47 protein-coding genes and 1 tRNA gene (2 of these 48 only partly in view) are annotated in these 57,671 nt (G+C 49.0%); 32 read left to right on the forward strand and 16 right to left on the reverse strand.

Annotated elements, in window-relative coordinates; translation table 11 throughout:
* Positions 1 to 40 carry the end of a UDP-N-acetylglucosamine--undecaprenyl-phosphate N-acetylglucosaminephosphotransferase gene (wecA, locus tag BIT28_RS12430; protein ID WP_075764225.1) on the forward strand. 1,082 nt of this gene lie to the left of the window's left edge, so 40 of the gene's 1,122 nt are visible here — the last part of the coding sequence; its start codon lies beyond the left edge, outside the window; its stop codon occupies positions 38 to 40.
* Between the two features lie 103 nt (positions 41 to 143).
* Here wecA (BIT28_RS12430) and BIT28_RS29535 read toward each other — a convergent pair whose 3' ends face one another.
* Positions 144 to 317, reverse strand: a complete 174-nt coding sequence (locus BIT28_RS29535; RefSeq protein ID WP_175577520.1) for a hypothetical protein — start codon at positions 315 to 317, stop codon at positions 144 to 146.
* A gap of 235 nt (positions 318 to 552) precedes the next feature.
* Complete coding sequence (gene wecA, locus BIT28_RS12435) at positions 553 to 1,650, reverse strand: UDP-N-acetylglucosamine--undecaprenyl-phosphate N-acetylglucosaminephosphotransferase (protein WP_075764106.1); 1,098 nt, start codon at positions 1,648 to 1,650, stop codon at positions 553 to 555.
* Positions 1,651 to 2,076: 426 nt separating this feature from the next.
* Here wecA (BIT28_RS12435) and BIT28_RS12440 point away from each other — a divergent pair, with 426 nt between their 5' ends.
* Together BIT28_RS12440 and BIT28_RS12445 are read left to right on the forward strand one after the other, a co-directional pair.
* Positions 2,077 to 3,483, forward strand: a complete 1,407-nt coding sequence (locus BIT28_RS12440; RefSeq protein ID WP_075764108.1) for an MBL fold metallo-hydrolase — start codon at positions 2,077 to 2,079, stop codon at positions 3,481 to 3,483.
* Positions 3,484 to 3,637: 154 nt separating this feature from the next.
* Complete coding sequence (locus BIT28_RS12445) at positions 3,638 to 4,804, forward strand: nucleotide sugar dehydrogenase (protein ID WP_075764110.1); 1,167 nt, start codon at positions 3,638 to 3,640, stop codon at positions 4,802 to 4,804.
* 152 nt (positions 4,805 to 4,956) lie between these two features.
* Here the strand turns inward: BIT28_RS12445 and cpsG are convergent, their stop codons facing one another.
* Entirely contained in the window at positions 4,957 to 6,321 is a 1,365-nt protein-coding gene (cpsG, locus tag BIT28_RS12450) for a phosphomannomutase CpsG (RefSeq protein ID WP_075764112.1), read from the reverse strand.
* 261 nt (positions 6,322 to 6,582) lie between these two features.
* Between cpsG and BIT28_RS12455 the strand changes: the two genes are divergently transcribed.
* A complete protein-coding gene (locus BIT28_RS12455; protein ID WP_075764114.1) occupies positions 6,583 to 6,903 on the forward strand; it encodes a hypothetical protein in 321 nt (106 codons plus the stop codon).
* A gap of 94 nt (positions 6,904 to 6,997) precedes the next feature.
* On the opposite strand, the gene mnmC is transcribed toward BIT28_RS12455, so the two are convergent.
* The gene (gene mnmC / locus BIT28_RS12460; RefSeq protein WP_075764227.1) at positions 6,998 to 9,013 is read right to left on the reverse strand and encodes a bifunctional tRNA (5-methylaminomethyl-2-thiouridine)(34)-methyltransferase MnmC2/FAD-dependent 5-carboxymethylaminomethyl-2-thiouridine(34) oxidoreductase MnmC1; all 2,016 of its coding nucleotides are present in this window, start codon (positions 9,011 to 9,013) and stop codon (positions 6,998 to 7,000) included.
* A 205-nt stretch (positions 9,014 to 9,218) separates the two neighbouring features.
* Here mnmC and fabB point away from each other — a divergent pair, with 205 nt between their 5' ends.
* The 10 genes from fabB to purF all read left to right on the forward strand — a co-directional run bounded on the left by fabB (position 9,219) and on the right by purF (position 24,824).
* Positions 9,219 to 10,433 (forward strand): beta-ketoacyl-ACP synthase I, encoded by a 1,215-nt coding sequence (fabB, locus tag BIT28_RS12465; protein WP_075764116.1) that lies wholly within the window; start codon positions 9,219 to 9,221, stop codon positions 10,431 to 10,433.
* Between the two features lie 559 nt (positions 10,434 to 10,992).
* A complete protein-coding gene (locus tag BIT28_RS12470; RefSeq protein WP_075764118.1) occupies positions 10,993 to 12,165 on the forward strand; it encodes a 4-phosphoerythronate dehydrogenase in 1,173 nt (390 codons plus the stop codon).
* The gene (locus BIT28_RS12475) at positions 12,162 to 13,175 is read left to right on the forward strand and encodes an aspartate-semialdehyde dehydrogenase (RefSeq protein ID WP_075764120.1); all 1,014 of its coding nucleotides are present in this window, start codon (positions 12,162 to 12,164) and stop codon (positions 13,173 to 13,175) included. The genes BIT28_RS12470 and BIT28_RS12475 overlap by 4 nt, the downstream gene beginning before the upstream one ends.
* 282 nt (positions 13,176 to 13,457) lie before the next feature.
* Positions 13,458 to 18,512: a FimV/HubP family polar landmark protein gene (locus BIT28_RS12480; RefSeq protein WP_139310464.1), complete on the forward strand. Its 5,055-nt coding sequence runs from the start codon at positions 13,458 to 13,460 to the stop codon at positions 18,510 to 18,512.
* Positions 18,513 to 18,729: 217 nt separating this feature from the next.
* A complete protein-coding gene (gene truA, locus BIT28_RS12485) occupies positions 18,730 to 19,515 on the forward strand; it encodes a tRNA pseudouridine(38-40) synthase TruA (protein WP_075764124.1) in 786 nt (261 codons plus the stop codon).
* Positions 19,516 to 19,683: 168 nt separating this feature from the next.
* Positions 19,684 to 20,625 (forward strand): acetyl-CoA carboxylase, carboxyltransferase subunit beta, encoded by a 942-nt coding sequence (accD, locus tag BIT28_RS12490; protein WP_075764126.1) that lies wholly within the window; start codon positions 19,684 to 19,686, stop codon positions 20,623 to 20,625.
* Between the two features lie 160 nt (positions 20,626 to 20,785).
* The gene (gene folC / locus BIT28_RS12495) at positions 20,786 to 22,057 is read left to right on the forward strand and encodes a bifunctional tetrahydrofolate synthase/dihydrofolate synthase (RefSeq protein ID WP_075764128.1); all 1,272 of its coding nucleotides are present in this window, start codon (positions 20,786 to 20,788) and stop codon (positions 22,055 to 22,057) included.
* Between the two features lie 2 nt (positions 22,058 to 22,059).
* Positions 22,060 to 22,623, forward strand: a complete 564-nt coding sequence (locus BIT28_RS12500) for an SPOR domain-containing protein (RefSeq protein WP_075764130.1) — start codon at positions 22,060 to 22,062, stop codon at positions 22,621 to 22,623.
* Positions 22,624 to 22,687: 64 nt separating this feature from the next.
* On the forward strand, positions 22,688 to 23,179 hold the full coding sequence (locus BIT28_RS12505; protein WP_075764229.1) for a CvpA family protein: 492 nt from the start codon (positions 22,688 to 22,690) through the stop codon (positions 23,177 to 23,179).
* 127 nt (positions 23,180 to 23,306) lie between these two features.
* A complete protein-coding gene (gene purF, locus BIT28_RS12510; protein ID WP_075764132.1) occupies positions 23,307 to 24,824 on the forward strand; it encodes an amidophosphoribosyltransferase in 1,518 nt (505 codons plus the stop codon).
* 80 nt (positions 24,825 to 24,904) lie between these two features.
* On the opposite strand, the gene BIT28_RS12515 is transcribed toward purF, so the two are convergent.
* Positions 24,905 to 25,504, reverse strand: a complete 600-nt coding sequence (locus tag BIT28_RS12515) for a Yip1 family protein (RefSeq protein WP_075764134.1) — start codon at positions 25,502 to 25,504, stop codon at positions 24,905 to 24,907.
* A gap of 276 nt (positions 25,505 to 25,780) precedes the next feature.
* Positions 25,781 to 26,656, reverse strand: coding sequence for a LysR family transcriptional regulator (locus BIT28_RS12520; RefSeq protein ID WP_075764231.1), 876 nt, complete (start codon positions 26,654 to 26,656; stop codon positions 25,781 to 25,783).
* Between the two features lie 349 nt (positions 26,657 to 27,005).
* Between BIT28_RS12520 and BIT28_RS12525 the strand changes: the two genes are divergently transcribed.
* Positions 27,006 to 28,055 carry a response regulator gene (locus BIT28_RS12525; RefSeq protein ID WP_075764136.1) on the forward strand — a complete coding sequence of 350 codons (1,050 nt, stop codon included), beginning with the start codon at positions 27,006 to 27,008 and terminating at the stop codon, positions 28,053 to 28,055.
* A 228-nt stretch (positions 28,056 to 28,283) separates the two neighbouring features.
* Here BIT28_RS12525 and BIT28_RS12530 read toward each other — a convergent pair whose 3' ends face one another.
* Positions 28,284 to 29,675 carry a peptide MFS transporter gene (locus BIT28_RS12530; RefSeq protein WP_075764138.1) on the reverse strand — a complete coding sequence of 464 codons (1,392 nt, stop codon included), beginning with the start codon at positions 29,673 to 29,675 and terminating at the stop codon, positions 28,284 to 28,286.
* Between the two features lie 412 nt (positions 29,676 to 30,087).
* Between BIT28_RS12530 and rfaH the strand changes: the two genes are divergently transcribed.
* Positions 30,088 to 30,585, forward strand: coding sequence for a transcription/translation regulatory transformer protein RfaH (gene rfaH / locus BIT28_RS12535; RefSeq protein WP_075764140.1), 498 nt, complete (start codon positions 30,088 to 30,090; stop codon positions 30,583 to 30,585).
* Positions 30,586 to 30,672: 87 nt separating this feature from the next.
* On the forward strand, positions 30,673 to 31,581 hold the full coding sequence (gene galU / locus BIT28_RS12540; protein ID WP_075764142.1) for a UTP--glucose-1-phosphate uridylyltransferase GalU: 909 nt from the start codon (positions 30,673 to 30,675) through the stop codon (positions 31,579 to 31,581).
* 115 nt (positions 31,582 to 31,696) lie between these two features.
* On the opposite strand, the gene folD is transcribed toward galU, so the two are convergent.
* Positions 31,697 to 32,554 (reverse strand): bifunctional methylenetetrahydrofolate dehydrogenase/methenyltetrahydrofolate cyclohydrolase FolD, encoded by an 858-nt coding sequence (gene folD, locus BIT28_RS12545; RefSeq protein WP_075764144.1) that lies wholly within the window; start codon positions 32,552 to 32,554, stop codon positions 31,697 to 31,699.
* A 350-nt stretch (positions 32,555 to 32,904) separates the two neighbouring features.
* Here folD and BIT28_RS12550 point away from each other — a divergent pair.
* Positions 32,905 to 32,981: transfer RNA gene (locus BIT28_RS12550), tRNA-Arg, on the forward strand.
* An 89-nt stretch (positions 32,982 to 33,070) separates the two neighbouring features.
* On the opposite strand, the gene BIT28_RS29540 is transcribed toward BIT28_RS12550, so the two are convergent.
* The gene (locus BIT28_RS29540) at positions 33,071 to 33,235 is read right to left on the reverse strand and encodes a hypothetical protein (RefSeq protein WP_175577521.1); all 165 of its coding nucleotides are present in this window, start codon (positions 33,233 to 33,235) and stop codon (positions 33,071 to 33,073) included.
* Between the two features lie 523 nt (positions 33,236 to 33,758).
* Here BIT28_RS29540 and tig point away from each other — a divergent pair.
* The 7 genes from tig to BIT28_RS12585 all read left to right on the forward strand — a co-directional run bounded on the left by tig (position 33,759) and on the right by BIT28_RS12585 (position 42,757).
* The gene (gene tig, locus BIT28_RS12555; protein WP_075764146.1) at positions 33,759 to 35,066 is read left to right on the forward strand and encodes a trigger factor; all 1,308 of its coding nucleotides are present in this window, start codon (positions 33,759 to 33,761) and stop codon (positions 35,064 to 35,066) included.
* Positions 35,067 to 35,173: 107 nt separating this feature from the next.
* Complete coding sequence (gene clpP, locus BIT28_RS12560; protein WP_075764148.1) at positions 35,174 to 35,797, forward strand: ATP-dependent Clp endopeptidase proteolytic subunit ClpP; 624 nt, start codon at positions 35,174 to 35,176, stop codon at positions 35,795 to 35,797.
* Between the two features lie 114 nt (positions 35,798 to 35,911).
* Positions 35,912 to 37,192 (forward strand): ATP-dependent protease ATP-binding subunit ClpX, encoded by a 1,281-nt coding sequence (gene clpX, locus BIT28_RS12565; RefSeq protein WP_075764150.1) that lies wholly within the window; start codon positions 35,912 to 35,914, stop codon positions 37,190 to 37,192.
* Positions 37,193 to 37,329: 137 nt separating this feature from the next.
* Complete coding sequence (gene lon, locus BIT28_RS12570; protein ID WP_075764152.1) at positions 37,330 to 39,702, forward strand: endopeptidase La; 2,373 nt, start codon at positions 37,330 to 37,332, stop codon at positions 39,700 to 39,702.
* Between the two features lie 224 nt (positions 39,703 to 39,926).
* Positions 39,927 to 40,199: a nucleoid-associated protein HU-beta gene (gene hupB, locus BIT28_RS12575; protein WP_075764154.1), complete on the forward strand. Its 273-nt coding sequence runs from the start codon at positions 39,927 to 39,929 to the stop codon at positions 40,197 to 40,199.
* 219 nt (positions 40,200 to 40,418) lie between these two features.
* Positions 40,419 to 42,308: a peptidylprolyl isomerase gene (gene ppiD / locus BIT28_RS12580; RefSeq protein ID WP_075764156.1), complete on the forward strand. Its 1,890-nt coding sequence runs from the start codon at positions 40,419 to 40,421 to the stop codon at positions 42,306 to 42,308.
* A 161-nt stretch (positions 42,309 to 42,469) separates the two neighbouring features.
* Entirely contained in the window at positions 42,470 to 42,757 is a 288-nt protein-coding gene (locus tag BIT28_RS12585; RefSeq protein ID WP_089153676.1) for a ComEA family DNA-binding protein, read from the forward strand.
* Between the two features lie 110 nt (positions 42,758 to 42,867).
* On the opposite strand, the gene BIT28_RS12590 is transcribed toward BIT28_RS12585, so the two are convergent.
* On the reverse strand, positions 42,868 to 43,206 hold the full coding sequence (locus BIT28_RS12590) for a TehB family protein (protein WP_075764160.1): 339 nt from the start codon (positions 43,204 to 43,206) through the stop codon (positions 42,868 to 42,870).
* A 133-nt stretch (positions 43,207 to 43,339) separates the two neighbouring features.
* Positions 43,340 to 43,912 (reverse strand): rhombosortase, encoded by a 573-nt coding sequence (gene rrtA / locus BIT28_RS12595; RefSeq protein ID WP_075764162.1) that lies wholly within the window; start codon positions 43,910 to 43,912, stop codon positions 43,340 to 43,342.
* Positions 43,913 to 43,922: 10 nt separating this feature from the next.
* Between rrtA and BIT28_RS12600 the strand changes: the two genes are divergently transcribed.
* A complete protein-coding gene (locus tag BIT28_RS12600; protein ID WP_075764164.1) occupies positions 43,923 to 44,555 on the forward strand; it encodes a tRNA-uridine aminocarboxypropyltransferase in 633 nt (210 codons plus the stop codon).
* A 113-nt stretch (positions 44,556 to 44,668) separates the two neighbouring features.
* Here BIT28_RS12600 and BIT28_RS12605 read toward each other — a convergent pair whose 3' ends face one another.
* From BIT28_RS12605 to BIT28_RS12615, 3 genes are all read right to left on the reverse strand, one after another.
* On the reverse strand, positions 44,669 to 46,036 hold the full coding sequence (locus BIT28_RS12605) for an anti-phage deoxyguanosine triphosphatase (protein ID WP_075764165.1): 1,368 nt from the start codon (positions 46,034 to 46,036) through the stop codon (positions 44,669 to 44,671).
* The gene (gene yfbR / locus BIT28_RS12610) at positions 46,036 to 46,620 is read right to left on the reverse strand and encodes a 5'-deoxynucleotidase (RefSeq protein WP_075764167.1); all 585 of its coding nucleotides are present in this window, start codon (positions 46,618 to 46,620) and stop codon (positions 46,036 to 46,038) included. The genes BIT28_RS12605 and yfbR overlap by 1 nt, the downstream gene beginning before the upstream one ends.
* A 150-nt stretch (positions 46,621 to 46,770) precedes the next feature.
* Positions 46,771 to 47,985 carry a pyridoxal phosphate-dependent aminotransferase gene (locus BIT28_RS12615; RefSeq protein WP_075764169.1) on the reverse strand — a complete coding sequence of 405 codons (1,215 nt, stop codon included), beginning with the start codon at positions 47,983 to 47,985 and terminating at the stop codon, positions 46,771 to 46,773.
* A gap of 441 nt (positions 47,986 to 48,426) precedes the next feature.
* Between BIT28_RS12615 and BIT28_RS12620 the strand changes: the two genes are divergently transcribed.
* Genes BIT28_RS12620 through menE form a run of 6 tightly spaced genes read left to right on the forward strand, consistent with a single transcriptional unit; the run spans position 48,427 to position 55,514 of the window.
* Positions 48,427 to 49,743 (forward strand): isochorismate synthase, encoded by a 1,317-nt coding sequence (locus tag BIT28_RS12620; protein WP_075764171.1) that lies wholly within the window; start codon positions 48,427 to 48,429, stop codon positions 49,741 to 49,743.
* The gene (gene menD, locus BIT28_RS12625; protein WP_075764173.1) at positions 49,740 to 51,488 is read left to right on the forward strand and encodes a 2-succinyl-5-enolpyruvyl-6-hydroxy-3-cyclohexene-1-carboxylic-acid synthase; all 1,749 of its coding nucleotides are present in this window, start codon (positions 49,740 to 49,742) and stop codon (positions 51,486 to 51,488) included. Before BIT28_RS12620 ends, menD begins: the two co-directional genes overlap by 4 nt.
* On the forward strand, positions 51,472 to 52,260 hold the full coding sequence (gene menH, locus BIT28_RS12630; RefSeq protein ID WP_075764175.1) for a 2-succinyl-6-hydroxy-2,4-cyclohexadiene-1-carboxylate synthase: 789 nt from the start codon (positions 51,472 to 51,474) through the stop codon (positions 52,258 to 52,260). The genes menD and menH overlap by 17 nt, the downstream gene beginning before the upstream one ends.
* A 3-nt stretch (positions 52,261 to 52,263) precedes the next feature.
* Positions 52,264 to 53,130 (forward strand): 1,4-dihydroxy-2-naphthoyl-CoA synthase, encoded by an 867-nt coding sequence (gene menB, locus BIT28_RS12635; protein WP_075764177.1) that lies wholly within the window; start codon positions 52,264 to 52,266, stop codon positions 53,128 to 53,130.
* Between the two features lie 15 nt (positions 53,131 to 53,145).
* Positions 53,146 to 54,120: an o-succinylbenzoate synthase gene (gene menC / locus BIT28_RS12640; protein ID WP_075764179.1), complete on the forward strand. Its 975-nt coding sequence runs from the start codon at positions 53,146 to 53,148 to the stop codon at positions 54,118 to 54,120.
* Positions 54,108 to 55,514, forward strand: coding sequence for an o-succinylbenzoate--CoA ligase (gene menE / locus BIT28_RS12645; protein WP_075764181.1), 1,407 nt, complete (start codon positions 54,108 to 54,110; stop codon positions 55,512 to 55,514). Before menC ends, menE begins: the two co-directional genes overlap by 13 nt.
* A gap of 80 nt (positions 55,515 to 55,594) precedes the next feature.
* Here the strand turns inward: menE and BIT28_RS12650 are convergent, their stop codons facing one another.
* A complete protein-coding gene (locus tag BIT28_RS12650) occupies positions 55,595 to 57,469 on the reverse strand; it encodes an MFS transporter (RefSeq protein WP_075764183.1) in 1,875 nt (624 codons plus the stop codon).
* Between the two features lie 12 nt (positions 57,470 to 57,481).
* Positions 57,482 to 57,671, reverse strand: partial view of a TetR/AcrR family transcriptional regulator gene (locus BIT28_RS12655; RefSeq protein ID WP_075764185.1) — the end only. Its footprint extends 407 nt past the window's final position; the window shows 190 of its 597 coding nt (coding positions 408-597); its start codon lies off the right edge, out of view; the stop codon is at positions 57,482 to 57,484.

Here is a 57,671-nt window from a genome sequence, read left to right on the forward strand (position 1 = left end):
GCAAGGCCAAGCTCCACAACAAACAAACTCAGAAAAATAAATATATGCGGTAGCTAAGAGTGTTCGTACTTATGCCCTGTTGTAATTGCCTAAATAGCAACAGGGCTTATTGCTATTAAGTGCTTTAATGAACATTGTTCTACTTACTTCAAATATTCCTGCCTTCTATCTTCTCGTCTCATCGCCTTCGATTGTCTATCGTATTTTTCAAGCTCGTCTAGAAATAGAGATCCTTTCCACAGGGAAATAAAGCCTGCCTCGAAGATTGCATCAAAAAGTTCTTCTACTCTCCAGTTGAAAGTTGTTCTTTTTTGCATACATCCTCCTACTAACAGAGTTCTTGTTATAATCATGCTTCCGGTAATTTCATCATAATGCAATGTCGTTTAAATTACTGAAAGTATTGCTATGCCACATCGGAGCACAAATGAAGTGTAGCCTTTATATGGTAGGATGTAAGTAGCAGTTATGAGACGTCTTTAGATAATGTGACCTATAGAGGGTGCTGTTTATACCTAAGCCATTAACAATGTACGTTTTATCTAGGGTTAATTAGCTTCTGTTTTCTCTGTTGGCTCTCTTGCTGGCTAGTTCTGTCATATTGATGTTGATCTTGCGAAGGAATGCCGTGATCCGCCAAATATGTGTGATAGACAGGTAGTAGGTAGCGAATAGCATAAGGAAAGCGTTGAACATGATTGATTCGCTCACCTTAGCTTGTTCACCAAGCACGCCGATATAGGCAAACAGTGATGCTAAACCACATATAGCAAGAAGGGTCATTCTTTGTGATAGGCCAATGCGCTGACAGATGTGGTGAAGGTGTTCACGGTCAGGCTTAAACGGCGATTGTCCTTTGCGGATACGACGGATCATGATAGTTGTCATATCCATAAGTGGAAGAGCAATTAACCACAACGCCGTTACTGGGCGAAGTGGTGTGCTTTCGCCTTGAGTCCCGTTGACCAAAAGCCAAATGACGGTGAAGCCAATGAATACACTACCGGCATCGCCCATAAATACCTTAAAGCGTTGTCCAAGCGGGAAGCCAAGGTTGAGCATGACATAGGGGATTGTTGCGATAACGATAACCAGGCAGAAATGGTAAAGATCTAGCTGATGGTCAAGCCAGAACAGGTAGCCGAGCGATGAAAAGGTGACTGTAGCCAGACCTCCGAGTAATCCATCTATGCCATCAACCATATTAAAGGCATTTATGGCTCCGAGAACAGCTAACGTTGTAATGAGGTAGCTCAATGGTGTGTTTAAGGTCAAATTGCCAAAGCCCAGTAAGTTACCGAGGCTGGCAAGGTACAGGCTGCCGAATTTAATCATGATGACAGACATCATGACTTGAATGACGAGTCGTGCTTTGAAGCTAATGTCGTATTTGTCATCTATTGCACCTGTGAAAACCAGAACCGAAGCACAGAACAGGTAAAGGTTAGTGTCTCTGGCCAGGTCTGGTGTCATGAATAGCGCAAGCGTTACGGTGCCAAAAATAGCGAGACCGCCGATAAGAGGAATAGTGCCAAGGTGCTGTTTTCTTCCAGATGGAACGTCGACGAGCTGGATCTTCTTGGCTACCTTTCGCAGCACAAACAGGCTGACGAAAGAAACGATAAAGATGAGAGCAAGTCCACTGTCCATAGGGATGACCTTTTAGATATAAGCAAAAAACTGACATATGTTATATCTATTACGGATGACATTAAAGTTACATATGCAATAAGTGGTTCGCTAAATTGGTAATAGCGAGTAAGGTAACGTTTTAGAAATGTTTATTGCGTATATTTAAAATTTTATACTAGCCTTGAAGGCTTGGTAATGAACTATTTTGTTGTACCTTACTATGTGAAATTTTATGTGTCACCACAAGGTGTGTCAAAATTGCTATTGTCTTTTTTTTAAGACTGTTGGTTACCGTTTATCACGTTTATCTTTCCCCTAGTACTATATCGCTCGCATGAATGGTTTTTTTTCCGTGATATGTCTCTAGCAAAATATTGTGAACGCTTACCCTTCGTTATGCTTTTGCCATCATCGGTGCAGGCTCACAAACCATAGGGCAAAAGAGTGAACATTATCCATCATGGTGCTCGTACTGGCGTAACGGGCTCGTGTCATGAGATACGAATCGGCAACTACGGACTGCTTATTGATTGCGGCTTGTTCCAGGGAGAGGAAGGCGGGCGCCTGTTAGATATTGATTTTCCAATCGAGCATATACGTGCGCTATTGCTAACACACTGTCATATTGATCATGTTGGGCGTTTGCCCTGGTTATTGGCGGCGGGCTTTCGTGGGCCGATTTATGCCACAGAAGCAACGGCTGCGTTATTGCCGTTAATGCTGGAGGATGGCCTAAAAATCCACCTTGGGCTGAATAAGGTTCAGTGCAGCAGGTTTACCCAATTGGTACAGCAGCTTTTAAAGCCTATTCCTTTTGATTGTCGTGTCGAGCTGATTTTGCCTAGTAGTGAGTTGGTAAGTATCTGCTTTCGCCCTGCCGGCCATATTCTGGGGTCGGCCTATATCGAGCTTGTATTGCCGGAAGAAGGGCAGATAAGTCATTCCTGTGGGCGTAAAGTCGTTTTTTCCGGCGATCTTGGCTCCTCGAATACGCCATTGCATGTTGACCCTCAATCACCCGAACAGATTGACACACTGGTAATAGAAAGCACTTATGGTAACAAGCAGCATCAGTCTGTTTGTCATCGTGAGCGACACTTAACTTCACTCATAGACCGTTCTCTTAAAGATGGTGGGGCAATATTGATCCCTGCGTTTAGCGTCGGTCGTACCCAGGAATTGCTGTTCGATATAGAGAATTTGATAGCCAAGGCAATGAAAGGCATTTCTAAACAAGTTGACTCTACAGTGAATTGGCATCAACTTCCTGTGATCCTGGATTCTCCTTTGGCAATGGAAGTTACGCAGCAGTATGTTACTTTCCAGCGGCTATGGGCAAAAGAGGCTAAGCAGCGGGTGATCAGCGGGCGGCATCCCTTGTCTTTTGAGCAGTGCGTGACTATCAATCAGCACTCTGATCATATTGCGCTTGTTAATCGACTGAAAGCGACTGGAGAGCCTGCGATTGTTGTTGCAGCAAGCGGGATGTGTGCTGGTGGTCGGATTATGAACTATCTTGAATCTTTACTGCCGGAGCCCCAAACGGATGTAGTGATGGTGGGATATCAGGCGAGAGGGACCTTGGGGCGCCAGCTCTTGGAGCAGCCTAAATCTGTTGATATTAATAATCGTCGGGTAGAAGTGAATGCAGCTATCCATTCGCTGTCGGGTTACTCTGCTCATGCCGATCAGGATGATTTGATTCAGTTTGTGGCAAATATCAAGAATGGTCCTTCGCAAATTCGGATTGTCCATGGTGATGTTGCCGCACAGGAAGCCTTGGCTCAAAAACTGGCTGTAGTAAAACCTGATTGCGAGATCATCGTAACAGCAAGCGAAACGCTGGATTAATAGGCCGGATAATTTTAAGACGAGTTAAATAATCATGTCATAAAGCGTTAAAACGACTACTCTACAATAGTGACCTTATACGGTGCTTTATAAGTATTGTTACAATATGAATTATTCCCTAAAAGCTGAAAATTGAATGATTTGAGGTTTAGTAATGCATATTACTGTTGTAGGAACAGGATACGTCGGGTTGTCTAATGCCGTGTTGTTAGCACAGAACAATGAGGTGATAGCTCTTGATATTCTTGAAGACAAAGTAAGCCTAATCAATCAGCAAATTTCTCCTATAGAGGATAAAGAAATTAGCGAGTTCCTGATTGGGCGGGAGTTAAATCTAGTTGCCATGATAGATAAGCAGTGTGCTTATGAGAAGGCAGAGTATGTGATCATCGCGACACCGACCGACTATGATCCGGTGACAAATCACTTTGATACCTCTTCGGTCGAAAGTGTGATTAAAGATGTGATGGCAATCAATCCCGAAGCGGTGATGGTCATCAAATCTACGGTACCTGTTGGCTATACCGAGCGAGTTAAACAAGAACTCGGTTGTGAGAACCTTATTTTTTCGCCTGAATTCCTGCGTGAAGGGAAGGCACTGTTAGATAATCTTTATCCTTCCCGGATTATCGTGGGTGAGCGCTCAGAGCGTGCAAAGCGTTTTGCAGAGCTTTTGGTACAGGGGGCGGCAAAAGAAGATATTGAGGTGTTGTTTTCGGAATCGACCGAAGCTGAGGCGGTAAAGCTATTTTCTAATACGTATCTTGCTATGCGGGTGGCCTACTTTAATGAGCTGGATTCTTACGCTGAAAAACATGGCCTCGACAGTCGCAAGATCATCGAGGGTGTTGGGTTAGACCCTCGTATCGGCTCTCATTATAACAATCCGTCTTTTGGTTACGGTGGTTACTGCTTGCCAAAGGATACCAAGCAACTACTGGCAAACTACCAGGAAGTACCGAACAATATCATTGGCGCTATTGTGGAGGCGAATAGAACCCGTAAGGATTTTATTGCTGATTCGATCATCAGCAAGCGGCCGAGTGTGGTGGGTATTTTTCGCCTGATCATGAAGAGTGGTTCTGATAACTTTCGTGCCTCTTCCATTCAGGGCATCATGAAACGTATTAAAGCGAAAGGTATAGAGGTTGTTGTGTATGAGCCAGTGTTACAGGAAGAGGAGTTTTTTAACTCTCAGGTGATCACTGACCTTGAGCAGTTCAAGCTCATGTCTGACGTAATTGTTTCAAACCGCATGGCAGCAGAGCTCGAAGATGTTGCCGATAAGCTTTATACCCGCGATTTGTTCGGGGAAGATTGATTAGTGAACAACAGGTTCGAGTAACGAGAAGAGAGTGGCGAGACAGGCGAATAATTTTGAAAGGATTTTATCGCCTCTCGATACTCTCATCTAGCTTCTCACGTTTATTAGAAATGCCAATGTCACACATTATATGGACACCAAAGTATCTATCATTGTCGTAGCAAATCTAATATTTCTCGCGTTTTTTCTTCCATTAATGGAATATTTCGCCGAGATTCTACATTAAGGCGAACTACTGGTTCGGTATTTGATGAGCGTAAGTTAAAACGCCAACCTTCAAACTCTATACTTATACCGTCAGTCTCATCAACTATCAAAGCATCAGATTCAAATGAACTTCGTACACGAGATATTGCTGCTTGAGGGTCTTTTAATTTAGAGTTTATTTCACCAGATGAGGGATATGCTTCGATACGACTCTTTACCGTTTCAGATAATTTCATATTATTAACAGAAAGAAGTTCAGTAACCAATAGCCACGGTATCATTCCACTATCACAATAAGCGAAATCTCTGAAGTAATGGTGAGCACTCATTTCCCCCCCATACACAGCATCCTCCTTGCGCATACGTTCTTTAATAAAGGCGTGTCCGGTTTTTGTCATAACAGGCTCGCCACCACCAGCATTCACAATATCGATAGTGTTCCAGCTTAAGCGTGGATCATGAATGATCTTCGAACCTGAGTATTTCTGCAAAAAGACTTCCGCTAATAGGCCGACGATATAGTAACCTTCGATAAATGTTCCTTCCTCATCAAACAAGAAACAGCGATCAAAATCACCATCCCAGGCAATACCCATATCAGCTTTATGTTCTACCACCGCATTTGCAGTATCAGCACGACACTCAGGAAGTAATGGGTTTGGGATGCCATTCGGGAAGTTGCCATCCGCTTTATGATGAATCTTGATGAATTCAACTGGCACACTAAGTGCGCCAAAACGCTTTTCGATTTCATCAATCACATGACCTGCTGCCCCGTTACCAGAGTTCACCACCAGCTTAATAGGTTTTATGTTGCCGGGAGTAATGTAAGTCATCAGGTGATCAACATAAGGCACTAGGTTGGATTGCTTGATTAATACGCCACGTTGAGTGACTTCAGGAAATTCATTTCTCTCCGCAAGGGCTTGAATATCGCGAAGCCCGGTATCGTCACTGATTGGCTTTGCGTTTTCACGAACCAGCTTCATACCATTGTAGTTCATCGGGTTATGGCTGGCAGTCACTTCAATACCGCCATCAACCCCCAAGAATTGGGTTGCAAAATAAATCTCTTCGGTTCCTGTCATACCAATGTCAATCACATCAACACCAGCATCCGTCAAGCCTTTTGATAACGCAGATTTTAATTCCTCAGAAGTGAGGCGTACATCACCTCCAACCACGACGGTTTGAGGTTTTAAGTGTTCTCCATAAGCACGCCCTATACGATAGGCTATGTCAGAATTTAATTCGTTACCCAGTTGTCCACGAATGTCATAGGCTTTAAAGCAAGTTAAGTTTTTCACTTATTAGTATCCCTCACCTTGCGAGTAAATGCGGACTATGTAACTTTCATCCAATAATTTACCGGTTTGCACTTTAATAATATCTAGTGGAGTTTTTCCTGATTATCAAATGAATATCATCTCGTTTCTTTTTGTCTTGCCTTCATCACTTTCTCACCTTTAAGACTATCGGGATCTCCTTGTTAACTTGCCTATCGATCCCGGTAACTCTCCTATACTTACATTCATATCAATAAACTCGCTTATGTGTTCGGGGATGATATGAATAAATCAATAATTGCACTTTTTTGTGCCGGGATGATGAGCATGTCTGCATGCGCGGCAGACGCGACTAGTTCGCAATCAGCCTCTAGAGCTGCGACCAATACCTCGACGGCTACATCGGTGAATGCGGCTTCTCAAGCTACGGCTGAAGCTAAGGGAACGGCTGCCGGAATTGATACCGCGATGGCGGCCTCTGCGGGTGGTTTAACGGCGACAGTATTAGCTGTGGGTGTAGCAGCAATCGTTATTGGTGTGGCGGTGTCAGATACCGGCGGCGGTGACGATCCGGCACCACCGGTAACTGTTCAGGCTGAGTAGAACTCAGTGTGAGTGTCTAGAGACGAGTATCGAAAAAAAGCGCTTTCTTGCCTTTTCTCGTATCTCTAAACTCGCCTCTCGATAACTCGGCTTCTTACAATTTCTTCCCTTTAACTAACCTGCGTACCCACATCCGTCCCGGATGTAGGGCATCTAGCACATCATTAGGTAGCGGCAGCGGATCGCCGCAGATCTGTGATGCCAGCAGTTCACCTAGCAAAGGAGCAGAGCTTAATCCGCGAGAGCCTAAACCTATCATCGAGTAGAGGTTCGGATAAGCTGGAACATTCTCTGCGCTGTCTTGTTGTTCTCTCAAATCAGCATATTGCTCGATCAATGTCTCGTAGTTGCAAACATCGCCGACAAACGGCAGGTGGTCACGACTGGCACAGCGAACGCCTACGCGAGCCTGCTTTTCAGTCATATCGATCTCTGCAGGCCAGTTAGCATCTGGCAGGCAGTCAACTAGCCGCTGCTTGTTATCAACATGTTCTTCCTCGCTAAACGCTAGATCGGTACTGCCGCGGCGGTAGCTGGCACCAATACAGTGACTTTGAGTTGCGGTGTTGGCTGGTGTCAGGTAGCCGTCATAGCAAAGCACCGTTTTTAGTTGCGATAGCGATTTATTGGTGGGGATATGACTGACCTGCCCCCTGACCGAATAGGCGGGAATGGCCTGAGTTTGTTCAAATTCTGCAAAACGGTGACCGTTGGCAACAATAACCGCTGCATGCTGGTATTGGTTTGCCGCACTATCAGTGAGTACCCAGCCGGTTTGATCATCGTGCTGAGTAAGTTTGCAGATATCTGTATTGCTTTTGAGTGTCAGGCGGCCACTTTCTTGTGCTAGCTGGATGAGGGCGCGGGTGAGTTCCTGAGGGCATAGCCAGCCGCCAAGCGGGTAGCTTACGCTGCTATGGCCCGACGGGATGCCGGTAACTTGTTCGGTTTGCTCGGCATCTAGCTGTCTAATCAGGGTGTCGGGAAACCCGCCCTCCATCATTTTTCCAAGCTTTTTCTCTGCTGTTTCATTCCAGGCTAGCTGGGTGACACCACACCATTCATGGGCAAAGGATTTTTTCTCGGCAGCTTGTTCGACAAACTGACGGGCATAGAGGAAGGCCGGAGCAAAGAAGCGAGATAACGCATCATTAGAGCCATTAAGCAGTGGGTAGACTGCGCCCTGGCGATTTCCTGAGGCACCTTCAGCCGGCAGAGGATCGGCACAATATAAGGTAACGTCCATTCCACGGCGTACCAGCGATAATGCCGTGGTTGCCGAGCCGACACCGCCACCGATAATGGCAATATCACGGGTATGTTCAGCGCTGGTGCGTGCATACCAAGGCTTATAGTTCGCCTGGTGCTGACGTTGGTTCAGCGTGCCTGCCAGCATTTCCCGTTTTGTGCCAAACCCCTTCACCTTGCTCATCTCGAAACCGGCGTCGATCAAGCCGCGTCGAACAAAGCCTGCTGCCGTAAATGTTGCTGTACTGCAGCCGACGCGCGCCAGCTTGGCCATGCCGTCAAACAGGTTCTGATTCCACATCTCCGGGTTTTTGCTCGGCGCGAAACCATCTAAGAACCAGGCATCCACGATACCGTCATCATTGGTCCATACTTGAGGCATACACTCTTTGATATCGCCAAACCATAAGTCGAGGGTGATCATGCCATCTTCCAGCACAATACGCTGGCAATCGGCAACGGCTGGCGGGTAATGGGCATGGAGCTGTTCGGCTAGTTCGGACAGCTCGGGCCAGGACTGGTGAGCTTTGATTAAATCGGCTTTGGTGACCGGAAACTTCTCGAAACTGATGAAGTGAAGCTCTTTGGTGGCTGCATTCGGGTGAGCCTTGCGAAAGGCTTTGAACCATTGCCAGACGGCCAGGAAGTTGAGGCCGGTACCAAATCCGGTTTCGGCCACGACAAAGCGGCGGCGGTTGAAGGTTTCCCAACGTTCGGGTAAGCCATTTTGTTTGAGAAAAACATAGCGTGTTTCTTCTAACCCATTGGTATTGGAGAAATAAACATCGTCAAAGTCATTGGATACCGGGGTACCGGACTCGTTCCAGTCAAGAATGGCATTTTCAATGCGCTTGTTAGACAACTCAGACAAAGGGAAACCTCATGTAAATGGTGTAACAGATATCGTGATGGTCTGAATCTGATTGGCTAAGCTACAGAAACAGAAGCACTAACGATTAAATAAAGTGAAATTGACGGGGATTGTACCTGATAGTAGGGAAAGCTGACCACTTTCTGTGAATAAACCCGTTATTATCATCAGCGTTAAATGACAGTAGGAATTCATCATGAAACGAGCCGTAATTACAGGCATGGGTATCGTATCCAGCATTGGTAACAACGTTAAAGAAGTGCTGGAGTCTTTGAAAACGGGTAAATCCGGTATCAACTTCTCTGAACAGTTCGCAGAAATGAAGCTGCGAAGCAATGTTTGGGGCGACTTAAAGATGACCCCGTCTGAGCATATCGACCGTAAAAAAATGCGTTTCATGGGCGATGCAGCAGCATTTGCGTATTTGTCTATGGAGCAGGCAATTGAAGACGCCGGCCTGACTGAAGAACAAGTTTCCAATGACCGTACTGGCCTAGTGGCGGGTTCGGGTGGCGCATCCTCTTATAATCAGGCTGCAGCCGTTGATATTCTACGCGAGAAAGGCGTCAAGCGTGTCGGTCCTTATATGGTGCCTCGTACCATGTCATCGACAGTATCAGCCTGTCTGGCGACACCGTTTAAAATCCGTGGTGTGAACTACACCATGAGTTCAGCTTGTGCAACGTCTGCACACTGTATCGGCCACGCATTGGAGCTTATCCAGCTAGGCAAGCAAGATGTGGTTTTCGCCGGCGGCGGTGAAGAGCTGGACTGGACGCTGACTATGATGTTCGATGCGATGGGCGCCCTGTCGACTAAGTACAACGATGATCCGACTAAGGCATCTCGTACTTATGATGCAGACCGTGACGGTTTCGTTATCTCTGGTGGCGGCGGTATGCTGGTTGTCGAGGAGCTTGAGCATGCTCTGGCTCGTGGCGCGAAAATCTACGGTGAAATCGTAGGCTACGGTGCGACATCAGATGGTTACGACATGGTAGCGCCTTCTGGCGAAGGTGCGGTGCGTTGTATGAAGATGGCAATGCAGGATCTTGACGAACCGGTTGACTACATCAACACCCATGGTACCTCTACACCTGTTGGTGATGTGAAAGAGCTTGGTGCGATCCAGGAATTGTTTGGTGAGAAGAGCCCGGCTATTTCTGCGACTAAAGCGATGACAGGTCACGCTCTGGGTGCCGCTGGTGTGCATGAAGCTATCTACTCGACACTGATGCTGGATAACGGCTTTGTTGCGCCAAGTATCAACATTGATAACTTGGATCCGGCGGCAGAAGGCTTGGATATTGTTACTGAAACCCGTGAGCAACCGCTGAAAACAGTGATGTCTAACAGCTTCGGTTTCGGTGGTACGAACGCAACACTTGTGATTAAGAAATACGAAGGTTAAGCCTTCGGGAGAGAATAGAGATACGGGGTTCGAAATATGAGATAGAGGGACGAGTATCGAGAAAAGACGAGTTAGGCTCACCTTGAAACTCGACACTCATGACTCGCCCCTAAACCCCTTTTATCTTTTTCCGGGACGGCACTGGCTAAGAACCAATCTAAGACGACTTTGGCGAGACTTCGAAGATTGCTGTTTCTATAGCCAGTGCCTATTAGACAGACGCGACATTAGCTTATGTGAATAGTATTTTCTTTTGCGGGAGCTGTCTATTGCAGAAGCGAGTGTTTTTTATAACCTGGATTTTTTTACCCGGCGCTATGCCGGGTTTTTTTATGTCTGAAGCAGGAGCGAGCTTCTAGAGACGAGTTTCGAGGAGCAAGTAATAAGAGCAGAAAAGTTTGACTCATATTAATGACTTGCAGACTGCAAACCTCAGAGCTCTAGGAAAAGCAATGGCTTGACAGTACAATGAGTTTCTTGAATTCTCACTCGATACTCGATACTCGATACTCGATACTCGATACTCGATACTCGATACTCGATACTCGGATCTAACCCCATGAAAATCCTTATTGACGAAAACATGCCTTATGCGGCCGATTTATTCAGCCAGCTGGGCGAGGTTGTGACGAAGCCGGGTCGGACGTTAACGTCCGATGATCTCATCGACGTCGATGCCCTAATGATCCGTTCAGTGACCAAAGTAAACAAGTCGTTGCTAGAAAAAGCCGATAAGTTGCGCTTTGTCGGAACGGCTACCGCGGGGCAGGATCATGTCGATCAGGCGTTGCTTGAACAGCAAGGCATCACGTTTACTGCCGCGCCCGGATGTAACAAGGTCGGCGTGGCGGAATACGTGCTCAGTAGCTTGATGGTGTTGGGGCAGCAGCAAGGTTTTTCGGTTTTTGACAAAACCATCGGTATTGTTGGAGCCGGTAATGTGGGTACTTACCTGGCCCGGTGCCTTGATGCATTGGGGATCCGTTATTTGCTCAATGACCCTTTAAAAGAGCAGCAGGGCGATAGCCGTCAATTCCATTCGTTAGAAACGATACAGACACAGTGTGATGTCATTACCCTGCATACGCCAATCACTCGTGACGGTGACTTCCCGACTTACCACCTGGTTGATGAAGCCTTTTTGGACACCTTGGCACCGGGAGCCATACTGATTAATGCTGCGCGCGGTCCTGTGGTTGATAATCAGGCATTGAAAGTGGCGCTGCAACAGGCCAGCAGTGGAGAGGGCAAGCCGTTAACTGCTGTGTTGGATGTCTTTGAGCATGAGCCGCTGGTGGATCTCGAATTACTGCCGTTGCTGGCGTTTGCAACCCCGCATATTGCCGGCTATGGCCTCGAAGGTAAGGCGCGGGGTACCACTATGGTGTTTAATCGCTATTGTGAGTTCCTTGGCCTCGATAAGCAGGTGTCGGCCTCCAGTTTGTTGCCAGTGGCACCGATCCCCTTCGTCCAGCTGAGTAAGAAGTGGCAAGAAGAAGACTTATTTACCCTGATCCAGCTTATCTATGATGTCCGCAAAGATGATGCCTTGTTTCGTCGTGAAATGATCCAAAGTGCGGGTAACGATCAGCAGATGGCTGCGGCTTTTGACTTGATGAGAAAAAATTATTGGGATCGGCGCGAATATAGCGCAATTACAGTAGCCGGAGAGACGGGTTTTGGGGTAGAGTCGCTGGCTAAATTAGGTTTTACAGTAGAGGAAACTCCATGAGCCAGGAATTTGATATTGCCGTACTCGGCGCAACAGGTGCTGTCGGTGAGGCCATCGTCGAAGTTCTAGAGGAACGCAATTTTCCTGTTCGCAATCTATATTTGCTAGCATCTGAGCGTAGCGCAGGCAACACGTTGCGTTTTAAGGGCAAAAGTGTTCGTGTTACAGATGTAGAAGAATTTGACTGGAGTCAGGTGCAGCTTGCACTATTCTCTGCCGGTGCGGAAACGTCTGACCGTTGGGCACCGATTGCTGCTGATCACGGCGTGGTTGTGATTGATAATACATCACGCTTCCGCTACGAATACGATGTACCTTTGGTGGTGCCGGAAGTAAACCCGCATGCGCTGGCTGATTACCGGAACCGAAACATTATTGCTAACCCGAACTGTTCGACCATCCAGATGCTGGTGGCACTTAAGCCAATCCACGAAGCGTATGGTATCGAGCGCATCAATGTTGCCACTTACCAGTCGGTTTCAGGCTCGGGCAAGAAAGGTGTCGATGAGCTGGCGGGGCAAACGGCTAAGCTGTTAAACGGCCTACCGGCGGAAAACAAGGCTTACGACAAGCAAATTGCCTTTAACTGCCTGCCGCACATTGATGAGTTTATGGATAACGGCTACACCAAAGAAGAAATGAAAATGGTGTGGGAAACTCAGAAAATTCTGGGTGACGATAATATCCGCGTTAACCCGACCTGTGTTCGCGTCCCTGTGTTCTATGGCCATGCCGAAGCGGTACATGTGGAAACATGCCAGCCAGTCCATGTCGAGGAGGCTGTCAGCCTGCTTGAAAATGCTGAAGGCATTGAAGTATTCCACGGTAATGACTATCCGACCCAGGTGGGTGATGCAACAGGAAAAGACCATGTTATGGTTGCCAGAATCCGTGAAGACATCAGTCATCCGTGTGGTTTGAACATGTGGGTTGTTGCCGATAACGTCCGTAAAGGCGCAGCAACAAACAGTGTACAGATTGCCGAGAAACTGATTGAAGAGTACTTGTAATTCTCACGTACTTGTTCCCTCCCCTTATGAAGGGGAGGGCCAGGGTGGGGTTGAAGCCTCTTGCCAACCCTCCCTTGAAAGAGGGCGGAATTATCTTTGACTACATTAAGTATTGTTGATGCAGGGCCCTTCCTTTGAGCAACAACCCTCAATTACCGCTCAAGAGTCTTGATGTGTGGTCGATAGATTCATTATGCTTAGCGCCATGACTTCGATTGTCGGTTCAACTCACGCGATACTCGAAACGACTTTATTATTCCCTGCCAGAGAGGACAGTAGGCAGTGTCTGACCTATCGACTATGATAAAACGCTTACTATTACCGGTTATTTTCGCCAGTGCAGCCTTCCATATACCGGTTCAGGCCAATACGGTACGTATTGTTGGCCCTGCTGCTGACGAGCAGCCTGCAACGATTGTTGAGACGGCTCGGAATACCTCAACAAACCGTTCTTCTGCGACTCGCTATGGGCCGACGGCCAATAGTGAGACGCTGTGGTCTATTGCAACCCGTAACCGCCCGAACAATCAGGTGTCGGTCTATCAGGTCATCGGTGCGATCCACCGTGCCAATCCACAGGCTTTCGAGCAAAACAATATTCATGGTCTGATCCCCGGCAGCGTGCTGACCATTCCGAGCCTGGGGCAGATCCGTCAGGAAAACATTGATAGCGTCAAGCGTCGCCTGGCCGCTGACCAGCGCCGTCAGTCACGTCAGACATCCTCGCCTGCACCATCTAGTGCGCCAGCACCAAGAGCGAATACACCAGCACCAACCGTAGTTGCCCAGCCGATTCCCAAGCCAGATGCCGCAAAAGAAGAAGTGGTGAGTCAAGCTGCTCCTAAAGTGAGCAGCGAGGCTAGTTCGTCGTCGGCACCGCAAAGCCCGAAAGGGGGAATTCCGCTTAAGCCAACGGCTCTTCAGGCGCAGCTGGATGCGTCTGACGTCCAAATGACCAAGCTGCTGGAAAGCAATCATTTATTGCGGGTTCGCCTTGCTGAGATGCAGCACGAAGTTACGGCATTGAAGGATCAGATCAGCAGTGACGAGATCCTTCGAGAGCAAATCAAAGGGTTCATTCAGCAACAGAAGGTCCAGCTGGTGGAGCCTGTTGTTGTTCAAACGTCATGGATTGATAACCTGATAGCCAACCCATGGGCGTTAGCTGCAGTTGCCTTCCTTCCTGGTTCACTGATTGCCGGTGCACTGGCTTTCTTCATGCTAAGACGCAAGAAAGAGGGTGACGATGAGGTTAAATCCCTAGACAGCCCGGAACAAAAACCTGCGATGGCCCCTCCTCCTGAGGATGATGCGGTTAACCCGGAGATTCCGCTCAGCGATGACAATGATATTGATGATCTTTTCGGGGGCGATGACGACTCGTTGTTTGATGATCCTGAAAAGAGCCTCTTCTCTGGCGAGCCGGATAAAGAAGTCGATGCTATTGATATGCTCGATTTGTCTACAGATAGTAGCGATGAATTCGAGATTGACAGCGGCCTGACCCCGAGCAGCATTTCTGTGAAAGGTGATGAGCAGGCGATTGGACTCCAGGACATGGAGCGAGCGCTGGATGAAATGGATCAGACCTCAGATCCTAATTCGGATGAAGCTCTGGCCGCAATGTGGGAGCAGTCGCTTCAAAGCGAAGCCGATGATGAAGACAGCTTTGATCTTTCTGATGACAGCACGGTCGGCTTGGATGACGATTTACTCGGAGAGCAGAAGATTGACGATGGGCTGCTTGATCAGTCTATTTTGGATGATCTGCTGTCAGAAGTTGAAATGGAACAGGAAAGTCACGATCAGCCTGCGCAAGAAGATGCAAGTCAGCAGGTGGTTGATCAGGATGATCTGGATTCGTTGTTTGATTCGGTTGAGGTAGAAGAGACTCCGGAATCTCCGTCGCCGGTTAGTTCAGAGCAGGCTGATGTTGTCGAAGAGGCTGCACAGCAGGCCGCCGTTGATCAGGCGCTAGCCGATGTTGATGCGATGTTTGCCGTTGAGTCTGAAGCTGTTGATGAAGATGATATTGACGCTTTGTTTGAAGCGAACAGCACGGCATTGCTCGATGAGCTGATAGAAGAAGACGATGAGTTAAGCACTGAGGTTGAAGTCGAGGTTGAGGAAAACAGTACAGCACTGCTTGATGAATTGCTTGGTGACGATGACACCAATGATCTGCTCAATCCGAGCGTATCCATTGATGAAAACAGCACAGCATTACTTGACGAGTTGGTTGATGATCTTGATGACGACCTTGATGATGTCGACAACGATGGTTTAGCAGCATCCGATACTAAAATCGAAGATGAAGATGAGCTGAACCTTGATGATGTCGTTATTGACGAGAATAGCACTGACCTACTTGATGATATTCTTGCTCAGCACAGCAGCCTTCCTGAGCTATCGGCTTCTGAGCCCGAACCGCAAGGCCTAGACGAGACGCTAGGCACTCATGAACAGCAAGCCATCGATGTACAACAAGGCAGTGACAGTGATGAACTGCAAGCTATCGACGAACAGCCTGGCGATAGTGTGGGATCTGATGTTTCAGAGCCCGAAATGTTCGAGACTGATTTTTCAGACCCTGAGTTTGAGTCGGTATCTGACAACGAAGCCGCCTTATCGCAGCAACAGCAAGTACCTGATGCCGATTTCCCTGAGCCTGAACAGTCAGCTTTTGCCGAGATATTCAATGAGGCGTTGGATGAGCAGCCTGCAGATCCGGACCCGGAACCTCAAGCAGAACCTGCGCCTGTTGCAGAATCTATTCAAGAGCAGGAGCTTATTGATGCGCTCAGTCAGGAACCAGAGCAACAGCTTGATCAGGAGCCAGTGTTAGATAGCGAAGCGGATGCAGAACCACAGGAAAGCGAGTCACTTCCACAGCAAGAGCCGGTAGAAGCCGATGAAATTGATGCGTTGCTGGCGGATGTTGAAGGGTTGCTGGATGAACCTGAAACTGACGATGTCGAAGTGCTTGGCCGGAGTGTTGATGAGCTGCTGGAAAGCTTTGAGCATCAGCCGGAGCAAGCTGAGCAGGATGAATCGGCTCTCGATGCCATTGACTCTGGTGATACGACTGACTCTGATGTCGCTACTGACTCTGGTTCTGAGGAATCCAGTCTAGAGGAACCAGGTGATGAAGACGCCGGGATTCAGGAGCTTGGTGCCGAAGAGCTTGATGTTGAGAAACCTAGTGTTGATGAAACAGCTGTCGAGCCTGAAGAGACGGTATTGACTGAGGCCGATTCTGATGAACTCCCTGTTTCGGATGGCGAAGTGGTCTTGGCTGAACCAGAGCCGCTATTTGAGCCTCAGGCTGAAGTTCCGGTATCTGTAGAAGAGCCTCCTCAAAACGACGTTCTGGAAAATGACATTCAGGATGAACAACCTGAATTGGTTACGCCGAAAGTCGCTGAAGACGTATCTTCTGAAGGTGTAACGGTTGAAGACTCACCACAAGAAGATCTTGCCAAGCAAGCTGAACTGGAAGCGCCGGAACCGTTAAGTCTGGATGATTTGCCGGAGTTTGACGAAGAGGCGGCATTCAATGATCCGGAAGCAGAAGAGTTAGAGGACCTATCGCCTTCGCTTTCAGAAGATGAAGAGCAGCAGGCGCTTGATAATATTGTTAAGCAGCTGCAACAGGCAGCCGAAGCTGCCCAGCCAGAAAGTGTTGCCGCTCCTGATCTGGCATCAGATGAATCCGTATCTGAAGAGCTAGCCCCTGAAGCTCTGCTAGCTGTTGATGAATCTGAGTACCAATCTGTTGATGATTTACTCGATGCGTCGCTGGAAGACTGGACAGAAGAAGAGCCACTTCAGGAAGAAGCGCCGCAGGAAGAAGCATTTGCCGAGCAACCTGAGTTGGAAGCGCCGGAACCGTTAACCCTTGATGATCTGCCTGAGTTTGACGAAGAAGCGGCTTTTAATGACCCTGAAGCGGAAGAGCTCGAGGAGCTATCATCGCCGTTGTCAGAAGATGAAGAGCAGCAGGCGCTTGATAATATTGTCAAGCAATTGCAGCAGGCCGCCGAAGCTGTCCAGGCTGATAGCCATGAGCCAGAAGCGGAACAAAGCCCGGCCGATGAAGTGGATGCGGAGCCGACGGAACCCGTATCAGCATCTATTCATGGTGAGCAGAATATTGAGTTCGAGAGTATTGACCCAAGCTCATTGCCAGAGTTTAGCGAAGATGAAGCCTTGCAGGCGTCTTTCGATGAACAGCATGAACTCGAACAATATGAAGTAGAGCAAGGGCTGAGAGAACCGCAGGCCGCAAAACCTCTTCAGCCTGAAACGCCACCGGCAGATATGTTTGACGACGAGTTTGTCGACTCCGCCGGACTTGATATGGCTGCTCTGCTGAGCGATCCCGAGGAAGCCTTTGCTGGCCCTGACAATGTGCAGGCTGAGAACACATTGGTTGACAATGTTCTAGAAGCAGAGGTAGAAGCACAGCCAATCGAGCCAACTGTACAGGAGAGTGAACATGCACATGAGAAAGTGCATGAGCAGGAAGATGAGCTCGCTCCTCAAGACGCTGTTGTTGAGCTAGAAGACACTCAAGAATCACTCAGCATCGATTCTGCCTGGGGTGATGATGTTGACTCTGTATCGGAAGATATCGCTGGCGAGAGTGTGCCAGAGCCTGTTCATTCGGACCTGAATGAATCCGTGGCGGATAACACAGACGATATCGATACTAAACCAAGCTTTGATTTTCAGGATGAGCTTGAAGCCGAGCGTGAACAGTTGCTGTCGAACACCTTTGATGGTGATGACGAGTATTCGAGCTTTTCTGGCTCAGAGCTTGATATGCCGGAAGAAGATTCGGCAATCTGGGCGGCAACCAGCCCTGAACCAGTACTAGAGACAGAGAACTGGGCTGAACAGCCACAGATGCAAATTGAAGACGTGGCTGCTTTTGATACCGAAATGCTACTGGCAGAAGCGGAATCGCAGGCATTACTCGACGATATTGGCGGCAGTGAACTGGTTACTGATGCCGATCCTTCTCCTGCGTATATTAGTATTGACGAGCTGATGAAAGACATAGAGTCTGAGCACCCGGTCGAGGTGGAAGAAGAGCCGCTGAACCTGGAGGTCGGGCTTGATGAGTTCCCGGATGTCCTTTCTGATGTGGCTGCATTTGATGTCGATAGCCAGGGGGAATATGCCAGCAAGCTGGATTTGGCCAAGGCTTATCTTGAGATGAACGACAGCGAAGGTGCGCTTGGCTTGTTGGAAGAGGTTGCCAGTAATGGTGATGCCCAGATCAAACGCGAAGCGAAGGGGCTGTTAGACAAGGTGCGAGGATCGAGATCCTAGTATCTGAACAAGAAGGAAAACTAGGACCTAGGTTTTAGTTTTCAGGTTCGAGGAAAAGCGAGAGCCATGGCTCTCGCTTTTTTTTATGGGGTCATTTGTCTGATTCTATGAACTCGCCCCTAGGATTTCGGAACTTTGTTATTCTCGCTTTTTTCCCTATAATCCCTCACTCCTTGATAACAGGCCAGCTGCGCCGACAGTAAGAACGAAGTAAATTATGCGAATAGCTTTAGGTATCGAATACGATGGGGCCAAGTATTATGGCTGGCAGCGTCAACGTGACGTTGATAGTGTTCAGGAGCGTCTGGAAAAAGCGCTGAGTAAAGTTGCCAACCAGCCAGTTGAAGTACAGTGTGCCGGTCGTACCGATGCAGGAGTACACGGAACGGGCCAGGTCGTCCACTTCGATGTCGACGTCGAGCGTAAGATGGTTGCCTGGACCATGGGCGCTAACGCTAATCTGCCCAAAGATATCGCTGTTCGCTGGGCGACAGAAGTGAGTGATGACTTTCATGCCCGGTTTACCGCTACGGCTCGCCGCTATCGCTATATCATCTATAATCATGCACTACGTCCCGCTATTTTGGGGACAGGGGTAAGCCATTATCACGGCGAGCTCGACGTAGAGAAAATGCAAGAGGCCGGTCAGTATTTGCTGGGTGAGAATGACTTCACATCCTTCCGTGCTGTGTATTGTCAATCTCGTAGTCCTTGGCGTAACCTAATGCACCTGAATGTGTCTCGCCAGGGCAACTTTGTCATTATTGATATCAAGGCGAACGCGTTTGTACACCATATGGTACGAAATATCACCGGGAGCCTGATTAAGGTTGGCCGCGGTGAAGAAAAACCTGAATGGATGAAGTGGTTACTGGAGCAGAAAGATCGCACTCTGGCGGGTGCAACGGCGAAAGCTGAAGGTCTGTATTTGGTTGATGTTGATTACCCTGAAGAGTTTGGGTTGCCAAGAGCGCCGATTGGGCCGCTGTTTTTGCCCGATTGACAGAAGGATTAGGGGAATAAACTAGGATCTAGTTCCCCTTTAGCAACTAGTACAACCAGTTTTTTATCTACAGATCGACAACTTTGTGCTTTAATTCCACCTCGGTAAATTAACGAATTTATAATTCTCTGCTATATAGCCGGGAAATAAGAAGATGAAAGGTCATTCATGAGCTGGCTTGAAAAGATCAAAAGCAACATTGTTTCTTCTCGAAAAGCGTCCATCCCTGAAGGCGTATGGACCAAATGTACATCATGTGAACAAGTGCTTTATCACGCAGACCTGGAACGTAGCTTAGAAGTTTGTCCTAAGTGTGATCATCATATGCGTATGAAGGCGCGTCGTCGCCTTGAAACTTTCCTTGATACGGAAGGTCAGGTTGAAATCGCTGCAGAGATGGAGCCACAGGATAAGCTGAAGTTCCGCGATTCGAAAAAGTATAAAGATCGCCTTTCTGCGGCGCAAAAAAACAGTGGTGAGAAAGACGCACTGGTTGTGATGAAAGGTACGTTATTGGAGCAACCTCTGGTCGCGTGTGCTTTTGAGTTCTCCTTTATGGGCGGCTCAATGGGCTCCGTAGTCGGTGCCAAGTTTGTACAAGCTGTCGATGAGGCAATCGCCAATAACTGCGCACTGGTTTGTTTCTCTGCCAGTGGCGGTGCCCGTATGCAGGAAGCGCTGATGTCTCTGATGCAGATGGCGAAAACCAGTGCAGCACTGGAGCGCTTGTCTGACAAAGGCTTGCCGTTTATCTCTGTATTGACCGATCCGACCATGGGCGGTGTATCAGCAAGTTTGGCAATGCTGGGCGATATCAACATTGGTGAGCCGAAAGCCTTGATTGGTTTTGCCGGCCAGCGTGTTATTGAGCAAACAGTTCGTGAGAAGCTTCCTGAAGGCTTCCAGCGCAGTGAGTTCCTGCTTGAGCACGGTGCGATTGATATGATTGTCGATCGTCGAGAAATGCGCCAACGTATTGGTGGTATTGTCGCGAAGCTGACTCATTCAACGTCGCCGATGGTGGTGCCGGTTGTTCCGCCTGCGGCTGTTGCCGAGGACGTTCAGGCTGACGATACAGAGTCAAAAGAAGCAGATAACGAGAAAGAATAACGTTTTCTGCCATTGAACCGGGTTTGGTTGATAGTTGAAGCTATCAGTAAAGTGCACAAGTGATGTGTTGAGCGAATTTATTCCTCTCTTTACATGAATTCAAACTCGGTTCAGTGTTAAATTAGTACCTATCATAGGTATTAATTTAGAACGATAACAAATGTCCGGACTGACAGCACCACTAGCCACCGCTCCATTAGCCGATTGGCTGACTTATTTAGAAAACCTCCACACCAGTGCCATTGATCTTGGATTAGATCGCGCCTCACGTGTCGCTCAGCGCGGCCAGTTAACGAAACCCGCACCGCATGTTATTACTGTTGCCGGCACTAACGGCAAGGGCTCTACCTGTGCAATTCTGGAAGCTATTTTGCTTGACGCCGGATACAAGGTCGGTGTCTACAGTTCCCCTCACCTTGTTCGGTATAACGAGCGTGTCCGTATCAACGGCGCCGAGCTGGCCGATGATGAACATAGCAGGGCATTTGCAGCCATTGAGATGTACCGGCAGGACGTAAGCTTGAGCCTGTTCGAGTTCGGCACGCTGGCTGCTCTGGAGCTTTTTAAACGCCATCAGGTTGAAGTGGTTATTCTGGAGGTGGGATTGGGCGGACGCCTTGATGCCACCAATATTGTTGATCATGATGTATCGGTTATTACCAGTCTGGCCGTTGATCATGTCGACTGGCTGGGTGACGATATTGAAGTGATCGGCTATGAGAAAGCGGGCATATTCAGATCACAGAAGCCTGCAATATGTGGTCAGCCTAATCCTCCGGCAACCGTTCCTGCTCATGCTGATGACATTGGGGCCAAGCTTTATCAGGTTGGTTATCAGTTTGATTACAAGCAGTCTGAGAATAGCTGGAGCTGGCATTGCGGGGCATTTGATCTTAATGACTTACCTTTGCCGTCTCTTCCTCTGCCCAATGCGGCAACGGCACTGATGGCCTTGGGCGCTGCCGAGCTGGATATCAGTGATGAGAATATCGCCAATGGTCTGGCAAAGGCGTCGCTGCCTGGTCGAATGGAGCGTGTATCCGACTCACCGCTCGTTATTATGGATGTGGCACATAATCCCCACTCAGCACAGTACTTTGCCCAGCAGTTGGCTTTAGTTAAGCAGCGCGAAAACAAAGGCCGCATTCATGCTGTTGTAGCCATGCTGCACGATAAGGATATAGCAGCAACGGTGGCAGAGATGCATGATGTCGTCGATGTGTGGTACCCAGCGTCGCTTGAAGGGCCAAGGGCGGCGACTGCCGATGAAATTATTGCGCACTTGCCGGGTGATAGTCAGCCTTACCCAACGCCGGAACAAGCTTATGACACAGCGCTGACAGAGGCCGGCGACGAGGATATGGTAATCGTATTTGGCTCGTTTTACACTGTCGGTCAGATTTCCAGTCACTTAGCATCAACCCAGGAGTAGACGTGGCAAGTAAATTCCAAAGCCGCTTGGTCGGTACCATTATTTTGGTGGCGATCGGTGTTATTTTTCTGCCTGACTTGTTTGATGGCAAGAAGCAGCATTACCAAGAACAGTTTGCCAGTATTCCGCTTCAGCCTGAAATTGGCGAGGAAGGGGAGTTTGAAGTGATCCCCGAGCCCGAGTTTGCCGAGGTCGATTTGCCGCCGGAGCCTGTGACCGTCGTGATTGATGAGCCGGAGGCGAGCAATACTGTCTCGGAGCGTGGCACGGTCAAGGTCGAACCTGCCCCAGTCACACAGCCAAAGGTTGGTAACCGAGATAGCGGCTGGGTTGTACAACTTGGTGTATTTCGCAATTTTGACAACGCTAACCAACTGGTCAGCAAGCTACGTGATGCCGGTTATCAGGCACATGTTTTTCCCAAGCAGCCTCAGCAAGGTGATCTGGCGCGAGTTGTTGTTGGTCCGGATGTGTCAAAATCCAAGCTTTCTACCCAGCTCAAAGAATTGGAAAAATTAACCGGTCTAAAGGGCCGATTGCTCAGATTTAACCCACTAAACCCTTAGGTAAACGTTTGCGTTCTCATTTTTTCTGTTAGAATACGCACCAACAAGATGAATATAACAAATGATGATCTGGATTGATTACGTAATTTTAGGCGTAATAGGCTTCTCTGCACTGGTCAGTTTGATCCGTGGTTTTGTTAAGGAAGCCTTGTCACTGGTAATTTGGTTCGCTGCCTTTTTCATCGCCAGTAACTTTTATACCGAGCTGGCAGCGTACTTTACGAATATACAGGATGAGATGCTACGTAACGGTAGTGCCATCGCAGCATTGTTCATTGCGACGCTGATTGTCGGTGCGGTCGTGAACTATGTAATAGGACAGTTAGTACAGAAAACGGGCCTGTCTGGGACAGATCGGGTTCTGGGAATTGTCTTTGGCGGAGTGAGGGGAGTACTGATTGTCTCTGCCCTGCTGTTCTTTATCGATGCGTTTACAGGGTTTGCAAGTGCCGACTGGTGGAAAGAGTCGCAGTTGATCCCGCAGTTCGGCGTCGTGATTGAATGGTTCTTCACTTACCTCAAAGACACATCAAGCTTTTTGCCCGGTGCACTGTAGCATCGGTATTTAGACAGTTTGTTTATTCATTGATTGTTACCAGGGGCGGCAGATACCGCCCCTGCTGATAAGCGTGATTTGGGTAGGCTGTTATAATTGCACTTAATGCGTGACGAGGAATTAGGACATGTGTGGTATTGTCGGAATCGTGGGTTCAACCCCGGTAAACCAGTCTATCTATGATGCACTGACCGTGCTACAACATCGCGGCCAGGATGCCGCCGGTATTGTTACCCTGGAAAGCAATCGTTTCCGTCTGCGAAAAGCAAATGGTCTGGTACGTGATGTGTTTGAAGCGAGGCATATGCAGCGCCTTCAGGGCAATGTAGGTATCGGTCATGTCCGTTATCCGACGGCAGGAAGCTCAAGTGCCTCGGAAGCACAGCCGTTTTACGTCAACTCACCTTATGGTATTTCACTGGCGCATAACGGTAACCTCACTAATGCAGCCGAAATCAGGGAGACGTTGTTCGAGCAGGCTAGGCGTCATGTCAATACGACCTCTGATTCGGAAATTCTTCTTAATGTCCTCGCCAATCAACTCGAACATGCTCAGTCCTACCCAATAAACCCAACAGATATTTTCAAAGCCGTTCGCGAAGTCCACCGAATCGTCAAGGGTGCATATGCGGTTGTTGCTATGGTGATCGGACACGGTATTATTGCATTTCGTGATCCGCACGGTATTCGTCCGCTATGTATGGGCAAGCGTGAAGTCGACGGCAAAACGGAATACATGGTTGCCTCGGAGTCAGTGGCTCTCGATGCAGTAGGTTTTGACTTTGTCCGCGATGTGGCACCAGGCGAAGCTGTTTATATTTCCTTTGACGGTGAGCTCTTCACCGAGCAATGTGCTGACAACCCGACACTAAACCCGTGTGTCTTCGAGTTTGTATACTTTGCCCGCCCTGACTCCTTTATCGATAAGGTGTCAGTGTATGGTGCCCGTGTTCGGATGGGCACCAAGCTTGGTGAGAAGATTAAGCGGGAATGGGATGATTTGGACATTGATGTCGTGATCCCAATACCGGAAACTTCATGCGACAGTGCGCTCGAAATTGCTCGCAGTCTTGATTTGCCTTACCGTCAGGGGTTTGTGAAGAACCGTTATGTTGGCCGGACTTTCATCATGCCGGGGCAGCAAATGCGTCGTAAGTCAGTTCGCCGCAAGCTCAATGCGATCCGTTCTGAGTTTAAAGATAAAAGCGTGCTGCTGGTGGATGATTCTATTGTCCGTGGTACGACTTCCGAGCAAATTATCGAGATGGCCCGTGAAGCGGGTGCTCGTAAAGTGTATCTGGCGTCAGCAGCGCCGGAAGTACGATTCCCGAATGTTTATGGTATTGACATGCCAAGTGCCAACGAGCTGATCGCTCACGGTCGCGAAGTGGATGAAATCTGCAAGATGATTGGTGCTGATGGCCTGATTTTCCAGGATCTTGACGATCTGGTGTCAGCGGTTCTGGAAGGAAATCCGGATATCCCGCAGTTTGAAGCCTCGGTATTCAGCGGTAGCTATGTGACTGGTGATGTCAATCAGGAGTACCTTGAATATCTGGAGTCGTTGCGTAGCGAAGATTCCAAGACTCAGCGTACTATTCAGCAGGATTTGGCAAACCTGGAATTGCATAACGAGGGTGTGTAGTCCTTCTATTAGCTCCTCCCTCTTTTAAAGGGGGAGGTTGGGAGGGGGTTAATTCCACCCCCTCACTCGTCTCTATCCGCTTAATGGCTAAACTGAGGTCCCAGTCCGAGATTCCAGAGAATGACTGAGCCGGCAATAATCGATACCAGTAGCACCAGGCCACAGGTCACAATGGAGCTGGAATAGATAAAACCGCGCTCTTCAGGAATATGCATCAGAATTGGAACGCCGGTATAAAGCAGATACACCGAGTAGGCGATCCCGATTAGGCCAGCAATCATCAGGAACCAGACCTGAGGGTAAATAGCTGCAATACTGACCATGAACAGCGGCGTTGCCGTATAGGCGGCAAGTTCAAGTGCCTGGGTATAGGTCGGCGTCGAACCGAATGTATGGCTCATCCAATAAGTGAGGTAGGCGAGAGCAAAGACACCGGCAATGAGTGCAAAATACATGGCAACAGACATGCCTAATGCACTGGATTGGGTGAGGAAGATTGGTTCACCGACGCCAATTCGCCAGCCGATGAAGACACTGGAGATAAAGGCAAAGGTCGGTGGCAGCAACGCGATCAGCAAGATATGAGAAAGGCTGCTTTGGAACCCTTCATGTTCCTTGTCAATGGTACGCCATTCTTGTTTCGGGTGTGTATACAGCCCAAATAAATGTCCCAGAATCATAACGTTTCCCCGTTATCTTGTGCGAGATTTTGCACGATAAGATTAATGGTTCAAAGAACACTTTCCCCAAATCACGATTGTGCTCTTAGTCCTTACTGAACAGGACAATTAGGAGTCCTTTGTATCAAGTGTCATTGGCTCCTACGCCTCGAAAAAGGGCAGCCAATTGCTCTGTTCAGTCTATTAACGTTTAGTCGGGGTTATCAGGGTTGGCAAGAAATTGGTACTCACCAGCCGGACATTCCGGCTGGAGGTGGAAGAACTATCAGGTAGGGGTTAAAGCTTGAAGTATTCGCTCGCGAATTCAATGAACAGACGCTGTTTTTCTGGCTGGTAATCGCGGTGGTTATAGAGAAGGTAGACTTCCCGTGGGTTGGCCGACCAGTTTTCAAGAATACGGACCAGCTCACCCGAGGCGATATATTTTTCCAGCATCACATCCGGCATCAGTGTGATACCAAGGCCGCTTGCACACGCTTTGCGCACAACATTAAGTTGGTTGGCTTCAAAACGTCCCCGTTCATTTACCGTGACGGTCTCGCCGTTACTGTCGGTCAGGCGCCAGCGAAGCAATGGCTTGCCTTTGAGCAGGGAATGCTGATGGAGATCCTGGGCATGCTTGGGTTCGGCGTTATTTCTCAGATAATCTGGGCTGGCGACCAGGATATCTTTGACCGAATTGATGCGCCGGGCAATCAGTGTTGAGTCGCGCTGCGGGCCGACTCGAAAAATAACATCCCAATCTGTCGGATCAAGCTGCTCCGGCTCGCTGCTCATATGCAGTTCAATACTGATTGCCGGGTGATCCTGCATAAACGCATTCAGCATTGGTTGCAGCATCACTTTGGTCAGGTTTGACGGAGCGGCAATTTTCAGCTTGCCAGCCGCTCCCTTGCACTCTTCGCTAATGTGCTCGGTAGTATCGACCAACTGTTGCAGCAGAGGGCTACAATCATCATAGAATTTCTGACCGGCCTCTGTCAGTGAAAGTTTTCGCGCGTGACGGTTTAACAGGCGAATGCTTAGGCACTCTTCCAGGGCTTGGATCCGTCGTGTTAATGTGGCAACTGGAACCTGAGTTTTACGGGAGGCGGCAGTATAGCTGCCGTGTTCAACAACCATACGAAACAAATTTAAATCGTCAAGCTTCATAGTCATACAATCACTGAAAACTAATAATCGGAGAATGGTATAACAAATTGTGCTATGAGGTGTCACTATCGTAACAAGTTTTGCTGTAAATCAATATCAACATGGTTCTACCTACTAAAAAGGGCGATGTTTATGCCTTGAAAAGGTTAATTTTTGAAGTAGGTTGCATAATCCAATAATTTACGGGCTGAAATCTGCGATAGTTATGACGGAATATTAATTCCGGCCTATGCTTTTGATAGATTGGTTAGCAATTCGAGTTTTCATGCACACGCATTCAGATAAAGCCGCATGTCGTCCTGAGCATACTCAGGGAAAAGATAATCATCATTCATGGAGGGCACAACCTTTGCTTGAGGATAAAGATGTTCTCGTGGTTGAAGATGATCCTGTTTTTCGCAGAATGATCACTGGTTTCCTCGAGAGCCAGGGCTGTAAAGTGCGTGAAGCTGAAGACGGGCTGGCAGGGTTACAAGCGCTAAGAGACGGCATCCCTGATGTGCTGCTTTGTGACTTGGCAATGCCGGTATTGACCGGGATGGAGTTTGTCGAAGAGATTTCCGTACAGTATCCGATGGTGCCGATTATTGTTATTTCTGGCACTGGTGATATGGCAGATGTTGCTACGGCGCTTCGCCATGGGGTTAAGGATTTTCTGATCAAGCCGCTGGATAACATCATGGTGCTGAAGTCAGCCATGTTGTCAGTTCTGAAGTCTCAAGATTCCGTGACGGAAAACCGAGATTTTTCTAGTCAGTGGTTTGGGATCGGAGGCGATGAGAGCTGTGTCGATGAGGAGCTGGAATGGCATATTGAAGAACTCAAGGCCAACCCGAGGGCTGCTCGCGAGTTGTTACTGGGTCTGATGCCGGAGACAGAGTCCAAGCAGGGTGACTGGCAGTTGAATTATTGTGTTCTGCAGTCGACCGATGTCCAGCCTGTGCTACTGGATTATACCTGGCTCATGGACGGGCGTTTGGCCTTCTACCTGGTCGACTCGTCGACAGATAACGACAATGGCACCGCGACCACCTTGCTTATTAGGGCCTTCTTTAATGATTTCCTACGTACTCGGATGGCCGATGAGCATGATATTCGAAGCTTGATTCAATTGATTGAAAAAGGGATGAAACATTCGGGTTATGCCGCGCCGATCAAAGCTTTATTTGGTATTTTTGATGCCTGCGACAAGAGCTTGTCTGTCACATCGACAGGCTTGGCTGCAATGTTGCAAACCAGTGAAGGTAATAAAGAGCTGGTTGCTCAGCCCTGGCTTGGTAAAAATGCCTACCAAAATGACACCATCCATTTGCCGCTTTCCGAATCCGGAGGTCGACTATCTCTCAGTGAAATTGGCTCGGCCAGTTTCAGCCTTACTTTAAAGCGGTGCGGGTTTTAAGTGCGGGCTCTGGTTCCTGGGAAGAAAAGTGCCGAGGAAGAGCTTGATACTTCCTGTGGGCTTTTGAACATTTCAGAACCTAGAACCTAGAACCTAGAACCTAGAACCTAGAACCTAGAACCTAGAACCTAGAACCTAGAACCTAAAAACAAAAAAGCGAGAGCCAATGGCTCTCGCTTTTGCATTGTATGCTTTTACCTAGGAACTAGGATCTAGTCCCCTATACTTTTATGCTTCAACAGGTTTCGCGTCTGTCGCTTCTTCTTCGACAACTTTACCTTCTGCACCGTGCATCCAGCGGATAAGCTGATTTGAGCAAAGTAGTAGCAGTACACCGGCAATTGTTGCTGCAATTGCAATACCGCTGAAGATTGCCATTGGACCTGCTTCACCCACTTGTGAACCGATGATACCGGCTACATAGTTAGCAATTGCGTTAAAGCCGAACCATGCACCCATCATCAAAGATGCAAGGCGTAGCGGGGCAAGTTTGGTTACCATTGACAGGCCGATTGGTGATAGGCAAAGCTCACCCAGTGTGTGGAAGAAGTATGCACCTACTAGCCACATCATTGATGTCTTAACAGTAAGATCGCCACCTTGCTGCATAACCGCACCGATCATGCATAGGAAACCTACCGCAAGGAAGAAAAGACCCATCGCAAATTTAATTGGTGAGCTTGGCTCTTTAGGGCCCATTTTCACCCAGATAGAAGCGATGATCGGAGCAAGCGTGATTACAAAGAACGGGTTCAGAGACTGGAACCATGCTGCTGGTACTTCAAAGCTACCAATCATACGGTCAGTATATTGCTGAGAGAAGATGTTCATCAGACCACCGGCTTGTTCGAAGCCAGCCCAGAAAATAACCACGAACAGACCCATGATCATGATAACTTTCATGCGATCGCGTTCTTGCTTGGTTAGCGGCTCTTGTTTACCGGATTTGTTCATCGCGGCGGCACGCTTGGCTGCAGGTTCTTTACCGATATTGCCCAATAGACGTTCAGCAAACACCATCTGAGTAACTAGGCTGATAACCATACCGATACCGGCAGTCAGGAAGCCTGCCTTCCAGCCGTAAGCCGCTGATGCAGCACCTGCAATAATACCCGCAAGTAGTGAACCAAGGTTGATACCCATGTAGAAGATAGTGAAAGCGCCGTCACGACGGTTATCACCATCTTCGTACAAGTCACCTACCATGGTTGAAATGTTCGGCTTGAACATACCGTTACCAATGATCAGCAGGCCCAGACCCAGGTAGAAAGCAGTAACTGAGTGCGGGTCGACCATGCTATTTGGTAGTGCCAGGGTGAACTGGCCGAGAGCCATCAGGACACCACCAATAATGATTGAGCGGCGCTGACCTAGGAAGTTATCGGCAATCCATCCACCAATTAGAGGAGTGATGTAGACGAGACCGGTGTAGATGCCATAGAGGTTGAGTGCGTCTTGAGTCGACCAGCCAAGGCCGCCGTTGATGGTTTTATCTGTCAGATAAAGCACCAAAATCGCGCGCATGGCATAGTAAGAAAATCGTTCCCAAAGTTCTGTACCAAACAGTAGAAACAAACCTTTAGGGTGGCCAAGCAATGTACCACTTCTCAGATTGCTCATAATTATTCTCTGTGTTGAGTTGTATGTGTGATTGCAAATTCGGCTCTTTTTATAAAGCACAAACTTTTAAACTGCAAATTTTCACATTTGCAGAACAAATGAAAAACAATGTAAACCTTTGATTTGTAAGTGGTTGCATATCATTTGGTCAAAAATGAAATCTCAGATTTACATGGCTCGTTTGGTGTATAATTCTGGTTTTTCTGTTTGGTGTGGATGTATATTTTGTTTTTTGTTTTTAAGTTGGTGCTTTGTGTTGCATTTTTGTGTTTTTAATGGTTGTTACAATTGTGGCGGGTGTTTGGAGAGAATCTGATGTGATATCAACCACTTTGGAATAAGTTGTTCTTTGTTTATCAGTACTTATAATTTAGGGAGTGTTTCAGTTGGCGTGAATTAGGCTAAGAAAATTATGAAAGATTGGTACCTCCTATATTGTAAGCGCAGCGAGCAGGAGCGCGCAGTGATCAATCTTGATCGCCAAGGTGTTGAGTGTTACTACCCTCAGGTGACAGTGCAAAAAATTGTCAGGGGCAAGCGAACGGAATGTTCCGAACCCCTGTTTCCGGGTTATATGTTTGTTTATTTCGACCCGGAAGAGATCAGCTATACCACCATCCGCTCAACACGCGGAGTGGCTAGCTTTATTCGCCAGGGTGCCAAGCCCCAAACTGTTCAGCCGGACCTGATCTACGGCTTGATGATGAACGAAGACAGTGAAGAGCATCAGGTGAAACTGTCAAGCTTCCCTCAACCAGGTGAAAGCCTGAAGTTGACTCAGGGGCAGTTCAAGGGTATTGAAGCGATTTACCAGGAGCCTGATGGCGAGAAACGTTCATTTATGCTGATTAACCTGCTGGGTAAGCCGGTGAAAGTTAGTGTTCAAAATGAAGATATTGTGAAGAAATAATTGGCAGTGTTCACTGCCAGAGACGGTGTCGATAGTTTAACCACAGTTTGTTATAGTTTGCCCGATTATTGATTAATGGAATTAAGAATGTCTAATACTTCCCCTGTTCGTAAGGCGGTGATCCCTGTCGCCGGTCTCGGTACGCGTATGTTGCCTGCAACTAAGGCGATCCCCAAAGAGATGCTGCCAATCGTTGACAAGCCTCTGATCCAATATGTAGTGAATGAGTGTGTGGCGGCTGGTATCAAAGAGATTGTGCTGGTTACTCACTCATCGAAAAACTCGATTGAGAACCATTTTGATACCTCTTTCGAGCTGGAAGCAACGTTAGAAAAACGTGTTAAGCGTCAGTTGCTTGATGAAGTACAGAGCATTTGTCCTAAAGATGTCACGATTATGCATGTCCGTCAGGGACAGGCAAAAGGTCTGGGGCATGCAGTCCTTTGTGCCCATCCGCTGGTAGGAGACGAGCCGTTTGCCGTTGTTCTGCCTGATGTTATTTTGGATGATGCGGCCAGCGATCTGCGTAAGGAAAATATGGCTGCGATGGTAACGGCCTTTAATGAGACCGAGGTTAGCCAGGTCATGGTTGAACCTGTGCCAATGTCAGAGGTGTCGAGCTATGGTGTGGCTGATATCAATGGTTCTGAGCTGAACCCGGGTGAATCTGCGCCAATGACCAAGGTTGTTGAAAAGCCGGATCGGGAAGAAGCGCCGTCAAATCTGGCAATCGTCGGCCGCTATGTATTGCCGGCAGAGATTTGGGGACTGCTTGAAAGAACGCCTGTTGGTGCTGGTGATGAAATTCAGTTGACTGATGCCATTGACATGTTGATGGAAACCAAGCAAGTCAATGCTTTTCATATGTCGGGGAAGAGCCACGATTGCGGAAGCAAGCTAGGCTACATGCAGGCGTTTGTTGAGTATGGTATTCGCCACGGGACCCTTGGCGAAGATTTTAAAGCCTACCTGAAAGACGTGGTAAAAACGCTATAAGTAGCGAGTTTCAGGAAAAACCGGCTCTAGACTCAAAAAAGCGAGAGGTGTAAATCTCTCGCTTTTCTTTATATTCGACTTACGTACTTTGGTACTGCCTTTAGATCCTAGCCCCTTAGTCCGAATGATACTGCTCACAGGCGAGCAGGGTGTTTTCTATTAACGTAGCGACTGTCATTGGTCCGACTCCCCCCGGTACCGGAGTAATGTGGCGAGCTTTCTCACGGGCGATATCGTATTCAACATCACCGACTAGCTTGCCGCTGTCTAATCGGTTGATACCGACATCCATAATGGTAGCGCCTTCTTTGATCCACTCGCCCGGAATGAAGTTAGGTTTGCCGACGGCAATAATCAGGATATCGGCCTGACGAACATGCTGCTCCAAGTTTTTGGTAAAGCGGTGGCAGGTTGTTGTTGTGGCGCCTGCAAGCAGCAGCTCAAGTGTCATCGGACGGCCGACAATGTTGGATGCTCCGACAATAACGGCGTGCTTACCTCGAACGGCGATGTTATAGCGTTCAAGCAGTGTCATTACGCCTTTGGGGGTGCAGGAGCGGAGCTTAGGAATACGCTGACACAGGCGGCCGACATTATACGGGTGGAAGCCATCGACATCTTTCTCCGGATCGATTTGCTCAATGACCTTGGTGGTATCTATACCGGCAGGTAAAGGCAACTGAACTAAGATGCCGTCGATTTCTTTATCATTATTGAGTTCATCGATCAGAGCCAGCAGCTCAGTCTCGGAGGTTGCAGCCGGCAGGTCAAATGACTTAGAAATAAAGCCGACTTCATCACAGGCTTTACGCTTGCTGCCGACATAAATTTGAGATGCCGGATCCTGTCCAACAAGCACAACGGCTAAACCTGGGGCACGCAAACCCGCATCCACTCGTGCTTTAACACGGGCAGCAACTTCTTGTCGAACGGTCTGGGAGATGAGTTTTCCATCAATAATTTGAGCGGCCATGATTATCCTTTGGGCTGTAGTTAACGGAGCTTTCACATTGTCGCAAAGAATGTGACCAAGATCCACAGCGCAAACGTTTGCTTTGTTCCTTTTTAGGCAATACAAATGCTTTTCTTTCACAAGATTATGGTTGAAGCAAAATCGACGGACTGGTGTGTGTAGATGATTAGGTTTGTTGCTGGCGACGCGTTGAGAGCTGCAAAAAAGGCAGTTAAGTACTGAAATTAATGCAAATTGTTGTTACTTTGAGCACTTGATAGGAAGGGGGGCTAAATTCGGAGAAAAAGCGTTGACGTGACTGTCAGGGGACGTATAATCCCGTCCCGTAACTTATCGTTACATATAATGATGCGCCCTTAGCTCAGTTGGATAGAGCACGTGCCTTCTAAGCATGTGGTCGCAGGTTCGAATCCTGCAGGGCGCGCCATTTCCTCTCTTTATTTATCTCCCTGTGTTCCGATTTAGTAAGTTCGCTCTTCGGCTGAGAGACTTTTACTGCGTATTACTGGTTTATCACTATCGGATAACTCGCCCGGAATTGTTACCGGTTTTTCCTGTACCGCCTTGGTGGTGTGCAGGTTGTCCACCAATTTCCTGAATCAATAGTGCTTGTAGTGCTGCCATTTCTCTTGGGTTTGATGGGTGCCAGGAAGCAATGACCTTCGCTTTATTCCTTTTCATATTGATATCCTTGTAGTCGAGCAATATATCCTTGCCTGTTAGTGCTAACTCAAATGATATCTCTGATGGTTTGCACCTAGTGTGCTCATTGTTGCTTATTTAGAATCTTTTTGATCGTTTCATTTGAAGGAGCCAGTTAGTAGTGCTCCAGTCTGAACATAAAATCGGCATTCATGAGGCATTTGGCGCTGATATTCCAATTCTTTGTCAAAAAAACAGAAAAGGTAGGGAGATTTTTACAGTTTCTCCTTGAAAATGGATTTTTTGCCCCTATCTTGTGTGAAAGGTTTGATTGCGGTTGGGCTGACTCGTCTCGACGACAGCGCTTCAGCTCGCTATAATACCGCGTTTTAATTTCTGGCTTCGTGGCTTTAAGGCCAAATAGATACAGAAATTATCAGAATTAAGGCGTTATGGTTTTTGCCTTGTCGTAAGCCATAACACGAAAGGATGCCACCGTCAGCATATGACTGATCGGCAACATCACTCAGAGAATGCTGAGTAAGTTTTGAGGTTAAATAAAATGCAAGTTACCGTTGAAACCACTGAAGGCCTAGAACGCCATCTAACTATCACAGTTCCTGCTGCTAACATTGAAGATGCAGTAACAGCTGAACTGAAGAAAATTGCTAAGAATCGTCGTTTCGATGGTTTCCGTCCAGGTAAAGCTCCGTTGAAAATGGTTGCTCGTATGTTTGGCGCTTCAGTTCGTCAAGACATCCTTGGTGAAGTGATGCAGCGTCACTACATCGAAGCAATTGTTAAAGAAAAAATCAACCCAGCAGGCGCGCCTACTTTCACTCCAGTTGAAATCGCTGAAGGTAAAGATCTAGTATTTAAAGCGTCTTTCGAAGTATTCCCAGAGATCGAACTAGCTGGCCTAGACAAGATCACTGTTGAAAAGCCAGCAGTAGAAGTTAAAGACGAAGACGTTGAGACTATGCTGGACACGCTACGCAAGCAGCAGGCAACTTGGTCTGAAGTTGAAGAAGCAGCAGTTGCAGACAGCCGCGTAACAATCGACTTCACCGGTTCTGTAGACGGCGAAGAATTCGAAGGCGGTAAAGCAGAAGGTTTCGCTCTTGCAATGGGCCAGGGCCGTATGATCCCAGGCTTCGAAGACGGTATCGTTGGTAAGAAAGCGGGTGACGAGTTCACTGTAGAAGTGACTTTCCCAGAAGAATACCATGCTGAGAACCTAAAAGGTAAAGCAGCGTCTTTCGTAATCAAACTACACAAAGTTGAAGCACAGGAACTACCTGAGCTAACTGAAGAGTTTGTTTCTAAGTTCGGTGTTGAAGACGGTTCTGTTGACGGTCTGAAAGCTGAAGTTCGTAAGAACATGGAGCGCGAGCTTAAGCAAGCGGTTAAAGGTCGTATCAAAGACCAGGTTCTTAACGGCCTAATCGAGCAGAACGACATCAACGTTCCTGCAGCGCTTATCGACCAGGAAATCAACGTTCTTCGCCAGCAGGCAACTCAGCGCTTCGGCGGTGATGCTGCAAATGCACCTGAACTACCACGTGAACTGTTCGAAGAGCAGGCTAAGCGTCGTGTAGTAGTTGGTCTGCTTCTGGGTGAAGTGATCAAGTCAGAAGAGCTGAAAGCGGATGACGAGCGTGTTAAAGCGCTTATCTCTGAAATGGCTTCTGCATACGAAGATCCAACAGAAGTTGTTGCTTACTACGAGCAGAACGAGCAGATGATGAACAACATGCGCAACGTTGCTCTGGAAGAGCAGGCGATTGACGCACTTCTAGCTAAAGCACAGGTTTCTGACAAAGAAGTTAGCTTCAACGAGCTAATGAACCAGCAGCAGCCTGCAGCTTAATTTGCTGAAATTACTGTAGAGATTTGACTTTGTTTCAAATCTTCTGCTAACAATGGTCCGTGTGAGAGTAATTTCATTCGGGCCATTTATTTTAGGGAAATAACGTTATGAGCTACCAAGACAACAACGCCATGTCGCCAATTATGAACGCGCTGGTACCTATGGTGGTCGAGCAGACTTCTCGTGGTGAGCGTTCTTACGACATCTATTCCCGACTGCTAAAAGAGCGTGTGATTTTTCTGACCGGTCAGGTAGAAGATCACATGGCCAACCTAGTGGTTGCGCAGCTTTTATTCCTTGAGTCTGAAAATCCAGACAAAGATATTTTTCTATACATCAATTCACCGGGTGGCTCGGTAACTGCCGGCATGTCAATTTATGACACCATGCAGCACATCAAGCCAAACGTGAGTACTTTCTGTATGGGTCAGGCTTGCTCAATGGGCGCCTTCCTGCTGGCTGGCGGTGCGCCGGGCAAACGTTTCTGTCTGCCTAACTCGCGCGTGATGATTCACCAGCCGCTAGGCGGTTTCCAGGGCCAGGCTTCTGATATTCAGATCCATGCTCAAGAAATTTTAACTATCAAGAAACGACTAAATAATCTGCTTGCCGAGCACACTGGCCAGCCGCTTGAGGTGGTTGAGCGCGATACAGATCGTGATAACTTCATGTCGGCAGAGCAAGCAGTCGAGTACGGCTTGGTAGATGCAGTTTTGAGTAACCGTGACTAACTCTGTTTTTGGCTCCGTGGCACAGGTTTGCTGAGACGCGGAGCAAAATGATAAGAGTTGTTATACACTCAAAACAAGGCAATGATGGGTTGAGACCCAAAAAGAGGTTAGCGAATGACAGATAAGCGAAAAGAGAGTGGTAGTGGAAAACTGCTGTACTGCTCTTTCTGCGGCAAAAGTCAACATGAAGTTCGCAAGCTGATTGCTGGCCCTTCTGTTTATATTTGCGATGAGTGCGTTGATCTATGCAACGATATTATTCGCGAAGAAATTAAAGAAGTGATGCCGAAGCGAGACGGCAGCGAACTTCCAACGCCACAGGAAATTCGTGCGAACCTGGATGATTACGTTATTGGTCAGAACCATGCGAAAAAGGTACTGGCAGTAGCGGTGTACAACCATTACAAACGTCTTCGAAATGGCGACACCACCAGTGACGGTGTAGAGCTGGGTAAGAGTAACATTCTGCTGATCGGCCCGACCGGTAGTGGTAAAACTCTACTGGCCGAAACACTGGCTCGTATGTTGGATGTACCGTTTACTATGGCTGATGCAACCACGCTGACAGAAGCGGGTTATGTCGGTGAAGATGTAGAAAATATCATCCAGAAATTGCTACAGAAGTGTGATTACGACGTAGCAAAAGCAGAACGTGGTATTGTATACATTGATGAAATCGACAAGATTTCACGTAAGTCAGACAACCCATCGATTACCCGTGATGTATCGGGTGAAGGTGTTCAGCAGGCCTTGTTGAAACTGATCGAAGGTACTGTTGCCTCTGTTCCGCCACAAGGCGGCCGTAAGCACCCACAGCAGGAGTTCTTGCAGGTTGATACCTCTAAAATTCTATTTATCTGTGGTGGTGCATTTGCTGGTCTGGATAAAGTGGTTGATCAGCGTGTAGCAACCGGTACAGGTATTGGTTTTGGTGCCGATGTTCGTTCTAAAGACGAGTCGCGCACACTGAGCGATCTGTTTGAGCAGGTTGAGCCGGAAGATTTGGTTAAGTACGGTCTGATCCCAGAGTTCATTGGTCGTCTGCCTGTCACGGCGATCCTGAACGAACTGGACGAAGATGCCCTGGTGCAGATCCTGCGCGAGCCGAAGAACGCACTGACCAAGCAGTATGCCGCATTGCTTGAGCTGGAAAATGTCGAGCTTGAGTTCCGTGATGATGCGCTGGTAGCGATTGCCCGTAAGGCAATGGAGCGCAAAACCGGTGCTCGTGGTCTACGCTCGATCGTGGAAGCTGTTCTGCTAGATACCATGTACGAACTTCCTTCTGCAGAAGGCGTGAGCAAAGTAGTCATCGATGAATCAGTCATCAAGGGCGAGTCCGACCCATTGCTGATTTATGAAAACACAGAAAATCAAGCAGCTGGCGCTGAATGATTGTGTAATTACTGCTCATAATGTTGAAAAAAAGGAGGCTTTTGCCTCCTTTTTTATTTTCTGTTACTTATCCCGTTGAATCTTTCTGCTTTACCCCCATATACTCAGTAAAGAGATTGAACGGAAGAGAGAAGAATATGAACCTGGAGCGTTCGGAACGCCTTGAGATCCCCGTTCTGCCACTACGAGATGTGGTGGTCTACCCTCATATGGTTATTCCATTGTTTGTAGGCCGGGATAAATCTATTCGTTGTCTTGAGTCGGCAATGGATGACAATAAGCAAATTTTGTTGGTAGCCCAGAAAGAAGCGGCTACCGACGAGCCTTCGATCGACGATCTGTATGATGTCGGTACGGTTGCCACTATTCTTCAGTTACTGAAGTTGCCTGATGGTACGGTGAAAGTGCTGGTTGAAGGCCAGCAGCGTGCCAAGGTTGAAAATCTACGTGATGATGAGTTTTTCACTGCAGATGCTGAATTTCTTGTAACCCAGGAGATGGACGAGCGTGAGCAGGAAGTGCTGGTCCGTACGGCGATCAACCAGTTCGAAGGCTTTATCAAGCTGAACAAGAAGATCCCGCCGGAAGTGCTGACGTCGCTGAACGGTATTGATGAGGCGGCACGCCTTGCCGATACCATTGCTGCGCATATGCCGCTTAAGCTTGCCGACAAGCAGAAGGTGCTAGAAATCGTTGATATCACGGAACGCCTCGAGTTCCTGATGGCAATGATGGAATCTGAGATTGACCTGCTGCAAGTTGAGAAGCGCATTCGTGGCCGCGTTAAGAAGCAGATGGAAAAGAGCCAGCGCGAGTATTACCTCAATGAACAAATGAAGGCTATCCAGAAAGAGCTGGGTGAGCTGGATGATGCACCGGATGAATTCGAATCTTTGAAGAAGAAGATCGAAGAGTCGAAAATGCCGGCTGAGGCGCGTGAAAAAACTGAGCAGGAATTGCAGAAGCTGAAGATGATGTCGCCGATGTCAGCGGAAGCGACGGTTGTGCGCGGCTATATCGATTGGATGCTGAGCGTGCCATGGCACAAGCGTTCTAAGGTGAAGAAAAACCTGGCCAAGGCAGAAGAAGTCTTGAATGCTGACCATTATGGTCTGGAACGTGTTAAAGAGCGTATTCTTGAGTACTTGGCGGTTCAGAGCCGTATCAACAAGCTGAAGGGACCTATCCTATGTCTTGTTGGTCCTCCTGGTGTCGGTAAAACCTCGCTGGGGCAGTCTATTGCAGCTGCAACAGGCCGTAAGTACGTGCGTATGGCACTGGGTGGTGTACGTGACGAGGCGGAGATCCGTGGTCACCGTCGTACCTATATTGGTTCTATGCCAGGCAAACTGATCCAGAAAATGGCCAAAGTGGAAGTGAAAAACCCGCTGTTCCTGTTGGATGAGATCGACAAGATGTCATCGGATATGCGCGGCGATCCATCGTCAGCTTTGCTGGAGGTACTTGATCCTGAACAGAACAATGCGTTCAATGACCACTACCTGGAAGTTGATTACGATCTGTCTGACGTGATGTTCGTGGCGACCTCGAACTCAATGAACATTCCGGGACCGCTGCTTGACCGTATGGAAGTGATCCGTCTTTCGGGTTATACCGAAGATGAGAAACTCAATATTGCCAAGCGCCACCTGTTGGAGAAGCAGATCAAGCGCAACGGCCTGAAGCCGGGTGAGGTTGAAGTCGATGATTCTGCCCTGATCGGCATCATCCGTTATTACACCCGTGAAGCGGGCGTGCGTAGCCTGGAACGTGAAATCTCCAAACTATGCCGTAAGGCGGTAAAAGAGATCCTGCTTAATACTGACACCAAGACGGTGACGATCACTCAGGAAAACCTGAAAGCTTACCTGGGCGTCCAGCGCTTCGATTACGGTAAAGCTGAAGAGAACAACCGTATTGGTCAGGTAACCGGTCTGGCCTGGACGGAAGTAGGCGGTGATCTGCTGACGATTGAAACTGAGTCGATGCCGGGCAAAGGTAAGTTTACCTACACCGGTTCGCTGGGTGATGTAATGCAGGAGTCGATCCAGGCGGCAATGACCGTCGTGCGTACCCGTGCCGAACGTCTTGGTGTGGCTGCAGACTTCTACGAGAAGCGTGATATTCATGTTCACGTACCGGAAGGCGCAACACCGAAAGACGGCCCGAGTGCAGGTATCGCGATGTGTACGGCGCTGGTATCTAGTCTGACGGGTAACCCGGTACGCGGTGATGTTGCCATGACGGGTGAAATCACGCTGCGTGGTGAAGTATTGCCGATCGGTGGCCTGAAAGAAAAACTGCTGGCTGCACACCGTGGGGGTATCAAGACGGTACTTATCCCGAAAGAGAATGAGCGTGATTTGGAAGAGATCCCAGATAACGTGATTGCTGATTTGGTCGTGCGTCCGGTGCGTTGGATTGATGAGGTGCTGACCGTTGCACTGCAGAATAATCCGACAGGCATTGAGCTGGTTAACGCCCAAAACAGTGACATGCAGCAAAGTTAAGTAAAGAAAAAACGCTTTCAGGTGCAAAAAGCCTTGTCAGCGTTTTTTTGTATCGCTATAAGTTAGGTCTAATTCGCTGTAAGCTCAATAATATCAATACTTACCCGTATCTCAGGTGTTCTGTGCTGGTATAATTAGGCCTGATACATTTTTTTTGTCCGTTGCAAGTTTTAAGCTTGTTGACAAGGTGGCTTGCGGACAAGGTTCATAGAGGGGATGAAATCGTGAACAAAACTCAGTTAGTTGATAAAATTGCTGAAAATGCAGATATTTCTAAAGCGTCAGCTGGTCGTGCTCTGGATGCATTCATTGACGCTGTTTCAGACACCCTGAAAACAGGTGATCAGGTTGCGCTAGTTGGTTTCGGTACTTTCTCTGTACGTGAGCGTGCAGCACGTACCGGTCGCAACCCACAGACAGGTGAAGAAATCCAGATTGCTGCTGCGAAAGTACCTGGCTTTAAAGCGGGTAAAGCGCTTAAGGATTCTGTAAACTAATAGTGGGCATCGGCCCGCTGTTTGTATTGAACAAACATCGATGCGGGTTGTCAGAGTTACTGACAACTTGGCATGAAATGAGGGCGCATCGAGTTGATGCGCTTTTTTTACTTTGTATCAGGGTGAAATTTTCAGTATCTAGTGCCTATTGGCTAGATACCCGAAGGCATTCTTCACAACCACAGTGCCAGATCGAATGAGTAGGAGATACGGCAGATTATGATGGAGCGTATGCGCGAAGGCGCTAGCAGCATTTGGGTCAAGATCATTCTTGGCTTAATTATTTTATCTTTTGTTTTTGCTGGTGTGGGTAGTTACCTTGCCGGTGGCAGTGAGCAAGCCGCTGCAAAGATTGATGATCGAGAAATCAGTCAGCGTGAGTTCGAGCAGGCCTACCAGAATGAACGTAACCGTATGCAGTCGCAGCTTGGTGAGTACTTCACAACGCTGATGGGCGATCCGGCTTATGTACAGCAGTTCCGTCGTAGCGTGCTTGATCGCATGGTCAATGATGTACTGGTTGAGCAACGTGCCAAAGAGCTTGGTTTGCGTATCAGTGATGAGCAGATCCGTAGCTCGATTGTCTCAATGCCTGAGTTCCAGCGTGATGGTAAGTTTGACAACGAGGTTTATAATACCTTGCTTCGTCGTTCTGGCTTCACACCGGAAATGTTTGCCGAGTCAATGCGTACAGATATGCTGCGTCAGCAGCTACTGACTGCCATTCAGGGCAGTGATTTTGCATTGGGCAATGAGCTGGCAGCACTGACTAAGCTTGAGAAGCAGCAGCGTGTTATCCGCAGCCTGACTCTGGACGTGGCTGAGTTTCAGAAGAACGCAGATGTTTCTGAGGAAGCAATCCAGGCTTTCTATGATCAGAACCCACAGATGTTCACCCGCCCTGATCAGGTCAAAGTGGCTTACATCGAGCTGTCAGGCGAGGGCCTGAAAACCACGCTGGAAATCTCTGAAGACGATGCAAAAGCTTTTTACGAAGAGAACCAGGCTAAATTTGGCACAGCCGAGCAGCGCTTAGCTAGCCATATCCTTATCCAAGGTGACAGCAGCGAAGCAAAAGCCAAGGCTGATACTCTGTTGGCTGAGCTAAACGGCGGGGCGGACTTTGCCCAGTTGGCCGAGTCGTCTTCTGACGATACGTTCAGTGCCAAAGAAGGCGGTAAGCTGGATTGGTTTGAGCGCGGTGTGATGGATCCGGCTTTTGAAGATGCGGCATTTGCACTGAACAAAGGTGAAACATCTGCAGTTGTTAAGACCTCGTTTGGCTACCACATCATCAAGCTAGACGATATCAAGGCTTCTAAGGTTAAGCCATTTGCTGATGTGCGCGATGACATTGTTGCCGAGCTTCGTGAGCAGCGTGCAGCAGAAGAGTTCTACGACCTGCAGACTCAGCTGGCCGAGACGGCGTTCGAAATGCCAGATTCGCTGGACGATGCCGCAGCGGCTGTGAATGCTGAGGTACAGACTACTGACTTCTTCGCTCAGAACGATGCGCCAGGCGTATTGGCTAACCCTGCAGTAATGCAGGCGGTATTTAGTCCGGAAGTGCGTGAAGATGGCCTGAACTCCGATGTGATTGAGATTGGTCCTGAGCATGTCGTTGTTGTACGCGTCGAAGACTCTCGTGATGAGATGGTACTACCTTTCGACGAGGTATCTGACTCCGTTAAGCAGCAGTTGGCAGCTCAGCAAGGCGAGCAGGCTGCACAGGCAAAAGCTGACGAGATCATTGCTGCGCTTCGTGACGGCAATACAGGTATCCTTGAAGCCGAGTCACTGAGCTTCTCTGATGCGCAAACCATCAGCCGCTCTGGTGCTGACCGTATGGTTGCCCAGGTTGCCTATGGGCTAGCCAAGCCTGTCGATAGCAAAGCAGTTTACGGTATGACGCGTGACATGTCCGGCAATGTGCTGATTATCGCTTTGGATGAAGTGATTGAGGCAGATGTTGATCAGGTTGCATCAGACAGCCAGTTGGCCACTCAGGTTGAGCAGATGAATGCACAGCAGGATGTAATGGCTACACTGGAAGTACTGAGAAACACGGCTGAGGTTAGTTATCCAACTCTGGATGCACCAGCAAACTAATTGTAATTTAGCAATTCGTTAACGGGCCGCCATTGTGCGGCCCGTCGTTTTTCTGCCATATCATTATGCATTTCTATTTACCTCCCTTCCTCCCGATTTAAGCTAATTACCGCAGAACCGCGAAATATTCCTATTTGGTTTGTAATTAGTGGAGGTTAATTTTGAATGTATTCTTTCATGCGGTAATACTGATTGCCGCGCTATGCTTTGTTCCTGTGGGGCATGCTAGTGGTGATTCACATGAGGGTATTGAGATCACGGTGAATATCAATACAGCGAATGCTGAAGAGCTGGACAAGTTATTACTTGGTATTGGGCCGGACAAAGCAGCAAATATCATTGAATACCGTAATACTCATGGTACGTTTGCCACAGCTGACGAGCTAGAAAATGTGAAGGGGATAGGCGCTGCGACTGTCGCCAAGAACCGGGAGCGAATTAAGCTTTAATCTTTCTTCAAAGTACAGCGGCTGAAGAAGAGAGGTATGTGGTTCTTCTTCGCCTTCCTTGGCGAAGCTGTTTGAGTGAAGGGGGGGTTCCATTTCTTGGTAATTGTTGGTTATTTCTTGGTATTGAATAGGGGCTGATCTTTCTTTTCTTTCTCTGACCAGAAGTTAATGTTGAACTGTGCGTCTTCTGAGATTTCGATGCGGTGCCAGTATTGAGGTGGACTGGTTGCGAACTGGCCGGCATTGATGACAACTGTCATTTCGGGCTCGGTTGCCTCACTATTCGCGAAACCGTGATAAGTAACGCTACCTTCTATAACACAAAGCTGTCCGAACACACCTTCTGCCGTATTATGGTGCGATAGCAATGCCGCTGGTACCGTCTGCTTGGTAAAGAAAGGGGTTGAACGCTGAATTGTCCAATCAGCTGGAATTCGTAGATGGCTCATAATGACCTCTTATCATGCAAGTGAGAACTAAATTGGTTTGATCTTAACTTGTATTTATAATGCAAGTTAAGGCTGGTGTTGTCAATAATAATTCTCATTTGCAATGGTGTGTGTAAAGAGTGTTCGGCAGTTATTAATTTAAGAGCTTGTTTTTATTTAAGCTTTTCTTCAATATGACCGGGATTAGTGCGCAGACTACACCGGCAATGGCACCGAGAAGGTGTGCTTCGATAGCTATGCGTGCCCCGATAAGTGCCGCTGAGCTGGCCGAGCCGCCGAAGTATTGTTCAGAAGCGATTTTACCAACGAGCCCCAGCATAAGCAGCCAGCCACCTTTCTGTTTGGTCTGGATATCTCTTACTGCCCCCCAGGCAAAGAGCCCGTGAAGTACCCCTGATAGCCCAGCATACCACTGAATGTCGGTCGCTATGATCCCAAGCCCAACGACAGCCGAGAGTGCCAGTATTAGCAAGCTATATGGGCGGGCAGAGTAATGTAACCGATAAATGAATGTGATGATTGCCAGCGCCATGGTATTCATTATCATATGCGGCCAATTGGTATGGGTCAGGTTTCCTGTTAGGATCCGCCAGACTTCGCCATCGAGTATTGCACTGCGATCCCAGGCCAACCAGTATTGGGCGACGGGCCACTGTGCGATGAAAAGAGCTGTGATGGCAATAATCAGAAAAGTACGAATAGACAAGGTCACCTCGATGAGCCGATATTGTGAGCAGTGCGGCAAGGCCCAAAAAGCCTGTATTTGCAGCTGGATCCAAACTGTTGATGCTAAAACCGAACTCTGGATATTACAACATCCTTCAGAGGTAAAACGTGCAATTGGTACCGCACGTATACTGACGCTCTCTTTACCCAATGCCCGGTTGTGGGTTGGAGAGGATTTTTCTGATCATGATGAGCTGAACACCTTGTTAAGCGATCCTTTGCGAGATGTCTATATTGTATACCCTGGAGAATATTCGGAGCCTGTTTCTTCACTGGCCCGGCAGCCGCAGCATGAAGGCGTAAAACGAGTACTGATTTTGCTTGATGGGACATGGAAAAAAGCCTACAAAATGTGGCAGTTGTCCAGTAACCTCCAGGTCCTGCCTACGGTTAATCTGGATAATGTCGAGAAGGGTAATTACCGGATCCGCAAGTCACCCAAAGAGCAGGGGGTTTCAACCGTCGAGGCCGGTTATCTGGCTTTGGCCGCGCTCGAAGGGGAAGCCAAGTTCTCCCCCTTGATTGATGCTTTCAACCGAATGATTGATTTTCAGATCCAGCAAATGCCCGAGGGGGTGTTTGAGCGGAATTATAAACGTGAAACTCAAGATTCTAATTCCTAATTTATGGTTAGGCTGTCGTGGTCTAGTGTCCTCCACTTTTCAAGGTGAGGGCTAGGATGGTGTTTCGCGAACCCCCTCCCAACCTCCCCCCTTGAAAATGGGGAGGGGTTTGTCTAAAACCCATGGCCTTCGTGGCCGACGCCAACGGCGGTGGTTGGCTGGAATAGAGTGCTGTAAAGTCGCTGGGCAAAGCCATCAGTCATTCCCGAGATGTAATCCGCAATGATCCTGTGCGCATTTTCTCCGTTGCTGATGGCCTTCTCCCATCGCTCCCGAGTATTGGCCGGAAGCAAGCGTTCCGGGTCGGAGGCAAATGCTTCGAACAGTTCCATCACCAGTTGTTGCCCTTTGTATTCGAGCAACTGGATCTCCGGTTTTTTCACCACAAAATCACTGACAAACTGTTTTAATACCTCTAGCACTCGCTCCATCGACTCGGAGAGGAAGGCATTCCACTGGAGAAGAGGCTCGTCAAAACTATCGACGCCGTTTTGAATAGCCGGAGCGATATGAATGGAAGTCAGCAGGGCGTTGACCATTGCCCCGATGGCATCTTTGCGCTGGTGGTGGGTGCCGAATAGCTGTTCGCTGAGCTTGCCAATACGGGCCTCCAGCCAGGGCTCACCGCAGTCGGCAAGCTTGCTGGCAACGGCCTCGTGCCATTGCTCGCGGGTGACGATACCCATCACGATGGCATCCTCCAGATCATGCACACCATAGGCGATATCATCGGCCAGCTCCATAATCGAGCAATCGAGTGATTTGAAGCGCGTTTTCAGGTGCTCTGTCGGGCGGCTGCGTTGACAGCGCATCTGGCTAAAGAGTTCGCGGTCGTGATCGGAGAGCAGTGCCAGCACCCATTCGAAGGTTTCCGTATCATCGTTATACACCCCTTTGGCAGGGTGCCAGTCCTTGGCCTTGAGGTGACGATAGTTGGCCACTTCTGCTGGTAGTTCTGTTGCTCGGGTATTGCTAATCAGTGCTGGGTATTTCAGTAGCCCGAGTAGGGTGCGGCGTGACAGGTTCATGCCGAAATGTTCGGTATAAGGCTCGAGCAGGGTAACGATACGAAATGTCTGGGCGTTGCCTTCGAAGCCTCCGTGTTCGCGCATCATGTAGTTCAGTGCGACTTCGCCGCCGTGGCCAAAGGGAGGGTGGCCGATATCATGTGCCAGACACAGGCTTTCCATCAGGCTAGTCGATGGCAGCAGATCACGAAACGTCGGTTGTTTGATTTTCAATTGGGCCACAATGCCGGTGCCAATTTGGGAGGCTTCCAGAGAATGCGTTAGCCGGGTGCGGTAAAAGTCATGATGCCCGGCTCCGTGAACCTGAGTTTTGGCCTGCAAGCGACGGAATGCGGCAGAGTGCAGGATCCTTGCCCGGTCGCGCTGGTAGGCTGAGCGATGGTCGTTGCGGCGAACTTTCTGTTCATTGCTTTTTCGGTTTTCCCAGGTGGGAGCGAGAATAAATTGTGTCATTAACTGATGTCGTCCAGCGTTAGGTTGAAACTATCTACAAAAGTATCGAGAAAGTACTGCATCTCGGGACTGGAGCGCTCCGACAGGGTCTGTTCGAGGCGTTTCTTGGCCTGGGTAAATTCATGGTTGCCGGCACTGAGTTCTTCAAGGCATTTGAGGTACGCACACAAGCTGTCAGCTTGCTTGACGATGGCATAATCCTCTTTGTTGATAGAGTGGCTATCGAGCAGCGGCGCGTAGTCGTCCCGAAATTCCTCCGGCAGCATCGACAGCAGCTTTTGCTCGGCAGCAAGTTCAATCTTTTTATACTCTTCGGCAATGGTCGGGTTGTAATATTTGATCGGGGTCGGCATATCACCCGTCAGCACTTCGCTGGTGTCATGGAACATACCGAGCAGGGCAATGCGCTCGGGATTGGTGTTGCCGCCGAATTTACGGTTTTTGATCAGTGCCAGAGCATGGGCGACAAAAGCGACCTGAAGGCTATGTTCCGAGATGTTCTCGGTTGAGACACTTCGCATTAGCGGCCAGCGCTGGATGAGCTTCATACGTGCCAAATGGGCAAAAAAATGACTTTTTTCCATATCGATACTTCTTTTGCGGCTGAGAGTGAGGCTGATTGGCTGTAATCAGTTTGGCCTATCTAGTTAAAGGTAACAGAAAAAGACGTGAGGTAAATAAAAGCCCCAGTAAAAACTGAGGCTTGGCTGGGTTTGGCTTGGATGGGGCAATGATTATTGGCGGTAGCTATGCAAGAAGCGCTCAAGGCGGCCGATTGCCAGTTCGAGATCGTCAACCCGTGGCAGGGTGACGATGCGGAAATGATCCGGTTTCTTCCAGTTAAAACCGGTACCGTGGACCAGCAGGACTTTTTCCTGCTGCAAGAAGTCCAGCGCCATTCGCTCATCATCAACAATATTGAACTTTTTCTGATCCAGTTTCGGGAATAAGTACAGTGCTCCCTTGGGCTTCACGCAGGAAATACCGGGGATTGAGGTGATCATGTCATAGGCTTTGTCGCGCTGCTCGAGCAGACGTCCGCCGGGCAGGATCAGCTCGTTGATACTCTGGTAGCCACCGAGCGCGGTTTGGATAGCATGCTGCATCGGGACATTGGCACAAAGGCGCATCGACGACAGCATCTCGAGCCCTTCTATATAAGGCTTGGCTAGGTGCCTCGGCCCAGATAGGATCATCCAGCCTGCGCGAAAGCCGCAAACGCGGTATGATTTTGACAGCCCGTTAAAGGTGACGCAGAAAACATCTTCGGCCAGCGGGGCGATAGAAGTATGCTGGGCACCTTCGTACAGGATTTTATCGTAAATCTCGTCGGCAAAAATAATCAGGTTATGCTGGCGGGCTATCTCTACCACTTCCAGCAGAAAGTCACGGCTATAAACTGCACCTGTCGGGTTGTTCGGGTTGATAAGTACAATACCGCGGGTATTGGGTGTGATTTTGCTGCGTATATCGTCAAGATCGGGGTACCAGTCAGCTTCCTCGTCACAGATGTAGTGAACCGGGTTTCCGCCAGAAAGCGACACTGCCGCTGTCCAGAGCGGGTAGTCCGGTGCCGGTACCAGAATCTCGTCACCATTGTTGAGCAGTGCCTGCATAGACATCATGATAAGCTCGGAGACACCGTTACCGATATAGACGTCTTCGACATCAATGTCGAGCATGCCGCGTTTTTGGTAATGCTGCACAACCGCTTTCCGGGCCGGATAAATGCCTTTTGAATCACAGTAGCCCTGTGATGTCGGCAAGTTACGGATCACATCAACCAGGATCTCATCTGGTGCATCGAAGCCGAACGGGGCCGGGTTGCCGATGTTCAACTTCAGAATTTTGTGGCCCTCTTCTTCCATGCGTTTGGCATGTTTGAGAACGGGACCCCGTATGTCGTAGCAAACATTATTTAACTTGGATGACATCCCGATGTTGTGCATTGCTTGATTCCTGCGCAAATTATTATGTGTTGACAACAAATTACACTATGAATCTGTATAAAATAAATACCCGACAGGAAAAAATCGTGAAGAATAGTGTTTTGTGTAATTAAATTCTATTTGCTTAGGTGTGATCCACTGGTTTCAGATCTGCCGTCGAGGTGTTCGCACCATAATTGTTTTGAGCTTGGTGGCTGAAATGGTACCTGACCGGGAGGAAATACTTTGTCGGGTGCCGTGATCAGTTGTGATGAGATATGAAGAGTCGTGTTGACTAATTACTTTATTAGTCAGACTGCATGAACTGAGGTAGAATGGCACATTCACTATGTGGTTAAGCATTTAACCCACATGAAGGTAGAATTATGTGCCAAGTGATTGGCATATTAACAATCAGCCAGGGATGAGCCGCTAGGGTGCTTAGAGCTGAGTGAGGTTACCTTGACCGCGTTACAAACAGCAGTTGAGTCTTTGATTAAGAAAATTCAACAGGCGACACAAACAACCCAACGATTAACGGTAGCGCTGGATTTACCGGCCAATACCGACCTTATTGACTGGATGGAGTCACAACCTCTCTTTCCGAAATTTTACTGGCAGTCTCGTGATAGCCGTGAAGAGGTAGTGGCACTGGGCCAGATCAAAACTTTTTCCGATCCGATGGCGGCAGAAAAAGTGCTATCGGACGAACAACGCATCTGGGGCGGGCGCTCTTTTGACGGCCGGACCAGCCGTAACCGGCGTTGCCTTTCTTCTTTTTTCTTTTTGCCGCAGCTGGAAGTGATCCGTTTGGACGGCAACTGGCAGCTGGCCGTAAACCTCTCGGCAGATGACAAAGAATGTACTTTGCAGGCATTGTCACAGGTCACGCCAGACACAACGGAAGTGCCTGAGATAAAAAGTAAGATCCTAGGTCGCTCATATGCGCCAGACTTTGCTGGTTGGTCTGCGATGATCGGTAATGCGCTGGATGCGATTTCACAAAATATTTTCGAAAAGGTGGTTCTGGCGCGACGCACGACGTTGCAGCTTGATCTGCCTGTTTCACCGGCACAGCTACTCAAGGCCAGTCGAAGCCGCAATATCAGCAGTTTTCATTTCATGATGGCGATGGATGCCAAGCACTGTTTTGTCGGCTCGACGCCAGAGCGTCTGTTCCTGCGTCAGGAGCGCGATCTGCAAACCGAAGCACTGGCGGGCACGATAGGCCGCGGGCAGGATCTGTCGGAAGACGACCAATTGGCGCAATGGCTTATGGACGACAATAAGAACCGCTATGAGAACCGTCTGGTGGTGGATGATATTGTCAGCCGCCTGGTGCCCCGCTGTGCAACGATGAACGTTGCCGACACGCCGGAGCTGGTCCGTCTGCGCAAAGTGCAACATTTGAAACGCAGTATTGGTGCCCAGCTTAATGAGCAGGTCTACAGTGCCGATCTGTTAGATAGCCTGCAGCCGACCGCGGCCATTGCCGGCTTGCCCCGTGACAAGGCATTGGATTTTATTACCGAGCATGAACCTTTTGCCCGGGGCTGGTACAGTGGTGCGGTGGGTTTTCTTAGCCGTCAGCGCAGTGAGTTCTGTGTAGCTATCCGCAGTGCGCTAATCATGGGCGAAGAGCTTCACCTGTTTGCAGGGGCGGGCATTGTTCCTGGTTCTACTGCTGACAGCGAATGGCAGGAGCTGGATCGCAAGACTTCGACGCTATGCAGCCTGCTCGGCTCCGATGAACCGGAACTGGAGCGTAAATCTGCATGACTCGGGCTGGATTAACACCGTTATCGGTTCAGAGTGATGCTTCCGCATATCGGGCTGCCCTGAATAACCAGTGGGCTGGCCTGATGCTCGAAGAACTGGTACGGCTGGGCGTTAAACATGTGTGTATTGCGCCTGGCTCTCGTTCTACTCCCTTGACTCTGGCGGCGGCCAATAATGACAGGCTGACGCTGCATACTCACTTTGATGAGCGCGGGTTGGGCTTTTTGGCGTTGGGTATTGCGAAAGCATCGCAACAGCCTGTTGCCGTGATTGTGACTTCGGGTACCGCCGTTGCCAATTTATTGCCAGCTGTTGCCGAAGCCGGTTTGACAGGCGAAAAACTGGTAGTGCTGACATCGGATCGCCCCGTGGAGCTGATCCAGTGCGGCGCGAATCAGGCTATTCGTCAGCATGGCATTTTTTCCGACCATGTGACTGAATTTCACGATATCCCGTCGCCGACGCTTGAAATTGCGCCTGGCTGGTTGTTGACTACGATTGATACGGCCATGTATCAGCAATCGATTCAAGGTGGTGCCATTCACTTTAATTGCCGTTATCCCGAGCCTTTGTACGGTGAAGACGTCGATTTTTCCCACTACCTTTCACCGCTGAAAGAATGGCTGGCTGATGATCAGCCGTATACTCATTTCCAACAGGCTGATGCCGGACAGGTCACGCTGGACAATCTAGCCTGGTCTTCGCTGGTCGCGAAGAAAGGGCTTGTTGTTGCCGGTAGGATGTTACCTGGTGAATTGTCTGCGGTTCAGGTGCTGGCTGATAAACTGGGTTGGCCATTATTGGTTGATCCCCAGGCGGGCGGAACCAGTGACTGGGCCGGTTATGATGTCTGGATGCAAAATGCCGAGTGTCGCCGACATATTGAACAGGCTGAGGCAGTATTACAGTTCGGTGCCCGTTTAGTCTCTAAACGCCTATTGCAATTGATAGCCGAGCGGCAGTGGCAGGACTATTGGCTGGTGGATCCTCTGTCGATACGGCTGGACCCATCTCACCGCCGTAGCCAGCGTATTCAGGCAAATATCAGAGTTTGGGCTGAAATCGCAACTCAGCAATTGTCTGCTTCTGTTCACTCTGGTTGGGCTGAGCCACTAAAACGCGCCTCAGCCGGGTATTTTGAATTATTGGCCGGACGCGAGAAGAGTCTGAATGAGGTCAGCCTGGCGGCTCATTTGCCTTGCTGGTTGCCAGAGCATACCGAACTGTTTCTCGGCAATAGCCTGATTGTTCGTCTGCTGGATATGTGTGGTCAGTTGCCACTAACCGCAACGTTTGCCAATCGCGGCGCATCCGGTATTGATGGCCTGATTGCAACGGCGGCAGGAGTGCAGCAGGCAAGACAGGCCCCTTTGCTTTGTGTGCTGGGCGATACATCGCTGCTTTATGATCTCAACTCTCTGGCACTGTTGAAACAGGCTGACTACCCGGTTGTGGTGCTGGTGACCAATAACGATGGCGGGGCGATTTTTGATCTCTTGCCCGTTCCTGAGCAGCAGAAAGAATCCTTGTACCGGATGCCGCACGGGCTGGAATTCAGCCATGCTGCTGCTATGTTCGGATTAAATTATTCCTGTCCGAACTCATTGCAGGAAGCCGAACAGGCTTGTCGTCAGGGGTTAAGCCAACCGGGAGCGACACTGATCGAAATCAAAACGCCGTCAGGTCAAAGCGGTGAGCTGATAAAGGCACTGTTTGCAGAGGTGAGGAATGCCACTTTACTCTGAAACTTATGGCTGTCGGACCGGAGATGGCACTGAGCGCCCGGTGCTGGTTTTTCTGCATGGTCTGCTTGGCTCCGGGCAAGACTGGCGCCAGGTGGTAAATAGTTTGTCGGCATCGTATGACTGCCTGACGATTGATTTGCCCGGGCATGGTCATAGTCAGCTATTGATGCCGTCCGATTTCGAGCAGGTAAACCGGCAGATCTTGCAAACCCTGTCACACCGCAATGTTCGCTTTTATGTGCTGATTGGCTACTCGATGGGAGCTCGCCTCGCCATGTATCATGCTTGTTTTCCTGACAATCAGCATCGGGGAAAACTGGTTGGGATGGTACTCGAAGGCGGTCATTTTGGTCTTCCGCGCGCAGAATGTGCCGCCAGACTAGCCAATGATCAGAAATGGGCACAGCGATTTGCGTCAGAACCTATTTCCCAAGTTCTGGCCGATTGGTATCAGCAATCTGTTTTTTCGTCACTAAATCATGACCAAAGACAAAGTTTGATCTCAAAACGCAGTGATAACCTTGGGGCTGGTATAGCACGTATGTTACAGGCTACATCGTTAGCCAAACAACCCGAGCTGCAGTTACGGGTTGAACAATTGTCGTTCCCGGTTCACTATATTTGCGGAGAGAACGACAACAAATTCAGAAGCCTGGCTGAAAACTCGGGATTGGATCTGACCGTGATCCCGTCAGCGGGGCATAATGTCCATGTTGAACTACCTCATGAGTTCAGTATGGCTGTCACTCATTTTTTAGATAGATTGGAATAAATCATGGCAAGAACCGTAGGTCTGACTGAAGAAGAACTGTATGCACCGGCAGAATGGACGGATTGTTCAGAAGGTTATGAAGACATTCTTTTTGAAAAATCAGCAGATGGTATCGCGAAGATCACCATTAACCGTCCACAGGTACGCAATGCATTTCGTCCTCAGACAGTGAAAGAGATGATTGATGCGCTGGCTGATGCCCGCTACGACGAGCAGGTTGGCGTAATTGTTCTGACGGGTCAGGGTAAAGATGCGTTTTGCTCGGGCGGTGATCAGAAGATCCGCGGTGACTACGGCGGCTACCGTGATGAATCAGGTACCCACCACCTGAACGTGTTGGATTTCCAGCGTCAAATCCGCACGTGTCCTAAGCCGGTGATTGCCTCTGTGGCTGGTTATGCCGTTGGCGGTGGTCATGTTCTGCACATGATGTGTGATCTGACAATCGCGGCAGATAATGCCCAGTTTGGCCAGACAGGTCCTAAAGTCGGCTCTTTTGACGGCGGCTGGGGTGCTTCTTACATGGCACGTATTGTTGGCCAGAAGAAAGCACGTGAAATTTGGTTCCTGTGTCGTTTCTATGATGCTCAGGAAGCTCTGGATATGGGCCTGGTAAACCATGTTGTCCCATACGAAGAGCTAGAGCGTGAGACAGTCCGCTGGTGTCGCGAGACGCTGCAGCATAGCCCTATGGCGCTACGTTGCCTGAAAGCGGCCCTGAATGCCGACTGTGATGGTCAGGCGGGTCTGCAGGAGCTGGCAGGTAATGCGACGATGATGTTCTACATGACAGAAGAAGGTCAGGAAGGTCGTAACTCGTTTAACGAGAAGCGCCGTCCGGACTTCAGCAAGTTCAAACGTAACCCATAAGCGAGTACTGAATTTATGCGTAGCGCAAAGTTGTATCAGTACCAGCTGCCAATGGACAGTGGTGTAATTCTGCGTAATCAGCGTCTGGTAACCCGTGAGGGCTGGATTGTTGAATTACGTGACGGTGAGGCTGTCGGTTTCGGTGAGGTTGCGCCGTTGCCGGAGTTTAGTCAGGAAACGGCTGAGCAGGCTGGCCAGCAGGCTCAGCAACTGCTGAATGCCTGGGTAAACGGAGAAGCGCTTGATTATGCTACTGCGCTTCCTTCGGTAGCATTTGGCCTGAGTATGGCCGAGCTTGAATTGGCCGGTGGCCTGCCAGCGGAAGGTAACTATCAGGTTGCACCGCTGTGTGCCGGTGATCCGGACGATTTGGTCGAAGAACTTAGCAAGATGTCGGGCGATAAGATTGCCAAAATCAAGGTCGGCATGTATGAGGCAGTTCGCGATGGCATGGTCGCCAACATGTTTATCGAGGCGATCCCGGAGATCCGTTTACGTCTGGATGCCAACCGAAAATGGACGCCGCTGAAAGCACAGCAGTTTGCCAAGTATGTTAAGCCTGAGCATCGTGCCGGCATTGCGTTTCTTGAAGAGCCGTGCAAGACGCCGGCTGACAGCCTGGCTTTTGCCGCGGAAACCGGTATCAATATCGCATGGGACGAAACGGTCCGTGACGAAGGGTTTGAGGTCAAAGCAGAACCTGGCGTGGTCGCAATTGTAATTAAACCGACTCTGGTGGGCTCTGTTCAGCGTTGTATGGAGCTTGTTGAGCAAGCGCATGACGCCAAGCTGACCGCAGTGATCAGCTCCAGCATGGAGTCGAGCCTGGGGCTGAATCAGCTCGCACGTTTTGCGGCCTGGCAGACACCGGGTGTGATCCCTGGACTTGATACCATGCAATTGTTCAGGGCGCAGCTTGAAACACCGTGGCCGAATTGCGATCTGTCGGTAACCGGATTGTCTGAACTTGAGGTAGTATGGCAGAAGTAACGTCATACTTTGCCACATGGCCCTGGCAACACTGGGCAACAAAGCGGCCGTCAACGGCCGCTTTGTCTTTTGGCGAGCAGACATTTAGCTGGGCTGAGGTTTCGGCGCGTGTTGATGAGTATGCACAGGGTCTGGTTGAGCAGGGGGTGAAGCGTGATCAGCTTATTGCTGTTGTTGCCCCTAACTCGGTGCAGGTACTGTGGCTGATTCTGGCTGCCATCCGGGTCGGAGCCCGATATGTGGGCTTAAACCCGAGAAGCAGTCGGCCTGAGCTGGACCAGCAGCTTGATTCGCTGCAATGTGATTTCATCTGGTATCCCGCCAAAAACGAACATGCATTCGAACATTACGCCCGAGTGAGCCTGTTGCCACCTCAGCAGCCTCGTTTGGTACCGGTAACCTGGCAGCCGACGCGCCCGGCGACCTTGACTTTGACGTCAGGCTCTACCGGGCAACCAAAGGCTGTGGTGCACTCTGCACAAAGCCAGCTGGCAAGTGCTGCCGGGTTATTGGAGTGGATGGATTATGGTGAGCAGGATAGCTGGCTGCTGTCGTTACCGTTATTTCATATCTCGGGGCTGGCAATTGTCTGGCGATGGTTATATCGCGGGGCGGGACTGGTTGTTGCCGAACCTGCACAGTTCGAGACGGCTCTTGCTACCGTTACCCACGCATCATTGGTTCCGACTCAGCTTCAGCGGCTACTGGCCTCGCAAGACCGTCCTGATTCAACTTCATTAGCCCTAAAGCAGGTGCTACTGGGGGGCGCGGTTATCCCTGTCAGTTTGACGAAACAGGCTGAGGCTGCCGGGATTAATTGTTGGTGTGGTTATGGTCTGACCGAAATGGGCTCAACCGTGACGGCCAAACGGGCAGATGCCAGCGGTGGTGTCGGCAGTGTGCTGCCCAACCGGGATCTTACTCTGAAAGACGGTGAAATCTTGGTACGGGGTAAGACGCAGTGCATCGGATATTATCGTAATAAGACTATTTTTCCGGTTGCTGATGCCGAGTGGTTCGCAACCAAGGATCTTGGCCACTGGTCTGGCGAAGAGCTCCATATTCTTGGCCGGATCGATAACATGTTTATTTCTGGCGGTGAAAACATTCAGCCTGAGATGATCGAGAAGGAGCTGCTGGCACACCCTGGTGTGAAACAGGCATTTGTGCTGCCTGTCGATGACAGTGAGTATGGTCAGCGTCCGGTTGCGGTTGTCGAAGCAGAAACGCCACTCGATAATAATCTTAAGCAGAAACTGCACGAGTATATGCAGGAAAGAGTCACGACATTCCGTCGCCCGGTTGAATACCTGGAAATGCCCGATAACCTGGGAGCGGGCGGGATCAAGGTCTCGCGTAAACGCCTGGCTGAGTGGCTTGATACACAGGAATGAGTCTGGTACTAAGCTCTTTAATGTGAAGCCTTTATGTTCCCTCCCCTTATGAAGGGGAGGGCTAGGGGTTAACTACAACATTATTTATTCCCGCCCCGTAATGTCAGGACTTGTTCCCTTAGCATCGTACTGTTTGCCTGTTTGGCCTCGACAGGAGAGCCTGCGACGATATCGACCTTAGACCAAAAACGCTTGGGGATCTTCAGTAGCGCACGTCCGCCTTCGCGGCTGAAGTAGCTGCCCCAAAGGCCTTGTAATGCTACCGGTATTACAGGCACATTCGATCGCTTGATAATTAGGTCAATGCCACGCATAAAAGGTCCGACTTCACCATCATAGGTGAGTTGTCCCTCTGGAAAGACACAGACAATATCCCCCTGCTCCAGATAGCCGTTAACTTTGACGAAAGCCTTGAGGATCGATTTTCGATCTGTGGAGTCGATAGGGATGACTTTGCAGGCTTTACAGAAGGCCTTGATGAACGGGATATTGTAAATATCCTTGTCCATCAAGAACCGGATTGGTCTTGGGCAGGCTCCGGCCAATAGCAGCGCATCCATATAGCTGACGTGATTGCTGACAATTAGCGCACCGCCTTTGGTTGGAATATTGGACAGTTCTTTATGACGAACCCGATACATGGTGTGACTGACCAGCCAGACAACAAAGCGCCAGAAAAAATCAGGGGCCTGGGTGTAGATGTAGAGGACGACAAAAAAGTTTAACAACGACAGGAACAGGAAGAACTGCGGAATCGACAGTCCTAGCACCGACAAAAATACAATTGCCGTGATGGCGCTGACCACCATGAAGATGGCATTCCAGATGTTATTTGCCGCAATAACCTGTGCACGCTCTTCCTCTTTGGCCCGGCTCTGCATCATGGCATACAGGGGAACAATGAAGATACCACCGGACACGCCGAGCATAGTCAGAGAAACAAATACCCGTAGCAATTCAGGGTTAGTCACAAATGTTAAGAAACTCTGACTTGCCGTGACGAGTTCAGGTGTTGCAAACATCAGGTCGGCACCAAATATGGTGATCCCCAGGCTGCCGAGGGGCACAATTCCCGGTTCAATACGGTGGCCGGATAATCGGTCGCAGAGCAATGAGCCGATAGCGATGCCGATGGAGAAAAGGGTCAACAAGAAAGAGACCGCTGCGGCACTACCGCCTAGGTGGAGTTTGGCAAAATTAGGAAATTGGGTTAAGTAGCAGGCGCCTAAAAACCAGAACCAGCTGATCCCCATGACGCATTGAAAAATAGTCTTGTCCTTGCGGGCGATAGACAGAGTGTGACGCGTCTGGCGTACTGGGTGCCACTTAAAGGGGATATCGGGGTTGCTTGGTTTTGCCTCTGGGATCCAGCGTGAACTGAGATAGCCGATTACTGCAAAACAGACGACACTGGTTGCGGCAATAACGGTGGCATTTTCCTGGTTAGCAATGACACCGGCAAGCAGAGTACCGAGCAGAATAGCCAAGAATGTACCGGTTTCAACCAGTGCATTACCTGATACAAGCTCTTCTCTTTTAAGGTGCTGTGGCAGCAGGGCATATTTGGCCGGGCCAAAAAACGCTGATTGTGTCCCCATTAAGAACAGCAGTACCAATAGTGCCATATAGCTTTCAGTCAAGAAAGCGATGGTCGCCAGTGACATGATCACTATCTCGGCCATTTTGACGACTCTCATGATCAGTGCCTTGTCATATTTGTCGGCAAGGACACCTGCAGAAGCTGAGAATAGAAAAAACGGCAGAATAAACAACCCCGCCGCGAGATTGATAACCAGATCGGAGTTGATCGGCAGAGTACCGGGGGCCGCAAATGCAATAAGAATGAGCAGTACATTCTTATACACATTGTCATTGAAAGCCCCAAATGCCTGGGTGAGGAAATACGGTAAAAAACGCTGTTTAGTTAGCAGGCGAGACTGGGGCTTTACACTCATTGAAGTCTCCGATTATGCCTGCCAGGCGTTCAGGTAAGTGTCGATAAGGTTGTCGATCAGTGCCTTGCCGTCAACAGGCGTCGAGGTAAAGAGTTTGTCGTCGACGGTCAGCAAGGTAATACCGTGTACCCCGGCCCAAAGTACGCGGCTTGCTTCCAGGACAGCTTCGTCCGATTTGCTTGGTGTGATCTGACGGATCAGG

It is taken from the genome of Photobacterium proteolyticum (assembly GCF_001939735.1).
GTDB lineage: Bacteria > Pseudomonadota > Gammaproteobacteria > Enterobacterales > Vibrionaceae > Photobacterium > Photobacterium proteolyticum.

Excerpts from the sequence above, each read along its gene's own strand:
- purF (WP_075764132.1), top strand. The coding sequence starts at position 23,307 with ATGTGTGGTATTGTCGGAATCGTGGGTTCAACCCCGGTAAACCAGTCT.
- BIT28_RS12445 (WP_075764110.1), top strand. The coding sequence starts at position 3,638 with ATGCATATTACTGTTGTAGGAACAGGATACGTCGGGTTGTCTAATGCC.
- BIT28_RS12520 (WP_075764231.1), bottom strand. The coding sequence starts at position 26,656 with ATGAAGCTTGACGATTTAAATTTGTTTCGTATGGTTGTTGAACACGGC.
- wecA (WP_075764106.1), bottom strand. The coding sequence starts at position 1,650 with ATGGACAGTGGACTTGCTCTCATCTTTATCGTTTCTTTCGTCAGCCTG.
- menE (WP_075764181.1), top strand. The coding sequence starts at position 54,108 with ATGGCAGAAGTAACGTCATACTTTGCCACATGGCCCTGGCAACACTGG.
- BIT28_RS29535 (WP_175577520.1), bottom strand. The coding sequence starts at position 317 with ATGCAAAAAAGAACAACTTTCAACTGGAGAGTAGAAGAACTTTTTGAT.
- menB (WP_075764177.1), top strand. The coding sequence starts at position 52,264 with ATGGCAAGAACCGTAGGTCTGACTGAAGAAGAACTGTATGCACCGGCA.
- BIT28_RS12455 (WP_075764114.1), top strand. The coding sequence starts at position 6,583 with ATGAATAAATCAATAATTGCACTTTTTTGTGCCGGGATGATGAGCATG.
- BIT28_RS12600 (WP_075764164.1), top strand. The coding sequence starts at position 43,923 with ATGAGCCGATATTGTGAGCAGTGCGGCAAGGCCCAAAAAGCCTGTATT.
- lon (WP_075764152.1), top strand. The coding sequence starts at position 37,330 with ATGAACCTGGAGCGTTCGGAACGCCTTGAGATCCCCGTTCTGCCACTA.
- accD (WP_075764126.1), top strand. The coding sequence starts at position 19,684 with ATGAGCTGGCTTGAAAAGATCAAAAGCAACATTGTTTCTTCTCGAAAA.
- BIT28_RS12515 (WP_075764134.1), bottom strand. The coding sequence starts at position 25,504 with ATGATTCTGGGACATTTATTTGGGCTGTATACACACCCGAAACAAGAA.
- menH (WP_075764175.1), top strand. The coding sequence starts at position 51,472 with ATGCCACTTTACTCTGAAACTTATGGCTGTCGGACCGGAGATGGCACT.
- galU (WP_075764142.1), top strand. The coding sequence starts at position 30,673 with ATGTCTAATACTTCCCCTGTTCGTAAGGCGGTGATCCCTGTCGCCGGT.
- truA (WP_075764124.1), top strand. The coding sequence starts at position 18,730 with ATGCGAATAGCTTTAGGTATCGAATACGATGGGGCCAAGTATTATGGC.
- BIT28_RS29540 (WP_175577521.1), bottom strand. The coding sequence starts at position 33,235 with ATGAAAAGGAATAAAGCGAAGGTCATTGCTTCCTGGCACCCATCAAAC.
- BIT28_RS12505 (WP_075764229.1), top strand. The coding sequence starts at position 22,688 with ATGATCTGGATTGATTACGTAATTTTAGGCGTAATAGGCTTCTCTGCA.
- rfaH (WP_075764140.1), top strand. The coding sequence starts at position 30,088 with ATGAAAGATTGGTACCTCCTATATTGTAAGCGCAGCGAGCAGGAGCGC.
- clpP (WP_075764148.1), top strand. The coding sequence starts at position 35,174 with ATGAGCTACCAAGACAACAACGCCATGTCGCCAATTATGAACGCGCTG.
- BIT28_RS12530 (WP_075764138.1), bottom strand. The coding sequence starts at position 29,675 with ATGAGCAATCTGAGAAGTGGTACATTGCTTGGCCACCCTAAAGGTTTG.
- BIT28_RS12615 (WP_075764169.1), bottom strand. The coding sequence starts at position 47,985 with ATGCACAACATCGGGATGTCATCCAAGTTAAATAATGTTTGCTACGAC.
- fabB (WP_075764116.1), top strand. The coding sequence starts at position 9,219 with ATGAAACGAGCCGTAATTACAGGCATGGGTATCGTATCCAGCATTGGT.
- tig (WP_075764146.1), top strand. The coding sequence starts at position 33,759 with ATGCAAGTTACCGTTGAAACCACTGAAGGCCTAGAACGCCATCTAACT.
- BIT28_RS12470 (WP_075764118.1), top strand. The coding sequence starts at position 10,993 with ATGAAAATCCTTATTGACGAAAACATGCCTTATGCGGCCGATTTATTC.
- BIT28_RS12650 (WP_075764183.1), bottom strand. The coding sequence starts at position 57,469 with ATGAGTGTAAAGCCCCAGTCTCGCCTGCTAACTAAACAGCGTTTTTTA.
- ppiD (WP_075764156.1), top strand. The coding sequence starts at position 40,419 with ATGATGGAGCGTATGCGCGAAGGCGCTAGCAGCATTTGGGTCAAGATC.
- menD (WP_075764173.1), top strand. The coding sequence starts at position 49,740 with ATGACTCGGGCTGGATTAACACCGTTATCGGTTCAGAGTGATGCTTCC.
- folD (WP_075764144.1), bottom strand. The coding sequence starts at position 32,554 with ATGGCCGCTCAAATTATTGATGGAAAACTCATCTCCCAGACCGTTCGA.
- BIT28_RS12475 (WP_075764120.1), top strand. The coding sequence starts at position 12,162 with ATGAGCCAGGAATTTGATATTGCCGTACTCGGCGCAACAGGTGCTGTC.
- clpX (WP_075764150.1), top strand. The coding sequence starts at position 35,912 with ATGACAGATAAGCGAAAAGAGAGTGGTAGTGGAAAACTGCTGTACTGC.
- BIT28_RS12605 (WP_075764165.1), bottom strand. The coding sequence starts at position 46,036 with ATGACACAATTTATTCTCGCTCCCACCTGGGAAAACCGAAAAAGCAAT.
- menC (WP_075764179.1), top strand. The coding sequence starts at position 53,146 with ATGCGTAGCGCAAAGTTGTATCAGTACCAGCTGCCAATGGACAGTGGT.
- BIT28_RS12590 (WP_075764160.1), bottom strand. The coding sequence starts at position 43,206 with ATGAGCCATCTACGAATTCCAGCTGATTGGACAATTCAGCGTTCAACC.
- yfbR (WP_075764167.1), bottom strand. The coding sequence starts at position 46,620 with ATGGAAAAAAGTCATTTTTTTGCCCATTTGGCACGTATGAAGCTCATC.
- folC (WP_075764128.1), top strand. The coding sequence starts at position 20,786 with ATGTCCGGACTGACAGCACCACTAGCCACCGCTCCATTAGCCGATTGG.